Below are 52,026 nucleotides of genomic sequence, written 5' to 3' on the forward strand. Positions count from 1 at the left end.
CGTCCGCACCTCCATATATTATATCCCCAACTGCTCCAATTGGCCGAACAGATGGGCATAGAAAATTTGGCCCGTTCGCGCAAGCAGGACGTGATTTTCTCCCTGCTCAAAAAGCACGCGAAAAGCGGCGAGGAAATCTCCGGTGATGGCGTGCTGGAGATTCTCCAGGACGGCTTCGGCTTCCTGCGCTCCGCTGACGCCTCCTATCTCGCCGGCCCAGACGATATTTACGTCTCGCCGAGCCAGATCCGCCGCTTCAACTTGCGCACCGGTGACACCATCGTTGGCAAGATCCGCCCTCCGAAAGAAGGCGAGCGGTATTTCGCTCTGCTCAAGGTCGACACGATCAACTTCGATCGTCCAGAGAACGCGAAAAACAAGATTCTCTTCGAGAACCTGACCCCGCTGTTCCCGACCGTGCGCATGAAGATGGAAGCCGGTAACGGTTCCACCGAAGACCTGACCGGTCGTGTGATCGACCTGTGCGCGCCGATCGGCAAAGGCCAGCGTGGTCTGATCGTGGCACCGCCGAAAGCCGGCAAGACGATCATGCTGCAAAACATCGCAGCGAACATCGCCCGTAACAACCCTGAAGTTCACCTGATCGTATTGCTGATCGACGAACGTCCGGAAGAAGTGACCGAAATGCAGCGCACCGTGCGCGGCGAAGTGGTTGCCTCGACCTTCGACGAGCCGCCGACCCGTCACGTCCAGGTGGCCGAAATGGTGATCGAGAAGGCCAAGCGCCTGGTCGAGCACAAGAAAGACGTGGTGATCCTGCTCGACTCCATCACCCGTCTGGCCCGCGCCTACAACACCGTGATCCCGAGCTCCGGCAAGGTGCTGACCGGTGGTGTTGACGCCCACGCCCTGGAGAAACCGAAGCGTTTCTTCGGTGCTGCGCGCAACATCGAAGAAGGCGGCTCGCTGACCATTATCGCCACCGCACTGGTTGAAACCGGTTCGAAGATGGACGAAGTGATCTACGAAGAGTTCAAAGGTACCGGCAACATGGAACTGCCGCTGGATCGCAAGATTGCGGAAAAGCGCGTGTTCCCTGCGATCAACATCAACCGCTCCGGCACCCGCCGCGAAGAGTTGCTGACCGCCGACGACGAACTGCAGCGTATGTGGATCCTGCGCAAACTGCTGCACCCGATGGACGAAGTGGCTGCCATCGAGTTCCTGATCGACAAGCTGAAAACGACCAAGACCAACGACGAGTTCTTCTTGTCGATGAAGCGCAAGTAAGACGAAGCTGTTTAAAAAGAGCGCTCCCGGAAGGGGGCGTTTTTTTTTGCGCTGGATTATCGGTGTACGGGATTGAATTTTACGCGGCTGATAACGGTCTCCCTTTCTGGGTTTGTATCCAAAACAAAGAAAGGGCTTTCATGCATACGTTTGGCAATCGCCGTGATATCGACGGATTACGGGCTCTGGCGGTTATTCCCGTCGTACTGTTTCATTTCGGATTCAATACATTCAGTGGCGGCTTTGTCGGGGTTGACGTCTTTTTCGTCATTTCCGGCTTCCTGATCACGACTATCCTGTTCCGCGAAATCAGCGCTCAGCGCTTCAGCTTCATCGATTTCTGGGCGCGCCGTGCCCGCCGCATCATTCCTGCCCTGACCGTGGTCATGCTGGTGACGCTGGCGCTGGGCTGGTTGCTGCTGACGGCCAAGGACTTCTCCGAGCTGGGCCGAACGGTGCGCTATCAGTCTCTGTTCATCTCCAACATTCTGTTCATGCGTGAGGACGGCTACTTCCAGCCCGCCTCTGATCTCAAACCGCTGCTGCATACCTGGTCGCTGGCGGTGGAAGAGCAGTACTACATCTTCTTTCCACTGCTGATGGCCGTGCTGATCCGCTATGTCCGGCATTGGCGCTGGATGTTGTTCGCGGTGCTGTTGGTGTCGTTTGGCTTGAACATCACCTACATCGAACAAAAGCCGGACTTCGCGTTCTTCTCACTGCCGACTCGCGCTTGGGAGTTGTTGTGCGGCGCGATGCTCGCGGTGATGCCAGCGCCCAAACATGCTGTGCGTCCCTGGCTGTATCAGACAGTGGGTCTCGCCGGTCTGGCAGCGGTTTTGGGCGCGGTGTTCACCTTTGACAAGGCCACGGTTTTCCCGGGCTGGGCGGCGTTGTTGCCGGTGCTGGGCACAACGGCGTTGATCTGGTCGGGCGCGCAAGGGGCTAGTTGGACCGCACGGTTGTTGAGCCTGCCAGCATTGGTTTGGGTCGGGTTGCTCTCTTATTCCCTGTATCTGTGGCACTGGCCGGTGTATGTCTACGCCAACGCTATTTCGATCGACGGCATTCAGCCATTGGAGGCGATTGCCTGGATAGCCTTGGCGCTGGGCCTTGCGTGGCTGAGTTTGCGCTATGTCGAGTTGCCTTTGCGGGAAAAACGCCTGCTTGTCTCTCGCAATGCGGTGCTGGCGGGAGGTTTTGCGGCCATCGTTGTGCTCGTGGCAACGGGATCGGCGATCCGTTCGGCCGATGGTGTTCCTCAGCGCCTGACCGGTAAGGCGCTGGAGTACGCGCAGTCCCGTGAGTGGCATGCAGGGCAGATGAAATGCATGTTGGTCACCCAGGACAAGTCGCTGGACAAGGCCTGCCTGGTGGGTGGCAAGGCGAATGTCCCGGCCACTCAGTTGTTCTGGGGTGACAGCCATGCCGCCGCCTTGCTGCCGGCCATCGAGAGCAATGCCCGTCGCGAGGGGCGTCCGGTATGGCTGTACAGCATGAGCGCCTGTCCGCCGATTCTCAGTGATGACCCGCGTCAGCGCTGCAAGGATTTCAACGAACAGACCATGGAGCGGGTGCGCAGCCTTGGCATCAAGGATGTGGTACTGGCTTCCAACTGGAGCCTTTATGTGTACGGCCGCGAAGACGGTGACAAGAAGGTGCTGCTCAATTCACACGACGATACTGCCCAGGCCGAGCAACGCATGGCCGCTGCGCTGAAGGCGCGCGTGGCTGCGCTGCGAGAGGCGGGGGCGCAAGTCTGGTTGTTCAAGGAAGTGCCGCTGCAGCGCAAAGGCAGCATCAATCGACTGACCAGCCTGGCGCGGATTGGGCGTTCGACCGAGGGGCTTGGTCGTCCGCTGGAGGAGCATCTGGCGCGCCAGCATTTCATCGGTGCCTTGTTCAACGCCATGAGTGCCGCCGACCCAGGGGTGCATGTGATCGATCCAACGCCGCTGATGTGCGCAAGCGGCATCTGCAGCATTGAGGTCAACGGCCACTCCCAGTACAAGGATGAGGATCACCTGTCTGATGTGGGCAGCGCCAGACTGAGTCCCCTGTTTGCGCCATTGCTGCTGGGTACGAGCCACAATTGAGCGATGCCAGACGCTGACGGGCTGCTGTTTGCCCGTCAGAGCAGGTAGGATGTACGCCTATTTTGAGGGTGCCATCGTCAATGAAATTCAAGGATCTTCGGGATTTCGTGCAGCAGCTTGAGCAGCGCGGAGAGTTGAAACGCATCCAGATTCCCGTCTCGCCGGTGCTGGAAATGACCGAGGTGTGCGACCGTACGCTACGGGCCAAGGGCCCGGCGCTGCTGTTCGAGAAACCCACCGGCTACGATATCCCGGTGCTCGGCAACCTGTTCGGCACCCCTGAGCGGGTGGCGATGGGCATGGGCGCCGAGTCGGTCAGCGAGCTGCGCGAAATCGGCAAGCTGCTGGCGTTCCTCAAGGAGCCGGAGCCACCGAAGGGCTTGAAAGACGCATGGTCGAAACTGCCGATCTTCCGCAAGATCATCTCGATGGCGCCGAAAGTCGTCAAAGACGCGGTGTGCCAGGAAGTGGTCATCGAAGGCGACGACGTCGACCTGGCCATGCTGCCCGTGCAAACCTGCTGGCCCGGCGATGTCGGCCCGCTGATCACCTGGGGCCTGACCGTCACCAAAGGCCCGAACAAGGACCGCCAGAACCTCGGCATCTACCGCCAACAAGTGATCGGCCGCAACAAGGTCATCATGCGTTGGCTCAGCCACCGTGGCGGCGCGCTGGATTACCGCGAATGGTGCGAGAAACACCCGGGCCAGCCGTTCCCGGTGTCCGTGGCCCTTGGCGCTGATCCGGCGACCATTCTCGGCGCCGTGACCCCCGTGCCGGACAGCCTCTCCGAATACGCTTTCGCCGGTCTGCTGCGTGGCAACCGCACTGAGTTGGTGAAGTGCCGCGGCAACGACCTGCAAGTGCCGGCCAGTGCCGAGATCATCCTTGAAGGCGTGATCCATCCCGGCGAGATGGCCGACGAAGGTCCGTATGGCGACCATACCGGCTACTACAACGAAGTCGACAGCTTCCCGGTGTTCACCGTCGAGCGCATCACCCACCGGGTCAAGCCGATCTACCACAGCACCTACACCGGCCGTCCGCCGGATGAACCGGCCATTCTCGGCGTGGCGCTGAACGAAGTGTTCGTGCCGATCCTGCAGAAGCAGTTCCCGGAGATCACCGACTTCTACTTGCCGCCCGAAGGCTGCTCGTACCGCATGGCCGTGGTGACGATGAAGAAGTCGTATCCGGGGCATGCCAAGCGCGTGATGCTCGGTGTCTGGTCGTTTTTGCGACAGTTCATGTACACCAAGTTCGTTATCGTCACCGACGACGATATCAACGCCCGGGACTGGAACGACGTGATCTGGGCCATCACCACGCGCATGGACCCCAAGCGCGACACGGTGATGATCGATAACACGCCGATCGACTACCTGGACTTCGCCTCGCCGGTCTCCGGCCTGGGTTCAAAAATGGGCCTGGATGCCACCCACAAGTGGCCGGGCGAAACCACTCGTGAGTGGGGCCGCGTGATCGTCAAGGACGACGCCGTCACTCAGCGGATCGATGCCATCTGGAATCAGTTAGGAATAGATTGATGCGTGTAACCCTGCAGCCCTCCGGAGCGGTGCTTGAGATACAGCCCGGTGAGCGGATTCTCGATGGAGCGCGGCGCCTGGGCTACGACTGCCCGCAAAGCTGCCGCAATGGTAATTGCCACGTGTGTGCGGCGCTGCTGGTGGAAGGCCGTGTCGAACAGGCCGGCAAGGTGCACGATCATGGCGAGTTCTACACTTGCATAGCCGAGCCGCTGGAAGACTGCGTCCTGTTGTGGGATGGCGTGCTCGCGCTGGGAGAGTTGCCGGTGCGCAGCCTGTCGTGTCAGGTCATCGAATGCCGGGACGTCGGTGGCGACACCTGGCGTGTGCGCCTGCGCGCGCCGGCCGGTAAACCGCCGCGCTATCACGCCGGACAATATTTGATGATCGAGCGCGAGAACGGCGAAAAATCGGCGTTCTCCATGGCCTCGGCACCGCACGGCGGACGTGATCTGGAAATCCACGTACTGGCGCGCGAAGCCAGTGCGTTGAGCCTGATCGAGCAACTGCAACGCAACGCGATGGTGCGCGTCGAGCTGCCAATGGGCGACACCCACCTCGCCGAACTGCCCGACGGGCCGCTGGTGTTGATCGCCGCCGGTACCGGCATGGGCCAGATTCACAGCTTGATCGAACATTGCCGCGCCAATGGCTTCAAGCATCCCGTGCATCTGTACTGGGGCGTGCGCCGTCCGGAAGATTTTTATGACATCGAACATTGGGACGAATGGCTGAAGCTGCCCAATCTGTTTCTGCACAAAGTCGTCAGCGACCAATGCGGCTGGGAAGGGCGCTGCGGGATGCTGCACGAGGCGGTCTGTGAAGACTTTCCGGATCTCAAGCCTCTGCACGTCTACGCCAGCGGCTCACCTGCCATGGTCTACGGCACGCTCGACGCTTTGGTCGAGGCGGGGATGGATGCCCATCAGATGCGCGCTGATGTGTTTGCCTACGCCCCACGTTCCTGAGTCGTTATAACTCGCTATATAGCTGATCGGTATTTATGCAATTGCATAAATACCGGTAGGTTATATATCCACCAGGCAATTAATTAAGAACCGTGCCATGGCACTTAAATTGCCTTTAAACATATGTGCCTTATTGTTTCAGCGGTGCGTTCTATTAAGTAATTCATCACCCGCGGGGAGCTGAACGCTATTCGCCATGAGCGCCATTGAAAACGCTTTTCTGAACCTGGCTTACCCTCCGCGGCTCGATCTTGGGCCGCCGCTGACGCACGAACAACTTCTCGCCTCCATGCAATCGACCATGGCGCGCCACAAGGGTGGGCCGGTGTGGCTGTTCGCCTACGGATCGTTGATCTGGCGGCCGGAATGCACAGCGGTGGAGCGCGTGCGCGGGCGTGTGCATGGCTACCATCGTGGCTTGTACCTGTGGTCGCACGAACACCGGGGTACGCCGGAAATGCCCGGATTGGTCTTTGGTCTGGATCGTGGCGGCTCGTGCAGCGGCTTCGCCTATCGGCTGCCGGAAGACAATCTCGACGCGGCGCTGTATGCGCTGTGGAAACGCGAGATGCCGTTCCCGTCTTATCGGCCACACTGGCTCAACTGCCGGCTCGAAGATGGCAGCCAGGTTCAGGCGCTGGGATTTGTTCTGGAGCGACACCTGCCCAGCTATGCCGGCAACTTGCCGGATCATGTGCTGAGCCAGGTGTTTGAAAGCGCTTGCGGACGTTACGGCACGACTCGTGATTATGTCGAGCAGACCGCCCACGCTCTGCGCAGCCACGCCATGCCAGACCGGAATCTGGAGGCGCGGCTCAAGCGCTGTCGATTAAAAGCCGATCAGGCGATGGCTTCGCGGCTCTGACTGGCGACTTGCTTGTGCCAGAGCGTTGGGGCCAGGAAGGCCATCGCCAACAGGCAAGCGCCGACCAGCAGGACGAAGCCGCCGTCCCAGCCGAAGTGGTCCACGGTGTAGCCCATCGCGGCACTGGCCGCGACCGACCCCCCCAGATAACCGAACAGACCGGTGAAGCCCGCAGCGGTACCGGCAGCTTTCTTCGGCGCCAGTTCCAGCGCCTGTAAGCCGATCAGCATCACCGGGCCGTAGATCAGGAAGCCGATCGAGAACAGGGCAATCATGTCGACGGTCGGGTTGCCGGCCGGGTTGAGCCAGTAAACCAGTGTCGCGACGGTCACCATCGCCATGAACACCATGCCGGTCAGGCCGCGGTTGCCACGGAAGATCTTGTCCGACATCCAGCCGCACAGCAGCGTGCCCGGAATACCGGCCCACTCGTAGAAAAAATAGGCCCACGAGGTTTTATCCACGGTGAAACCCTTGGCTTCCTTGAGGTAGGTCGGTGCCCAGTCGAGTACGCCGTAGCGCAGCAGGTAGACGAAGACGTTGGCCATGGCGATGTACCAGAGCATTTTGTTGCGCAGCACGTATTTGACGAAAATTTCCTTGGCGCTGAATTCGTCTTCGTGGCTGGAATCGTAGCCTTCCGGGTAATCGTTCTTGTACTTCTCGATCGGCGGCAGGCCGACCGATTGCGGGGTGTCGCGCATGGTAATGAAGGCAAACACCGCCACGCCCAGCGCTACCGCTGCCGGTACATAGAACGCAGCGTGCCAGTCGTTGAACAGGCCCATGCCGATCAGGAACAGCGGGCCGATCAGGCCACCGCCGACGTTGTGTGCCACGTTCCACACCGAGACCACGCCGCCGCGTTCCTTCTGCGACCACCAGTGCACCATGGTGCGTCCGCTCGGCGGCCACCCCATGCCCTGGGCCCAGCCGTTGATGAACAGAAGAATGAACATCATGGTCACGCTGGACGTCGCCCAAGGCGCGAAACCGAAAACGAACATCACCCCCGCCGACACCAGCAGGCCGAACGGCAGGAAGAAGCGCGGGTTGGAGCGGTCGGACACCAGGCCCATGAGGAACTTCGACAAGCCATACGCAATGGCAATCGCCGACATCGCCAGACCCAGATCGCCACGGCTGTAGCCTTCGTCGATCAGGTACGGCATGGCCAGGGAGAAGTTTTTGCGCAGCAGGTAATAACCCGCGTAGCCGATGAAAATACCGGCAAAGATCTGCCAGCGCAGGCGTCGGTAGGTACTGTCTATTTTTTCTTCAGGCAATGGAGCCTGATGTGCGGCAGGACGAAAGAAAGCAAACATTCAAGAGCTCCAGATTTCTTGTTTTGACTGCGGATGCGAATGTTACAGTTTCGTTACCGAAAATAGCACCGGTTCGCATTGGCAAAACAGCGGAAAATGTTGGAAGTCGCATGTTCTTTTACGAACCTGTCGCTCTGCTGTAAAAACAGGGCGTTTTTGTCGCGTCCAATACGTTGTGTCTTAGACTCGCCGTCAGTAACCCCCACTGCTTCAGCAGAGTTGAATGATGGCCCTGAAAATTCGCAGGTTGATGCCCAGATTGTTGGTCGCGGTCGCCCTCACCGTTTCGGTGCTGGCGCTGAGTTTCGCGCAGTACCCGGTTGCGCCGGGATTGCGCAACGTCACCGTGCTGATCGTTCGCCACGCCGAAAAGCCTGATGTGGGCAGACAACTCAATGCTCGAGGCGAGCAACGCGCGGTTGCCTATGCCGACTATTTCACCCCGCTGAAACTGGCGGGCGAAACACTCACGCCCCAGCGCCTGATCGCCGCCGGCGATACCGCTGAGAGTGCCCGCTCGCGCTTGACCCTGACCCCGCTGGCCGAGCGCCTGAAGTTACCCATCGAGCAGCCCTACGACAATGGCGACTTCGAGCAACTGGTCAAAACGCTGCGCAAGAACAATCAGGCACATACGGTGCTGATCGCCTGGCACCACGGGCATATCAACAAGTTGATCAAAGAGTTCGGTGGCGATGGGCCGGCGCTCACTGGCCAGGCAAAGTGGCCGGATAACGTCTACGACTGGCTCATCGTCCTGCGCTTCGATGACAAGGGCCGATTGATCCAGTCGCAAAGTCAGAAAATTCAGGAGCACCTGCTGCCGGGCGACCTTCAAGGCTCGACCGGCGACTGACGTCGGCGCAACAGCGTTTAGCGCACCTGCACCACCACCTTGCCCACCGCTTTTCGCTGGCCAAGATCATTGATTGCCTGCGCCGCATGGCTCAGCGGATACACCTGCGACACCAGCGGTTTCAGCTTGCCGTCGGCGAACCAGCCGAACAATTGCTGGAAATTCGCCGCGTTGTCTTGCGGCTGGCGCTGGGCGAAGGCGCCCCAGAACACGCCGACCACCGCTGCGCCCTTGAGCAGGGCGAGGTTGACCGGCAGCTCGGGAATGCGGCCGCTGGCGAAGCCGACGACCAAGAGGCGGCCGTTCCAGGCGATGGCGCGCACGGCTTGATCAAAGAGATCGCCGCCGACCGGGTCATAGATCACGTCAGCGCCTTGGCCGTCGGTGAGGCGTTTGATTTCGTCCTTGAGGCTGGTTTCGCTGTAGTTGATCAGTTCATCGGCGCCGGCTGCCTTGGCCACCGCGAGTTTTTCCGCGCTGCTGGCGGCGGCGATGACCCGGGCGCCCATGGCTTTGCCGATCTCGACAGCAGCCAGACCGACACCGCCGGAGGCACCGAGCACTAGCAGGGTTTCGCCCGGTTGCAGGTTGGCGCGTTGCTTGAGCGCATGCATCGAGGTGCCGTAGGTCATGCTGAACGCGGCGGCAGTGTTGAAGTCCATCGACGGCGGAATCGGCAGCACGTTGTAGCCCGGCACCGCCACTTGCTCGGCGAAACTGCCCCAGCCGGTCAGGGCCATGACCCGGTCGCCCACCTTCAGATGGCTGACCTTTTCACCGACGGCGCTGACCACGCCGGCCGCTTCACCGCCCGGGGAGAACGGGAAGGGCGGCTTGAATTGATATTTGCCCTCAATGATCAGCGTGTCCGGGAAGTTGACCCCGGCGGCGTGCACGTCCAGCAGGATTTCGTTCTTCTTGGCGACAGGACTGGCGACGTCTTCCAGCACCAGCGACTCGGCAGGGCCGAAGGCTTTGCACAGCACGGCTTTCATCAGGGCTATTCCTTTGGGAGTGATGGCCGATAAGTGTAGGTGTGTCAGTCAACGGGTCAACGAGCATACCCGGCCCTGATAGTCAGCCATAAGCTTGTGCTTGCGCGGCGGGTCGTTATGCTAGGCCGCAAACCGGATAAGGAGCGAAATGTGAAAGCGTGGATCATGTTGTTGCTGGCCCTGTCTCTGCCTGTGGCAGCGCTGGCCGAAGAAGCCAAAGAAGGTGAGGCGCCGAAGGTCAACTACATCACCCTGAGCCCGCCGTTCGTGGGCAACTACGGGTTGGACGGCACGCCGAAACTGAAGGTCTACAAGGCCGATGTGGCGCTGCGCGTAACGGGCGAAGAGGCGACCAAGCTGGTCAAGGCCAACGAGCCGCTGATCCGCAATCAACTGGTGGCACTGTTCGCCCAGCAAACCACCGAGGCGATGGGCAGCATCGATGGCAAGGAAAAACTGCGTCAGGAAGCGCTGAAGCAGACTCAGCAAGTGATGAATGACGAGACCGGTAAACCGGTGGTTGAGGATCTGTTGTTCAACAACCTGATCATTCAGTAAACCATCGCCTCGCCGCTGTTCAAGACGCCAGGCTCTTGCGGAATCGCAGCAGGGCAATGACGAAGAACAGCAGGCCGATGGCCGTCAGCGCCAGCAAGTCCGGCCAGACCACGCTCAGCCCGGCGTCGCGAAACAGTATCGCGGCGCTGAGGCTGACAAAATGCGTGGAGGGCGAACCCTGCATGACCCACTGCAACCACTGCGGCATGCTGTCCAGCGGCGTGCTGCCGCCCGACAGCAGTAACATCGGGATAATCACCGGAATGGCCAACAGGCCGAACTGTGGCGTCGAGCGCGCCAGCGTTGCCAGGAAGATGCCCAGCGCGGTACTGGCAAACAGATAAACCGCAGTCACCAGCAAAAACAGGCTCATCGAGCCCGACAAAGGCACGCCCAGTGCCCCTTTGACGACCACCTCCAGCGACAGCCAGGTGCACAGCACCACCACCAGCAGGTTGCTCCATATTTTCGCCAGCATGATTTCCATCGCCGTCAGCGGCAGCACCAGCAAGTGGTCGAGGGTGCCGTGTTCGCGTTCGCGCAGCAGTGCCGTGCCGGTCAGGATGATGGCCAGAATGGTGATGTTGTTGACGATCTGGATCACCGCCAGAAACCAGCCACCCTCAAGATTGGTGTTGAACAGGGCGCGACTGACCAGTTTCACCGGGGCTTTGGCCGCGGCCTCGCTCTGCCCGCCATAGGCCTGCAGTTCACGCTGGAATATCCGGCTGATGTAGCCGGCGCCCATGAACGCCTGGCTCATGGCCGTGGCGTCGACATTGACTTGAATGGCCGGTTGGCGTCCGGCGAGCAGATCGGTCTGAAAGCGCGCCGGGATGTTGATGACGAACGTGTACTGGCCGCTGTCCATGACCGGGTCCAGTTGCGCATAGGGCAGCAGCTCCGGTGTCTGGAACTCCGGCGGTTGCAACGCCTGAGCCAGTTGGCGCGAAAGGGCGCTGTGGTCTTCGTCGACGATGGCCACGCTGGCGTTGTGTACGCCGATCACCGAGCCGGCGGCGGGCATGTAGATCGCCACGGTGAAGGCGTAGAACAGGAACAGCAGCAACACGCTGTCGTGGCGCAGACTGGTCAGCTCTTTGAGTCCCAGGCGCAGGATGTGCGCAAACTTGTGCATCAAACCTCCTGCTTCTTCAGCATGACCAGGCTCAGCCCGGTGAACCCGACAAAGAATCCGAACAAGGCCAGGCATTGCGGCCAGAGCTGGCGCAGATTCAGCGCTTTGGTAAACGTGCCCACCGCGATGTCGAGGAAATGGCCGGCCGGAAACAGCATGCCCATGACCGCCGCCGCCCCTTCGAGCGAAGAGCGCGGCACGATCAGCCCGGAAAACTGGATGGTCGGCAGGCTGGTGATGATCATGGTGCCGAGGATCGCGGCGATTTGCGTGCGAGTGAAGGCCGAGATCAGCAGGCCCATGCTGGTGGTCGCCAACACGTACAGCAAACCACCGAACGCCAGGGTCAGCAGGCTGCCCTTGAACGGCACGCCGAACAGCCAGCGGTTCATCGCCACCAGCACGGCGAGGTTGACCAGACTGATCAGCAGATACGGTGCCTGTTTGCCCAACAGAAATTCCAGACGGGTCAGGGGCGTGGCGTAGAAGTTGGTGATCGACCCCAGCTCTTTCTCACGCACGATACCCAGCGCGGTCAGCATGGCCGGAATGAACGCCAGGATCAGCGCCATGACCCCGGGGCCGATGGCATTGACGCTGACCACATCCTGGTTGTAGCGAAAGCGGGTTTGCAGGCTGGCGGCCGGCGGGCGGCTCAACGCCGGACTGCTCTGTTCGGCCAATTGTTGAAGATTGGCCAGATGCACGGCTTCGACGTAGTTGCGGCTGGTTTCGGCGCGAAACGGCATGCCGCCATCCAGCCACGCCGCCACTTCGGGCTGGCGTCCGGCGTAGAGATCACGGCCGAAGCCGGGCGGGATCTCCAGCGCCAGTTTGATTTCCGAGCGTTGCAATCGTCGATGCAGCGCTTGAGCATCTTGAATGGCCGGCTGTTCCTTGAAGTAGCGCGAGCCGCGAAAGGCTTCCAGATAGGCCCGGCTCTGCGGCGTTTGATCCTGGTCATAAACGGCGAACGCGAGGTTTTCGACGTCCAGGGAGATCCCGTAGCCGAAAATCACCATCATGAAAATCGCCCCCGCCAGTGCAAACACCATGCGTACCTTGTCGCGCAGCAATTCCTTGCCTTCGCGACGTGCCACCGCCAACAAGCGACCGAGGCTCAAACCTTGCTGCTTGACCGGCTCAGTCGCGGCCGCTGGCGCCATTGGCGGTTCGGCAGCGGGGTGCGATTCGGCCTTGCCCTGGGCCTGTTCCAGGCAGGTCACGAAGGCCGCTTCCAGCGTGTCGCCGGCGAACTTTCGTTGCAGCGCGGCCGGCGTGTCGCAAGCCAATACTTTGCCCGCGTGCATCAGTGAGATGCGGTCGCAGCGCTGGGCTTCGTTCATGAAGTGGGTCGACAGGAAAATCGTCACGCCTTGATCGCGGGACAACTCGATCAGCAAACGCCAGAAGTCGTCGCGTGCTGCGGGGTCGACGCCTGAGGTCGGCTCATCGAGGATCAGCACTTCCGGGTGATGCAACACCGCCACCGCCAGCGAAAGGCGTTGCCGCAGCCCCAGAGGCAACGCGCCGGACGGCTGGTCAGCGACGTCGAGCAGATTGAAGCGCTGGATCAGCCCGTCAATGCGCTGCGCACTCTCGGTTTTGGGCAAGTCGAACAACCGGGCGTGCAGGTCGAGGTTCTGCCGCACACTGAGTTCGCCGTACAGCGAAAAGCTCTGGGACATGAACCCGACCCGCTTGCGCGTGCCCAGATCCTTGGCGTTCACCGGGTTGCCCAGCAGCGTCGCGCTGCCTTCGCTCGCCGGCATCAGCCCGGTCAGGACTTTCATGGTGGTGGTCTTGCCGCAGCCGTTGGAGCCGAGAAAGCCGAAAATCTCGCCGCGACCGATGGCGAAGCTGACGTGATCCACTGCCGTGAAGTCGCCGAAACGCAGGGTCAGGTCATGGGCTTCGATGGCGATGTCGGTGTTGCCCTCGGCGCGGGGCGCAATCACCAGCGGCTGAGCATCGTGATCGCTGTCACCCTGAAAATGCGTAAAGGCGTCATCGAGTTTGCCACTCGGGGTCACGGCTGCCAGTTCATGGCTCAGCCCGGTGGCGATCAACTTGCCGCCATCGAGCATCAGGCACTGTTCGAACTGTTCGGCTTCTTCCATGTAGGCCGTGGCCACCAGCAGGGTCAATTGCGGGCGCTGGCGTCGCACATCGTCGATCAGCTCCCAAAAGCGCCGGCGCGAGAGTGGATCGACGCCGGTGGTCGGCTCATCGAGGATCAGCAGATCCGGTTCATGAATCAGCGCGCAGCACAGCCCCAGCTTCTGCTTCATGCCGCCGGACAACTTGCCGGCCGGGCGATCGGCGAACTTCAGCAGATCCGTGGCGAGCAGCAGGTTGTGCATGCGTTGCTCGCTTTCGGCATTCGACAGGCCAAAGAGTGTGGCAAAGAACTGAATGTTCTCGGTGATCGACAGTTCGGGATACAAGTTGCCGCCCAGCCCCTGAGGCATGAAGGCGATGCGGGCATAGAGCGTGTTGCGATGGTGGCGATCCTGAATCGGGCCGCCCAGGACGTCCAGTTGGCCTTGTTGCAGGGCTTTCACGCCGGCGATCAGTCCCAGCAGACTGGATTTGCCCGCGCCATCAGGGCCGATCAGCCCGCAACGGGTGCCGACCGGCAGGCTGAAGGCAATGTCGCTCAACGCCTGCTGTTTACCGTAGCGGTGGACGATACCGGTCGCCTGAACCGCGCAGTTGCTCATTGCAAATTGGCCGGCCAGGCAATCGGCGCGGTGCGCACATAGCCGGCACCGGGCATGCCGGGTTTGGCCTGCGGCACGGCGCTGGGTTGCACCAGTTGCAGCTTGACGCGGAACACCAGTTTTTGCCGCTCGTCGCGGGTCTCGACCTCTTTTGGGGTGAACTGCGATTTGGCGGCAACGAAGCTGATTGTCGCGGGCAACGGCTTGTCTGGCAGGGCATCGAGCAGGACTCGCGCTTCATCGCCCACCGCCAGGCGCCCAGCCACGGAGGCTGACAGGTAAAGATTCATGTATTGGTCGTTAGGGTCGATCAACAACAACACCCGACCGCCAGCCCCCAGCACCTCGCCGGGCTCGGCCATGCGCAACTGGATCACTCCGTCGATGGGTGCGCGCAAGCTGCTGTCATCGATCTCACTGGTCAGTTGCGCCACTTGCGCCTGCGCCGCCCCGATCGCCGCCCCCACCGCAGACACTTGGGCCCGGGCTGCGTTGACGGCGGCGTTACCGGTGCCGATGCGTGATTGCAACTGATCGATGACCTGGGCGCTGACGTAACCGTGCTTGAACAGCGATTGGGATCGGCCAATCTCTTGCTGGGCCAGCAGCAACTCACTCTGGCGCAATTGCACATTGGCCTGCGCGGCGTTGAGGTTTTCCCGGGCGCGCAAGACTTCGGCTTCGGCCTGGTTGCGCTCGGCCTCGAGGGTGCGGGTGTCCATGCGGGCGAGCAATTGCCCTTTGCTGACCTTGTCGCCTTCATCGACCAGCACCTCGGCCAGGCGGCCGGGCGTCTTGCTGGCGATCTGCACCTCGGTGGCTTCCAGTCGTCCATTGCCCAGCGAAAGGCCTTCGGGCAGGCGGTTGCTCACCGAAAGCCAGTAACCGAAGCCACCCGCTCCCGCCAGCAGAACCAGGAGAGCCCCGGCGTATATGAGTGAAGATCGGCTGTGCGTTGACATGAGGGCATCCTGCGGCTATTGCGTCCAGTCTGACGGTTCAAGCGACGGCGTCGCTTGATGTCAATCAAATGAGCGCCAAGCCTAGCCCTTTTTGCAGGTAAAAAACGGTGACCGAAGAGTTATCAGCGTAATCCGAGTACCGCTGCCCATTGCTGGGCTGTGACGGGCATGACTGAAAGGCGACTGCCTTTTTGCACGAGTGGCATTTCGGCCAGCGCGGTCTGCTGCTTGAGGTAGTCCAGCTTCAAGACCCGGGCAAATGTTTCGACATGGGCGACATCAATCGCGCTCCAGGCGTTTTTCTCTGGTGTGGCCTTCGCGTCGAAGTAATGACTCTGCGGCTCCAGAGCCGTCGGATCGGGGTAGGCCGCTTGAATGATTTTGCCAATCCCGGCAATGCCCGGCTCAGGGCAACTGGAATGGTAGAAAAAGAACTCATCGCCCACTGCCATCGCCCGCAGGAAGTTGCGCGCCTGATAGTTGCGCACACCGTCCCAGCGCGCTTTGCCGAGTGTCTCCAGGCCTTTGATTGAGAGTTCGTCGGGCTCGGATTTCATCAGCCAATAGGCCATGTGTTTTTCTCCTGGCGGAATGGGTGGGCAAGTTGTCGGGCAATTTTATGACAAACCGACGGTCGGTTGACGTCAGCGTTTGCGCACAGGTTCACGTTGCCGCAAAATGCCGGCCTTTAAAGCTTGACGCTGCTGCACGGCCTACGAACGGAAACCGCTGCTGTCATCGTGATGAGGTGCCTTGAGGGGGGCAATCGATGAAACGCAAACCGGATTTGCTATGGACTTTGGTTATTTTGTTTGGCTTGGGCGTCGTGACCACCGGTTACGCGCAGAGCCTGTGGACCAACAAGACCGACGCACCAATCGAAGTCGCGCAACAGGTTCAACAGTCGACCGCGTTCAAACGCTGAACTGTCTTTTCGACGCCGCTGATCTGCGCGGCGTCTATCGCGCGAAATACCACGCCTTATCGGTGACCGTGCCTTGCAACGGTACATCCCAGCTCGCCTGCGCCAATCGTTCGACTTTCTGACATTCATGGGCCAGCCCCAGCAGCGTCGGCTTGCGCCAGTTCTGGCGCCGTGCCAGATACGCGAGGCTGCGATCATAGAAGCCGCCGCCCATCCCCAGTCGACCACCGACGTCGTCGAACCCCACCAGAGGCAATAACACCAGATCCAGTGTCCAGATCTTGCGCTGGCGAGCCAGATTGGCGCGCGGCTCGAGAATGCGGAAGCGATTGGGTTTGAGTTTTTCGCCGGGACGGATGCGTTGGAAAACCATTTTGGTGCGTGGCCAGGCGCTGAGCACCGGCAGGTAGGTAGCCTTGCCCCGGCGCTGCGCTTCACGCAGCAGCAAGCGTGGGTCGATTTCACCGTCGGTGGGCAGGTACAGGGAAATGTGTTTTGCCCGGCGAAAGTGCGGGTCTTGCGCCAGTTGCCGGAACAGCCCCTTGGCGGCCTGGCGTTGTTCGCCCGGTGTCAGTGAACGGCGTGCCTTGCGCAGCAGGCGGCGGAGTTGCGGGCGGGGCAGTAGCGCGGGTTCGGTCATGGTTCGGCTTCGGCAGGTTGGACGAAAACGTACGCATAAAAAATCCGATGTCGGCATTCACCGACATCGGATTCGAATCAGGCTCCCCGGATGAACCGCTGTCAACTTAGCCCTTGAACCCGAAAGTTCAAGGTGGAAGATGCAGTAGACTTTAAGGCTTTCCGTCTGGCGGACATGCACACCAGCCCAACGTGCAACTTCCAGGGTAGTGCGAATCGGCTCAGGGACATCGTCAACTGGCAAGCACCCCAGGGAGTGCGGCGAGTATACCTCAAGCGGCCTGGCGAATCAGCCTTTGCTGACGTCCGGATCTTCGGCCAGCACCAGATCGACACGATCGAGCAAGTCGCGTACCTGTTCACGGGTCGAGCCGCTGGCCTGAATATCCGGGCGCTCTTCTTTGTGCAAGAGATCGTGCGTGATGTTCAGCGCAGCCATCACGGCAATGCGGTCGGCACCGATGACTTTGCCGCTGCTGCGGATCTCGCGCATTTTGCCGTCCAGGTAGCGTGCGGCACTGACCAGATTGCTGCGTTCTTCCTGCGGGCAGATGATCGAATACTCTTTGTCGAGGATCTGCACGGTAACGCTATTGCTTGAACTCATGAGTCTTGCTCCAGGGCCTTGAGGCGCGAAATCATCGATTCGACCTTACGCCGGGCGATTTCGTTTTTTTCAATGAGATGAGCGCGTTCCTCGCGCCAGGTCTTTTCCTGAGCAAGTAAGAGTGTATTTTGACTCTTTAGTTGCTCGACTCGGGTAATCAGTCTTTCGAGTCTGGCCATCAGCGCTTGCAGGTCGGTGTCTTCCATTGGGGTTCACTGAGTTCGTGTCTGACGGGAGGTGACAGCCGGACAGCCTTTAATAGTCTTGGCGAGTCTGTCGATGTAGGATACAAGGCCTTCATTCTAGACATAGCGCCGTCTGGCGCCTAGCTGCCCATGACCATTGCCAATTCCCCGTACCAAGCTTTTGCCACCCTGCTGACTGCCAGCGGCCACAACGTCTCGCCTGCCGAACTGCATGGCCTGCTGCTCGGACGCAGTTGCGCCGGTGCCGGCTTCAATGCCGAAGAGTGGCTGATCGATGCCGCCGAACTGCTGGAAAGCGAGCCCCAGGACAACGTCCGCAACGCCCTGATCGGCCTGCAAGAGATGGTCAAGGGTGAGTTGACCGGCGACGACGTGACGGTCGTTCTGCTGCTGCCAACCGACGATGCCCCACTCGCTGACCGCGCTGCTGCACTGGGCCAATGGTGCCAGGGTTTCCTCAGCGGTTTCGGCCTCAACTGCCGCGACAGCAGCATGCTCAGCACTGAAGCCACCGAAGTGCTGCAGGATCTGGCAGCGATTTCCCAGGTGCAAGATGCCCTGGAAGAATCCGAAGACGGCGAGACCGACTACATGGAAGTCATGGAGTATCTGCGCGTCGCGCCGCTGCTGCTGTTCTCGGAAACCAAGAAAGCCGATGTGCCGCCAGCCGCCAAGCCGTCGCTGCATTAATCGCGATCCAGGGAAGACCATCTGCCCATGACCCATATCCCGAAAGCGGAATACAGCCGTCGCCGCAAGGCCCTGATGGCGCAGATGGAACCCAACAGCATCGCGATCCTGCCCGCCGCCGCAGTTGCCATCCGCAACCGCGACGTCGAGCACGTCTACCGTCAGGACAGCGATTTCCAATACCTCAGCGGGTTTCCCGAACCTCAGGCCGTGATCGTCCTGATGCCCGGCCGCGAGCATGGCGAATACCTGCTGTTCTGCCGTGAGCGCAACGCCGAACGCGAATTGTGGGACGGCTTGCGCGCCGGTCAGGAAGGCGCGATCCGCGACTTCGGTGCCGACGACGCTTTCCCGATCACCGACATCGACGACATCCTGCCGGGCCTGATCGAAGGCCGCGACCGGGTGTATTCGGCGATGGGCAGCAACCCTGAATTCGATCGGCACCTGATGGACTGGATCAACGTGATCCGCTCCAAAGCGCACCTCGGCGCCCAGCCGCCGAACGAATTCGTTGCTTTGGATCATCTGCTGCACGACATGCGCCTGTATAAATCGGCGGCAGAAGTGAAGGTGATGCGCGAAGCGGCACGAATCTCGGCCCAGGCGCACATTCGCGCGATGCAGGCCAGCCGCGCCGGGCTCTACGAGTACAGCCTCGAAGCCGAACTGGATTACGAATTTCGCAAGGGCGGGGCGAAGATGCCGGCCTACGGTTCGATCGTCGCCGCCGGACGCAACAGCTGCATCCTGCATTACCAGCAGAATGACGCGTTGCTCAAGGATGGCGATCTGGTGCTGATCGACGCCGGTTGCGAGATCGACTGCTATGCCAGCGACATCACCCGCACCTGGCCGGTCAACGGCAAGTTTTCGCCCGAGCAGAAAGCGATTTACGAACTGGTGCTGGCCTCCCAGGAAGCCGCCTTCGCCGAAATCGCCCCGAACAAGCACTGGAATCAGGCACACGAAGCCACGGTTCGGGTGATCACTACAGGTCTGGTGAAACTGGGTTTGCTGCAGGGCGAGGTTGACGAGTTGATCGCCAGCCAAGCCTATAAAGCCTTTTACATGCACCGCGCCGGCCACTGGCTGGGCATGGATGTGCACGACGTTGGCGAGTACAAGGTCGGCGGTGAATGGCGCGTGCTGGAAGTCGGCATGGCGCTGACCGTGGAGCCGGGCATCTACATCGCCCCGGACAATCAGAACGTAGCGAAGAAATGGCGTGGCATTGGCGTACGCATCGAGGACGACGTGGTAGTGACCAAGAGTGGCTGTGAAATCCTGACCCGCGGCGTACCGAAAACCGTCGCCGACATCGAAGCGCTGATGGCGCAAGCACGGACACACGCAGCATGAGTCGAGTCAATCTGGCAATCATCGGTGGCGGCCTGGTCGGTGCCAGTCTGGCATTGGCCCTGCAGGCCGGAGCCAAGGCCCGCGGCTGGAAAATTGTCCTGATCGAGCCGTTCGCCCCCGGCGACAGTTGGCAGCCAAGCTATGACGCGCGCTCGTCGGCGCTGTCCTTCGGCTCAAGACAGATTTATCAACGGCTGGGCGTTTGGCAGGAAATCTCCCGCCGCGCCGAGCCGATCAAACAGATTCATGTGTCTGACCGTGGGCGTTTCTCCACCGCGCGTTTGTCGGCGATGGAAGAGGGCGTGCCAGCGCTCGGGTACGTGGTGGAAAACGCCTGGCTCGGCCAGTGCCTGTGGCAGCACATAGATAAAGAAGTGATCAGTTGGCGCTGCCCGGCTGAAGTCACGCGGATGGAGCCGCTGCCCGACGGCTATCGCCTGACCCTCAACGATGAAACCACCCTTGAATGCGACCTCGCGGTGTTGGCCGATGGCGGTCGCTCGGGCCTGCGCGAGCAATTGGGTATCAACGTGCGCAAGCGTCCGTACAACCAGAGCGCGCTGATCGCCAACATCACTCCGAGCGAAGCGCACAACGGCATGGCCTTCGAGCGCTTCACCGACGAAGGCCCGATGGCACTGCTGCCGCTGCCGGAAAACCGCTGCGCACTGGTCTGGACTCGTCTGGGCATGGATGCGCAACGGCTGGCCGACCTGAGCGAGCGCGACTTCCTCAGTGAGTTGCAGGGCGTGTTCGGCTATCGCCTCGGCACCTTGAAGCAGGTCGGTGCACGACATTTGTATCCGCTGTCGCTGGTGGAGGCCGAAGAGCAGGTGCGCTCGCATCTGGCCGTGCTTGGCAACGCTGCGCACAGCCTGCATCCCATTGCCGGGCAAGGCTTCAACCTGTCATTGCGTGATGCCGATGCCCTGGCTTGCGCCTTGCTCGGCAGTGACAAACCGCTGGGCGACTTCGCCACGTTACAGGCGTACCGCGAGCGCCAGCGTCTGGATCAAGACCTGACGGTGGGTTTCTCCGATCAGGTCACGCGTTTGTTCGGCAGTTCCCAGCCTTTGGTGTCGTTAGGCCGCAACATCGGTTTGCTCGGCCTTGATCTGCTGCCCCCGGCCAAGCGCTGGTTTGCCCGTCAGGCCATGGGTTTGGGAACGCGTCCGGATGCTTGAGCGGCTGGCCGGCACTTTCACTTTCAGGATCGCGCCGCCAACTGGCGTGGTCGGTAAAACCCTTTACGTGCGGCTCAAGCCGCAAGCGAGACAGGCTTAAAGCATGGAAATGCGCGCAGATCTGCTGATTGTCGGAGCCGGAATGGTCGGCAGCGCTTTGGCGCTGGCGTTGCAGGACAGCGGGCTGGAAGTCCTGCTGCTCGACGGCAGCCCGCTGAGCGTCAAACCCTTCGATGCCGACGCGGCATTTGAACCGCGGGTGAGTGCGCTATCGGCCGCCAGCCAGCGAATTCTCGAACGCCTTGGCGTGTGGGACGGCATCGCCAAACGACGCAGCAGCCCTTACACCGACATGCATGTCTGGGACGGCAGCGGCACCGGGCAGATCCATTTTTCGGCGAGCAGCGTGCATGCCGATGTGCTTGGCCATATCGTCGAAAACAGCGTAGTGCAGGATGCCTTGCTCGACCGCTTGCATGACTGCGACCTGGGCATGTTGGCCAACGCCCGACTGGAGCAGATGCGCCGCTCGGGTGACGATTGGTTGCTGACCCTGGCAGATGGCCGTCAATTGCGCGCGCCGTTGGTGATCGCGGCCGATGGTGCCAACTCGGCGGTGCGCCGCCTGACAGGCGTGGCCACTCGCGAGTGGGATTACCTGCATCACGCCATCGTCACCAGCGTGCGCAGCAGCCAACCGCATCAGATGACCGCATGGCAGCGCTTTACCGATCACGGGCCGCTGGCATTTCTGCCGCTGGAGCGTGACGGGCAGCAGGATTGGTGCTCGATCGTGTGGTCGACCACGCCAAGTGAGGCCGAGCGTCTGATGGCGTTGGATCAGACAGATTTCTGCCGCGAGCTGGAACGCGCCTTTGAAGGTCGACTTGGCGACGTGATCAGTGCTGATCCACGCTTGTGCGTGCCGCTGCGTCAGCGTCACGCCAAGCGTTATGTGGCCGAAGGCCTGGCGCTGATCGGCGATGCCGCACACACCATTCACCCGTTGGCCGGGCAAGGCGTGAACCTGGGCTTTCTTGATGCGGCGGTGCTGGCTGAAGTCCTGTTGCAAGCGGCGGAGCGCGGCGAGCGTCTGGCCGATGTGAAAGTGCTGAGCCGTTACGAGCGTCGGCGCATGCCACACAATCTGGCGCTGATGGCGGCGATGGAAGGCTTTGAACGGTTGTTCCAGGCCGATCCGTTGCCGGTGCGCTGGTTGCGCAATGCCGGGTTGAAGCTGGTTGAACAGATGCCGGAGGCCAAGGCGCTGTTTGTACGTGAGGCCCTCGGCCTGACCGGTGATCTTCCGGCCCTCGCCAAGCCCTGAGATTTTCATTGAGGCTACTGCCCCCTTCGCGAGCTTGCTCGCGAAGGGGGCAGAACCGACAGCACAAGTTACAGGCTGCGCAACATCTGGTAACTCCTTGGGAAAGTGTTCGATTGAGAACCTAAATGTGAGTCCTTATCATTTGGCCCACATTTTCCGACCGAGAGATCACTCCCATGTTGGCACCCAAGCGTCTTCTGACCGCACTGGCCTTGACCCTGATCGGCACCGCCACCGCCCAGGCCGCCGACGAGGTAGTGGTTTACTCCTCGCGTATCGATGAACTGATCAAACCGGTATTCGATGCCTACACCGCCAAGACCGGGGTGAAGATCAAGTTCATCACCGACAAGGAAGCGCCGCTGATGCAGCGCATCAAGGCCGAAGGCGAAAACGCCACCGCCGACCTGTTGCTGACCGTCGATGCCGGCAACCTCTGGCAGGCCGAGCAAATGGGCATTCTCCAGCCGTTCACTTCCAAAGCCATCGATGCCAACATTCCCGCCCAATACCGCTCGTCCACCCATGCCTGGACCGGCCTGAGCCTGCGTGCGCGGACCATCGCCTATTCCACCAAACGGGTGAAACCGGGCGAACTGACCACCTACGAAGCGCTGGCCGACAAAAACTGGGAAGGCCGCCTGTGCCTGCGCACCGCGAAGAAGGTCTATAACCAGTCGCTGACCGCCACCATGATCGAAGTCCATGGCGCAGCGAAGACCGAAGAAATCCTCAAGGGCTGGGTCAACAACCTGTCCACCGACGTCTTCTCCGACGACGTCGCGGTGCTCGAAGCGATCAACGCCGGGCAATGCGATGCTGGCATCGTCAACACTTACTACTACGGCCGTCTGCACAAGCAGAAGCCGGATCTGGCGGTAAAACTGTTCTGGCCGAATCAGGCCGATCGCGGCGTACACGTCAACCTGTCGGGCATCGGTCTGACCCAGCATGCGCCGCACCCTGAGGCGGCCAAGGCGCTGGTCGAGTGGATGACCACCCCTGAGGCTCAGAAGATCTTTGCCGACGTGAACCAGGAGTTCCCGGCCAACCCGGCGGTGGCGCCGTCCGAAGAAGTGGCAGCCTGGGGCAAGTTCGTGGCTGACACCTTGCCGGTGGAAGTGGCAGGCAAGCGCCAGGCTGAAGCGATTCGGTTGATGGATCGTGCCGGCTGGAACTGAGTCTGTTGCTTGCTCACCGTTGATCGTGCCCACGCTCCGGGTGGAACGCAGCCCCCGACGCTGCGCGTCGATTTGCTGAAACCCTGACGCGGAACCTCATAAGATGTGTGCCCACGCAGAGCGTGGGCACAATCATTTAGCCCTCAGAGAGCCAAAAGTGGCCCACCTCGTCCAACGCCGCTGGTATCCCATCGTCTTCGCCATTGCTGCGCTGGTGCTGTTGCCCCTGAGCGTGTTGCTGCTCTCATGGCAGAGCATCGACCAGCAGATCTGGTCGCACCTGTGGCAAACCCAGATGCCGCGCCTGCTGGGCAACACCCTGACGCTGGTGCTGGGCGTCGGTGTCGGGGTGACGCTGCTCGGCGTCAGCCTCGCCTGGCTCACAAGCCTGTGCGAATTCCCCGGGCGACGCTGGCTGGACTGGGCGCTGATGTTGCCGTTCGCCATCCCGGCCTACGTGCTGGCGTTTGTCTTTGTCGGCCTGCTTGATTTCGCCGGCCCCGTGCAAACCCTGCTGCGCGAGTGGTTCGGTTCGGGCCTGCGACTGCCGCGGGTGCGTTCCACCGGCGGGGTGATTGTGGTGCTGGTGCTGGTTTTCTATCCCTACGTTTACCTGTTGGCGCGCACTGCGTTCCTCGCGCAGGGCAAAGGGCTGATGGAAGCGGCGCGGGTGCTTGGCCAATCACCGTGGCAAGCGTTCTGGCGCGTGGCGTTGCCGATGGCGCGTCCGGCCATCGGTGCCGGCGTGGCACTGGCGCTGATGGAAACCCTCGCCGATTTTGGCGCGGTGTCGGTGTTCAACTTCGACACCTTCACCACCGCCATCTACAAAACCTGGTACGGCTTCTTCAGCCTGTCGAGCGCTGCGCAACTGGCCAGCCTGTTGTTGTTGGTGGTGATGCTGGTGCTGTATGGCGAGCGCCGCGCGCGAGGGGCCAACCGGGCGGGCAACGAGCGGCCGCGGGTCAAGGCGTTGTATCACTTGCGTGGGTTGAAGGCGTTCGCGGCAATGAGTTGGTGTGGACTGGTTTTCGCCTGCGCGTTCGTCATTCCGCTGTTGCAACTGATCGTCTGGTTCTGGCAGCGCGGACGCTTCGATCTGGATGAGCGCTACGTCGGACTGATCATTCACACCCTGTACCTGGGGGGGATGGCGGCGTTGATGACCGTCAGCGTTGCGTTGCTGCTGGCCTTCGCTCGGCGTCTGGCACCCACTCGGGCGATTCGTTCCGGGGTGAGTCTGGCCAATCTCGGTTACGCCTTGCCGGGGTCGGTGCTGGCGGTATCGATCATGTTGGCGTTCAGTTATCTGGACCGGGAAATGGTGATTCCGCTCTCCGGCTGGCTCGGTGGCGCAGGCAAACCATTGTTGCTCGGCAGTCTGGCAGCGTTGCTGATGGCGTATCTGGTGCGGTTTATCGCTGTGGCCTATGGCCCGTTGGAAAACAGCCTGGCGCGTATACGGCCCTCTTTGCCCGAAGCGGCACGTAGCCTGGGTGTCAGTGGGCCACGACTGTTTTTCAAAGTGTATCTGCCGTTGTTGTTGCCCGGTACGCTGAGCGCGGCGTTGCTGGTGTTCGTCGATGTGCTCAAGGAAATGCCCGCGACCCTGCTGATGCGCCCGTTTGGCTGGGATACGCTGGCTGTGCGGATCTTCGAGATGACCAGTGAAGGGGAGTGGGCAAGGGCGTCATTACCGGCGTTGACCCTGGTTCTGGTCGGGTTGTTGCCGGTCATTGGCCTGATCAGACGTTCTGCACACAGAAACACTTAGTCGTCAGTCCTGAATCATGCGGCTACAATGCGCGGCATTCGGTGCGGATCGTCTGACAGACCCGTTCGCTGAAATCGGCTGAAAGCCTTCTATTTCAAGGCTTGAGCGCCGTGCAGCGGCTGTCCGCACCTTCGCCACGCCCGGAAGGAGAAACCCATGGGACAGCGTACGCCTCTGTATGACCTGCATCTCGCCCTCGGCGCGAAGATGGTCGATTTTGGCGGTTGGGACATGCCACTGCATTACGGCTCGCAGGTCGAGGAGCATCACGAAGTGCGCCGCGATTGCGGGGTGTTCGATGTGTCCCACATGACCGTTATCGACGTTGATGGTCCTCAGGCCAAGGCCTGGCTCCAGCATTTGCTGGCCAACGATGTCGAACGCCTGCACCGCCCCGGCCGTGCGTTGTACAGCACCATGCTCAACGAGCGTGGCGGCATCGTCGACGACATGATCGTCTATCGCCTCGACGACGGTTATCGCCTGGTGGTCAACGCCTCCACCCGCGATCAGGATCTGGCCTGGATGCAGGCGCAACTGGACGGGTTCGACGTGCAATTGCACGAACGTTCAGAGCTGGCGATGCTCGCCATTCAAGGCCCGCAAGCCCGACACAAGATTGCCGAACTGGTGACCCAGTCCCGCGCCACGCTGATCCAGCACCTCAAACCTTTCGAAGCTTACGCTGACGGCGACTGGTTCATTGCCCGCACCGGTTACACCGGTGAGGACGGTCTGGAAATCGCCCTGCCAGCGGATCAGGCGCCAGCGTTTTTCAACGATCTGGTCGGCGCCGGCATTTCTCCGATCGGCCTGGGCGCCCGCGACACTTTGCGTGTTGAAGCCGGGATGAACCTCTACGGTCAGGACATTCACCAAGACGTTTCGCCACTGGCCTCGAACATGGCCTGGAGCATTGCCTGGGAACCGGCATCGCGTCAGTTCATTGGCCGCGCGGCGCTTGAGGCGGAAAAAGCCGCTGGCATTGCGCAAAAACTGGTCGGCCTGGTGCTGGAAGAACGCGGTGTTTTGCGCGCTCATCAAGTGGTTCGTATCGCCGATGTTGGCGAAGGGGAGATCACCAGTGGTAGTTTCTCTCCTACGCTAAGCAAATCGATTGCCCTGGCGCGTGTTCCGATGGCCACCGCCGATCGCGCCGAAGTGGAAATCCGAGGCAAGTGGTATCCGGTTCGCGTGGTCAAACCGACCTTCGTGCGCCATGGCAAAACTTTGATCTAACCTTTTCCGGCGGGCACGACCGCTGACAATTTCCTGAGGACACCGAGCATGAGCAATATCCCCGCTGAACTGCGTTTTGCCGAAAGTCATGAGTGGGCGCGTCTGGAAGCTGACGGCACCGTTACCGTGGGCATCAGCGATCACGCGCAGGAAGCGCTGGGCGACGTGGTGTTCGTTGAGCTGACCGACGTGGGCAAAGTGTTTGCGGCTGAAGATCAGGCCGGTGTGGTCGAATCGGTGAAAGCGGCTTCCGACATCTACGCCCCGATCAGCGGTGAAGTGATTGCCGTCAACGAAGAGCTGAGCGGCTCGCCGGAACTGCTCAACTCCGATCCGTATGGCGCGTGGATCTTCAAGCTCAAGCCAAGCGACACCGCTGATCTGGAAAAACTGCTCGATGCAGCGGCCTACAAGGCTGTCATCGGCGAGTAAGCCAAACGCAATACCCAAAGCCCCGATCCGTCGGGGCTTTTTTGTGGGCGATCGTCAGGCGCCGCCCAACACGGCTTTCACTGCCGCCACCGAGCGCTCGACATCTTCCATGGTCATGGTGGTGAACATCGGCAGCGACACAATCAGTCGCCCGACCCGCTCGGCCACAGGTAGCGTTCCTTCCTTGAAGCCGCGCTCGCGGTACAGGCTCAGCAAGTGGATCGGCGGGTAGTGATAGCCGATGCCAATGCCACGCGCCTGCATCTGCTCCATGAACGTGGCCCGCGCCGGCAAGCCATCCTGGCGCTCCGGCAATACCAACTGAAACAGGTGCCAGTTGCTGTTCTCGAAATCCGCGGGCGGTAATTGCGCGCCATAGGTGGTTTCGAAATCCTCGCCGAAGCATTTGAAATAGTGTCGGGCCAGTTCACGTCGATGGGCGGTCAACGCCTCGATATGAGCGAATTGACCAAGGCCGATGGCGGCGGCGATGTCGGTCATGTTGAATTTGCCACCGAGCACGTCGACGTCCAGACCGTCGAAACCATGGCGGGTCACGCCCTGCAAGCGGTACTTCTGCGCCAGCCGTGCTTCCTCGGGCGTGTTCAGCACCAGGCAACCGCCCTCGGAGCAGGTCACGTTCTTGTTCGCCTGAAAGCTGAACGACACGAAGTCGCCGGTTGCGCCAATGCGCTGGCCATTCCAGCTCGAACCCAGGGCCTGAGCCGCGTCTTCGACAATGCGCAGATTGTGTTTGGCGGCGATGGCGTACAGGCGATCCATGTCCACTGGCAAACCGGCCAGATACACCGCAATCACCGCTTTGGTACGCGGTGTAATGGCGGCTTCGAGTTGATCCAGGTCGATGTTGCGGGTTATCGGGTCGATGTCGGCAAACACAGGCGTGGCGCCGACTTCAAGGATCACATTGGCCGTGGCCACCCAGGAAATCGGTGTGGTGATCACCTCGTCGCCCGGGCCGATGCCGGCAATGCGCAAGGCGATTTCCATGGTGCAGGTGCCGGAGTTGAACGTGCGCACCGGGCGCCCGCCAAAGTATTGCGAGAGCTGCGCTTCAAAGGCCTGAACTTTCGGCCCGCTGGTAATCCAGCCGGAGCGCAGCACGTCGCCTACAGCGGCAATCGTTGCTTCATCGATAACGGGTTTGGAAAACGGCAGGAATGGCAGTTGGCTCATGGGGCGTCGATCATCCGCTGGTTGGATGCCTGAGGCAGGCGCGCCACAGCATGGCCCGAAACCGCCGTCGGCGCCAAGCCGTGCGCGTCGATATCGACTGCTATGCTGGATTGACCGTGTTGCATTGACGCCGAGCGCCAGCCAAGAGAGAGCCCGTCATGTCCCAGTTGCCGTCCCTGAGCCAGTTACGTGATCCCGATGCCTTCCTGCGCCGTCACTTGGGGCCCGATGCCGCCGAGCAGCAGGCGATGCTCGACAGCCTGGGTCTGGGCAGTCGGATCGAACTGATCGAGCAAACCGTGCCGCCGGCGATCCGCTTCAATCGTGCGCTGGATTTGCCGCCAGCCCTCGATGAGCAAGCGGCACTGGCCAGGTTGCGCGGTTATGCCGAGCAAAATCAGGTCTGGACCAGCCTGATCGGCATGGGTTACCACGGCACCCTCACGCCGACCGTCATCCTGCGCAACGTGCTGGAAAATCCCGGCTGGTACACCGCGTACACGCCCTATCAACCGGAGATCGCCCAAGGCCGGCTCGAAGCGCTGCTGAATTTCCAGCAACTGACCATCGACCTCACCGGCCTCGACCTGGCCAATGCCTCGTTGCTCGACGAAGCCACGGCGGCAGCAGAAGCCATGGCGTTGGCCAAGCGCGTGGCGAAGTCCAAGAGCAATCTGTTTTTCGTCGACGAAAACTGCCATCCACAAACCCTTTCCGTGGTGCAGACCCGCGCCGAGGGCTTGGGTTTTGAAGTGATCGTCGACGCTGTGGATAACTTGAAGCAGCACCAGGTGTTCGGTGCGCTGCTGCAGTATCCCGACACGCACGGCGAGATCCGTGATCTGCGGCCGTTGATCGATCACCTGCATGCGCAACAGGCACTGGCCTGCGTCGCCACCGATTTGCTCAGTCTGTTGTTGCTGACGCCGCCGGGTGAACTGGGTGCGGATGTGGTGTTCGGCTCATCCCAGCGCTTTGGCGTGCCTATGGGGTACGGCGGCCCGCACGCCGCGTTTTTTGCCAGTCGCGAGGCATACAAACGGGCGATTCCCGGGCGGATCATCGGGGTGTCGAAAGACGCCCGGGGCAACGTGGCGTTGCGCATGGCCCTGCAAACCCGCGAACAACATATCCGCCGCGAGAAGGCCAACTCGAATATCTGCACCGCGCAGGTTCTCCTGGCCAACATCGCCAGTTTCTATGCGGTCTATCACGGGCCGGAAGGTTTGAAACGGATCGCCCAGCGCGTGCATCGGCTGACCTGCATTCTTGCCGCCGGTCTTGAGCGTCACGGCATCAACCGGGTCAACACACAGTTTTTCGACACGCTGACGCTGGAGGTGGGCGGCGCGCAAACCGCGATCATCGAAAGTGCTCAGGCTGCGCAGATCAACCTGAGGATTCTTGGCCGTGGCCGAGTCGGTCTGAGCCTCGATGAAACCTGTGACGAACGCACCGTCGCCAAACTTTTTGATGTGCTGCTGGGTGCCGATCATGGGCTGATCGTTGACGATCTTGACGCTGAAGTGCTGCTTTCCGGCATTCCCGTCACGCTCCAGCGCAACACGCCTTACCTGCGTCATCCGGTGTTCAACGCCCATCACAGCGAAACCGAGATGCTGCGTTACCTCAAGCAATTGGAGAACAAGGATCTGGCGCTCAACCAGTCGATGATCCCGCTGGGCTCCTGCACCATGAAGCTCAACGCCACCAGCGAGATGATCCCGATCACCTGGCCACAGTTCGCCCACCTGCATCCGTTTGCGCCGCGAGAACAGGCGGTCGGTTACACCTTGATGATCGAGGAGCTGGAGCGCTGGTTGTGCGCGATCACCGGGTTCGATGCAATCTGCATGCAGCCCAACTCCGGGGCTCAGGGCGAGTACGCCGGGCTGCTGGCGATCCGCAAGTATCACGAGAGTCGTCAACAGGGCGCGCGGGATATCTGCCTGATTCCGTCCTCGGCCCACGGCACTAACCCGGCCTCGGCGCAGATGGCCGGAATGCGCGTGGTGATCGTCGAGTGTGATGACGCGGGTAACGTTGATCTGGAGGACTTGAAGGCCAAAGCCGCCGAGGCGGGGAATAAGCTGTCGTGCCTGATGGCGACCTATCCGTCGACCCACGGCGTGTACGAGGAGGGCATCAGCGAGATTTGCGAGGTTATCCACCAGCACGGCGGTCAGGTGTACATGGATGGCGCCAACCTGAATGCGCAGGTTGGACTGACGCGGCCAGCAGACATCGGCGCCGATGTCTCGCACATGAACTTGCACAAGACCTTTTGCATTCCCCATGGCGGTGGCGGGCCGGGTATGGGGCCGATCGGCATTCGCGCGCACTTGGCGCCGTTCGTCGCCAATCATCCGGTGGTGCCGATTGACGGGCCAATGGCGCAGAACGGCGCCGTGAGCGCGGCGCCGTGGGGCAGTGCGAGCATTCTGCCCATCAGTTGGATGTACATCGCGATGATGGGGCCGCAACTGGCGGACGCCAGCGAGGTGGCGATTCTGGCGGCGAATTATCTGGCCCAGCATTTATCCGGTGCTTTTCCGGTGCTGTACACCGGACGCAACGGTCGGGTAGCCCATGAATGCATTCTCGATCTGCGGCCACTCAAAGCGCAGACCGGTATCAGCGAGGAAGACGTCGCCAAGCGTTTGATGGACTACGGCTTCCATGCGCCGACCATGTCGTTCCCGGTGCCGGGTACGTTGATGGTTGAACCGACCGAGAGTGAATCCAAGGCTGAACTGGACCGCTTCATCGGCGCGATGCTGAGCATCCGCGCCGAAATCAACGAAGTGCAAAATGGCAACTGGCCGGCCGAAGACAATCCGCTCAAGCATGCGCCGCACACGTTGGCTGATGTCACCGGGGTGTGGGAACGGCCCTATAGCATCGAGCAGGGCATCACCCCGGATGCCCATACCAAAGCGCACAAGTATTGGCCGGCGGTGAATCGGGTGGACAACGTTTACGGGGATCGCAACCTGTTTTGTGCCTGCGTACCGGTGGACGACTACCGCTGAACTGATGGTTGAACCGGATCCACTGTGGGCTGGCTCGCGAAAGCGGTGTGTCAGTTAGCGGAGAGGTTGGCTGGGCTGATGCCTTCGCGAGCCAGCCTGCTCCCACAGGGTTCTATGGTGAATGTGAAATAGCGAGCAAAAAAATGCCGCTCAATCGAGCGGCATTTTTGTGGGCGAAAGGCTTATTCGGAAGCCACGGCGTTCTTCGTCAGAATCGCATTCGCCAATTCCATGTCCGTCGCTTGCAGGCCCGGGTTGTCGGCGCGGACTTTCTGCATCGCTGCTTCCAGATACGGACCGCGAATGCCGCCGTCACTGGCAACGAAACTGCCGGCATCGTCCTGTGCCGCGACGATCAATTTGTGATCCTTGAAGGTCAGGTAAGTCGAACCGGTGGTAGCACCGGACGAAATGACGTTACGCCAAAAGCTGTCCGCCATGGCCGAACCAACGGGAAGGGACAGCAAGGCCAGCGTGGCGACAGCAAGTTTGAGACGCATGATGAGGTGACTCCTGGGGTTAACTACGGCGTTGGATCGTCATTTTCCCGATCCGGTTCCGTACGCAATCATTCGGCACGCTCAACCAACAAAATCGCGCCTTGTTGCCCGGTCACGCGAACACGCTCGCCAACCGGTGTATCCGGCCCTCGGGCGATCCACACGCCATCAGCAACCTTGATCTTGCCGTGACCGCCGGCAATCGCTTCGCTGACCACGAACACGTTGCCGATCAATTCCTGCCCCCGCAGGTTCAGGAGTGGTTGATCACTGCGACGCACCGCGGTGCGTTGGCGTCGCCACCAATACAGCGCGGTCAGGATCGAAAACAGCGCAAACAGCACCAGCTGGATTTCCCACGGCAGCGTCGGCAAGACAAACGTTGTGACCCCGACAGCGGCAGCCGCCATGCCGATCCACAACAGATAGCCGCCAGCCCCGAACACTTCGAGGATCAGCAACACGGTGCCCAGCCCCAGCCAGCTCCAGAAGGTGAACAGTTCGGTCGGCATGACTCAGACCTTCTTGCCGTCAAAAGTCGCTTTGACAATTTCGGTAATCCCACCCACCGCGCCGATCATCGAACTGGCTTCCAGTGGCATGAGGATGACTTTGCTGTTGTTGGCCGAGGCCAGTTTGCCCAGTGCGTCGATGTATTTTTGCGCGACGAAATAGTTGACCGCTTGTACGTTGCCGCCGGCGATGGCTTCGGACACCACTTTGGTCGCCTGGGCTTCGGCTTCGGCCTGGCGCTCGCGGGCTTCGGATTCAAGAAACGCGGCCTGACGGCTACCTTCGGCTTCCAGAATCTGTGCCTGCTTCTTGCCCTCTGCGGTGAGGATCGCCGAGGCTCGCAGGCCTTCGGCTTCGAGGATCTGCGCACGTTTGATACGTTCGGCTTTCATTTGTCCGGACATGGCAGCCATCAGGTCAGCGGGCGGGCTGATGTCCTTTATTTCGATCCGGGTGATTTTGATGCCCCAGGGGGCGGTGGCTTCGTCGACGGTGCGCAGCAGCCGTTCGTTGATGTTGTCACGCTGGCTGAGCATGGCGTCCAGCTCCATGGAACCGAGCACAGTGCGGATGTTGGTCTGCAGCAAATTGCGAATGGCGTGTTCGAGGTTGTTCACCTCGTAGGCGGCCTGGGCCGTGTTGACCACCTGGAAGAAACACACGGCGTCGATCTGCACCGTGGCGTTGTCGGAGGTGATGACTTCCTGGGGCGGGATATCCAGCACGCTTTCCATCACGTTGATCTTGCGACCGATACGATCCATCACCGGAATGATGATGTTCAGGCCAGGTTTGAGGGTGTTGGTGTAGCGCCCGAAGCGCTCGACCGTCCACTCGAAACCCTGGGGCACGACTTTGAAACCCATGAACAGAATGGCGATTGCCAGGGCCACAAACAGTAAAAGCACACTTCCGGTCTGCATAACGATTCCTTGTTGGATGGATCAATGGGGTTGCGATGGCGCCAGTGTAACGGCGTGGCCCGGGCTTAAGAACAGCTTGATGGCAATCTGATTATTTGTGCTCGCTCTGCGGCGTCACCCGCAGCACCTCCTCAATCGTCGTCAACCCTGCCGCCACTTTCTGTGCGCCGGACAGGCGCAAGCTGCGCATGCCTTCCTTGAACGCCTGGCGGCGGATCGCAGTGAGGTCGGTGTCCGGGGTGATGAAGGCTTTGAGGCTGTCGCTCAGTTGCATGATTTCGTAGACCCCCGCGCGGCCGCGATAACCGGTGTCGCGGCACTCCAGGCAACCGATGGCGCGATGGGCACTGCCCGGCAGCGGCGCCTGCCAGGGGCGGGTCAGGGTTTGCCAGTCCTCATCTTCGAGTGTCAGCGGCGCCTTGCAATGAGGGCACAAGGTGCGCACCAGTCGTTGCGCCATGACCCCGAGTACGGTGGCTTTGATCAGGTAATGCGGTACGCCCAGTTCGAGTAAACGGCTGATCGCACTCGGTGCGTCGTTGGTGTGCAAGGTCGACAGCACCAGGTGCCCGGTCAGTGCAGCCTGAATCGCCATTTCGGCGGTTTCGAGGTCGCGGATCTCGCCGATCATGATGATGTCCGGGTCTTGCCGCATCAGCGCGCGCACCCCGGCGGCGAAACTCAGATCGATGTTGTGCTGCACCTGCATCTGGTTGAATGCCGGCTCGACCATTTCGATGGGGTCTTCGATGGTGCAGAGGTTGACCTCCGGCGTCGCCAGTTTCTTCAGCGTGGTGTACAGCGTGGTGGTCTTGCCCGAACCGGTCGGCCCGGTGACCAGAATGATGCCGTTGGGCTGTCGGGTCATGTCCTGCCAGCGGCGCAGGTCGTCGGCGGAAAAACCCAACTGATCGAAGTTCTTGAGCAGCACTTGCGGGTCGAAGATGCGCATGACCATTTTTTCGCCAAACGCGGTGGGCAGCGTTGATAACCGCAACTCGACTTCACCGCCGTCCGGGGTCTTGGTCTTGACCCGGCCGTCCTGGGGTTTGCGCTTTTCGGCGACGTTCATCCGGCCGAGGCTTTTCAGGCGGCTGACAATCGCCATGGTCACCTGCGGCGGGAATTGATAGACGTTGTGCAGCACCCCATCGATGCGAAAACGCACCGTGCCTTGCTCGCGGCGCGGTTCGATGTGGATATCACTGGCGCGCTGTTGAAAGGCGTACTGGAACAGCCAGTCGACGATGTTGACGATGTGCGCGTCGTTGGCGTCCGGCTCCTGATCGCTGGCGCCGAGGTTGAGCAGTTGCTCGAAGTTGCCCAGGTTACCGTTCTGCTGATCGCCGCTGCTCGCGCCGCTGACCGATTTGGCCAGGCGAAAGAACTCGACGCTGAAGCGCTGGATATCTACCGGGTTGGCGACCACCCGTCTGATCGGCAGCTTCAGTACGTGAGTCAGGTCGGCTTCCCAGCCGTTCACATAGGGCTGGGCGCTGGCCACGGTCACCGAGTCGCGGTCGACTCCAACCGCGAGGATCTTGTGCCGTTGGGCAAAGGCGTAGGACATCAGCGGGGTGATGGCGGCGACGTTGATCTTCAGCGGATCGATGCGCAGGTACGGCTGGCCGGCCTGCTGCGCCAGCCACAGGGTCAGGCTTTCAAGATCGAGGTGCTTGCCCGGACGGCTGAGGTCGTCCAGTTGTTGGCTGGCGATGAACTCCAGCGGGTGTATCTGACCGTGGGCGGCATGACGGCGGCGCGCAATCAGCGCCTGCTCCGCCGAGTCCTGGCTGATGAAGCCTTGGGCGACCAGTTCGCGCAGCACATCGTTGAGTTCCAGCCAGCGGTCCTGAATAGCGAGTTGAACGGACATGCGGGCTTCCTTTTAAGCGACGTTGCGCCAAAGGATAGTCGCGGCCCGGCAGACCGTTGGGCCACTACCCGACGAAGCCGTTGCCGGATTTGTCAGCCGGCAGCCTGCGCTGGCGCCTCCCACGCGCTGTCGGCGTTTTGCAGATTCACCGAGCAGACGCTGATCAGGTTACGAAGCTTTTGCGCGATGACCTGAGCGCGATGCCAGCTCAGGCCGCCCATGATCAGGTCGATCGACAGCAGATCGTCCAGCCGCTGCACGTTGACCTGCTCGGGCGTGAGCAATTGCAGTGCGAACAGGTTCAGCACTCGCACCAGCAAGTCCGGCTCGGCCTCGGCGAGGATCTGATAGTGCGCCAGGCAATGGGCGTTGCTGACGTTCCAGACGTCGGCGCGGGTGGGTGGGGGGGGTACGGCTTCGAGGTGCGGCATGACGAGTCTCCAAAATCGCTGGAGGAATTTTTACATTCGGTGTCGGGTATTTCTTATCTATGATTAGCGTTAATGGCGGTTGATCGGGAAGATCAATTCGCAAAGTTGTCTATTTGAGGTTTTTTTATGCATAGCGAACTGGACGGCTACGACCGCAAGATTCTCGCCCTGCTGCAAGAGGACGCTTCGCTGTCCAGTGCGCAGATCGCCGAACAGGTGGGGCTGTCGCAATCACCGTGCTGGCGGCGGATTCAGCGGATGAAGGAGGAAGGGATCATTCGCGGGCAGGTGACGTTGCTGGATCGCAAGAAAATCGGCCTGAACACGCAGATCTTTGCCGAGATCAAACTCAATGCGCACGGGCGTTCGAACTTCACCGAATTCACCGAAGCGATTCGTGGTTTTCCGCAAGTGCTGGAGTGTTATGTGCTGATGGGCGCGGTCGACTTTCTGCTGCGCATTGTTGCGGCGGACATCGAGGCCTATGAGCGGTTCTTCTTCGAGAAGCTGTCGCTGGTGCCGGGGATTCAGGAAGTGAACTCGATTGTGGCGTTGTCAGAGATCAAGTCCACAACGAGCCTGCCGGTTTGAGTTTTCAGGCGTCTGTAATGGCCTCTTCGCGAGCGGGCTCGCACACATTTGGAATGAGTTTCCCTGTGTGCGACCCTGCTCGCGAAAGCGGTGTTACATGCGCAGCAGCATTTTCCACGCGCGATTCTGATAAACCGCAATCGCCTGCTGCTTGCGCGCATCGAGCAATTCGTCAGTGATGGTCGGCTCGTTGGCCAGTTGCGCCAGTTTGTTCAGCTCGCCGTACAGGCGATCCATTTCCGGGATCTCCAGCACGTTGCGCGCGTGGTGTAGCCAGACCTGAATGCGCTCGATACGCGGCAGTTGCTCGGCCAGATCTTCCGGCTGTTGCTGATAGCGCTGCAATTGCAGGGACGTGGCTTCTTCGCCCAGCAGGCGCGGCAACCAACTGTGCAACTGCGCGCCACCCTGACGATTGCCACGCGTGTTGCGCTCGGCGGTCCAGGTGCGGGCCAGCAACCAGCGCGAGGTGTTCAGCGAGAACAGGCCCCAGCGTGGGTCTTGGAGTTCTTCGAGGAACTGCTCCGGCGCGGCTTTGCGCACGTCTTCGTCTTCGATACCGGCCTGAACCAGCGGACGCCAGTCTTCCAGCAATGCATCCAGCGCGACGCGCAGGTCGTGGGTCGATGGACGCGGCGCAGCCTGACCGAGGCTGCTGAGCAGGGCGCGCATTTCCGCCAGGTTTTCGACCCAGTCCAGCAACAGGCGCCAGTGACCGTTGAAACGGTACTGTTCAGCCAGACGCTGGCTGCTGCCGAGCAAGTGCCAGCACAGCGCGGCGAAGGCGTCGTCCAGTGGCGTTTCGGTTGTCAGTTGCGGCGCCGGCAGGCTCAGCGAGTAGCTGTTGGCGTCATATAGACGGTAGCCACGCTCGGCCTTGCTGATGTCGCACGGCATCAGAGCCAGGGTTTCGGCCAGTTCGGCGGCCAGTTCCAGCAGCGCGGCAGGCTCGCCTTCGCGCAGTTCCAGCTCCAGCTCGCAGATTTCTTCTTTCTGTTTGCCGACCACGACGTGGCCCAGATCCAGAGCGGCTTCGATGACCACTTTGCTCTTGCCACGGCCCCAGGCGATTTCGGCGCGCTCGCGAACGAAATCGGTGGTGAAGATCGGCTTCAGGGTTTTCTTGTCCAGTTCGGCCAGTTCCTCGGGCCAGCATTCGCCGTCGAGTTTCTTCACGTCGAGCTTGGCTTTGGGCAGGTTCCAGTCGTATTCGTTACGCTCGGACAGACCGGCAACGCTCTGGCCACGGGTCTTGAGGGTCTGAATCACCTCATCGCCATCCTTGCGCAGGCGCAGGGCAACTTTGGCCTGGGCCAGGTCGCGCTCGGGGGTGTCGAAGTACTGGTTCATCAACTCACGGCGTTCCCAGCCATTTTTGTTGCGTTTTTTCAGTAGCGGGTGCTCGCGCAGGGCAGCGAGGGTTTCGCGGCTGACGCGGAGTTTGATTTCGGTTTCTTTCTGCATGGCCGGAAAATCCAGGATCGGGAGCGCAGCCGGGGGAATGTGTGGCTGCCAAGGCCGTGCAGTGTACAGGACTGATTCGTCCTACGCCCTGCGGCGGTTTATTCCTGGCGCCGGATGGTTCTATGATGGACTTCAACTCGGGAGTTGGAGTCAGCGATGCCTTTGCCGTCCATGAAAGACCAGTTCACTGCGCTGATTGCCGCGCCGTCGGTCAGCTGCACCCAACCGAACCTGGATCAGTCCAACCGGGCGGTCATCGATCTGCTTGCCGGCTGGCTGGGTGATCTGGGTTTCAGCTGTGATATCCAGCAGGTCACTCCCGGCAAATTCAACCTGCTCGCCAGTTTCGGCAGCGGCCCCGGCGGGCTGGTGCTGGCCGGGCACAGCGACACGGTGCCGTACGACGATGCGTTGTGGCAGACCGATCCGCTGACTCTCACCGAAGTCGATGGCCGCTGGGTCGGTCTGGGCAGTTGTGACATGAAGGGCTTCTTCGCCCTGATCATCGAAGCCGTGCGCCCGCTGCTCGACCAACCGTTCAAGCAACCGCTGCTGATCCTCGCCACTTGCGATGAAGAGAGCTCGATGTCCGGCGCCCGTGCGCTGGCCGAGGCTGGGCGGCCGCTGGGCCGTGCTGCCGTGATCGGCGAGCCGACCGGGCTCAAGCCGATCCGCATGCACAAAGGCATCATGATGGAGCGCATCGACATTCTCGGGCAGAGCGGCCATTCGTCGGATCCGCGCCTGGGCCACAGCGCCCTCGAAGCGATGCACGATGCCATCGGCGAACTGCGTGGCCTGCGCCTGCTGTGGCAGCGTGAATTCAACAACCCACAGTTCAGCGTGCCGCAACCGACGATGAACTTCGGTTGCATCCATGGCGGCGACAACCCCAACCGTATCTGCGGCCAGTGTTCCCTGGAATTCGACCTGCGCCCGTTGCCGGGCATGGACCCGAACGTGCTGCGCGCCGAGATTCTGCGCAAGCTCAACCCGGTCGCCGAACGGCATCAGGTGAAGATCGACTACAAACCGTTGTTCCCGGAGGTGCCGCCGTTCGAGCAGGCTGAAGATGTCGAATTGGTGCGTATTGCCGAAAAGCTCACCGGTCACCGTGCCGAAGCAGTAGCGTTTGGCACCGAAGCGCCTTATCTTCAGCGCCTGGGCTGCGAAACCATCGTGCTCGGCCCTGGCGACATCGCCTGTGCGCATCAGCCCGGCGAGTACCTTGAAATGTCACGTTTGCAGCCTACCGTGCATCTATTGCGACAGTTGATTGAACATTACTGCCTGAGCCCGGACAAACCCTGATGTCTCCTTGCGGGAGCGGGCTGTGTTTTGTCCGATCAAACGCTGTAAATTGCCAACATCCCAACCCGTATTCATGAGGAGAGCGCGCGTGTCGCCAAGCCTGTTCCGACGATAACCACCAGCCCGCTGTGCGTTTTCCGTTTCGCCCTTTTTTTCCGGCTGCTATTTATTACAGGCCCAGGTTCATGCCCGAATACGTTAATTGGCTTCGTCACGCGTCCCCTTATATCAATGCCCACCGCGATTGCACCTTCGTCGTCATGCTGCCCGGCGACGGCGTTGAGCATCCGAATTTCGGCAACATCGTCCACGACATCGTGCTGCTGCACAGCCTCGGCGTGCGTTTGGTGCTGGTGCACGGTTCGCGTCCGCAGATTGAAACCCGCCTCGCCGCTCGCGGCCTGACTCCGCATTACCACCACGGCATGCGCATCACCGATGCGGCGACGCTGGAATGTGTGATCGACGCCGTTGGCCAACTGCGGATCGCCATCGAAGCGCGCCTGTCGATGGACATGGCTTCCTCGCCCATGCAGGGCTCGCGTCTGCGCGTGGCCAGCGGCAATCTTGTTACCGCGCGGCCGATCGGTGTGCTGGAAGGGGTCGACTATCACCACACCGGCGAAGTGCGCCGGGTCGACCGCAAGGGCATCAACCGTTTGCTGGACGAGCGTTCGATTGTGTTGCTGTCGCCGCTGGGGTATTCGCCGACCGGCGAGATTTTCAACCTGGCTTGCGAAGACGTCGCTACTCGCGCCGCCATTGACCTGGGCGCCGACAAGTTACTGCTGTTCGGCGCTGACCTTGGCCTGATCGACGAGAACGGCAAACTGGTGCGTGAGCTGCGCCCGCAGCAAGTACCGGCGCATTTGCAGCGTCTGGGCAGCAGCAATTATCAGGCGGAGTTGCTCGATGCCGCCGCTGAAGCCTGCCGTGGCGGCGTGGCGCGCAGCCATATCGTCAGTTACGTCGAGAACGGCGCGCTGCTGACCGAACTGTTCACCCGTGACGGTGGCGGTACGTTGGTGGCCCAGGAGCAATTCGAGCTGGTACGCGAGGCGGCGATTGAAGACGTCGGCGGCTTGCTCGACCTGATCAGCCCGCTGGAAGAGCAAGGCATTCTGGTGCGTCGTTCGCGCGAAGTGCTGGAGCGCGAAATCGAGCAGTTCAGCGTGGTTGAGCGTGAAGGCATGATCATCGCCTGTGCGGCGCTGTATCAGATTGCCGAATCGGATGCCGGCGAACTGGCCTGCCTGGCAGTAAACCCGGAGTACCGCCACGGCGGTCGCGGTGATGAACTGCTGGAGCGCATCGAGACTCGTGCCCGGGCCCAAGGCTTGAAGACATTGTTCGTCCTCACCACGCGTACTGCGCACTGGTTCCGTGAGCGTGGGTTTGAGCCAAGCAGCGTTGAGCGTCTGCCGGCAGCGCGGGCCTCGTTGTACAACTTTCAGCGCAATTCGAAGATCTTCGAAAAGACGCTTTGATTCATCAGGGGGTGGGGAGCCGGTACAGGCTGCAAGCTCCCCATCCCATCGTGTTTCTTCTGACACTCTCCTCCTGATTTCCCACCACTGAAAACGACGTCTGAATCGAGCCGGGTCATGCCGGCAAGGACGGCGGCTGCGCTGTGAGCGGAAAAAATCTTCCGATACACAAACTGTAACAATTGACCCGGATAGTGCGCTGGGTTGGGTGTTGGGGTGACGGAATTGTGTCTGGATTGCTTCAGTGCAAAACGGACTAAACAGGACGCTCTTAATACCCTTCAGGAATTGACCGGCGCGTTGTCGTGGGGAGCACCATAGCGCGCAAATGCGGGGTTCAAATTCCTAAAGGGTATTAGAAAAGAAGGTATCCATTCTTTTCAGGTTCATGACGAATTCATGAACCTGCATGGACCAAAAAACCGGAGATTAGACCATGGTCGTAGACACACAAAGTTACGATTGACTTGTGGGTCACGCTCTGGCGCTAATCGCGAACCTTCGGACTCGGGCATCGATCCGGGCCAGGAACACAAGAATTAGAAACGAGAGGAGCTTAACAATGAATAAGTCCACTTTGGCCGTGGCTGTGGCCGTAGGGGTTTTGGCGCAGCAGGCAGGCGCCGCGGGTTTCATCGAAGACAGCAAGGCGTCCATCAGTTCTCGCACCATGTACTTCAATGCCGACAATCGTGACGGCGGATCGGATCAGAAAGAAGCCGCGCAGGGCTTCAAGTTCGATTACCTGTCCGGTTTCACTCAAGGCACGGTCGGTTTTGGTCTTGATGTCCAGGCGCTCAGCGGTATTCACCTGGACGGTGGCCGTGGTCATCACCCAAACAATAATTCGTTCAATCCAAGTGATTCCGACGGCTCGGCCACGCAGTCGTGGAGCCGCATCGCAGGTAACGTCAAGGCACGTCTGTCCAAGACCGAAGCTCACTTGGGTGGCGCGCTGCAACCTAGCTTGCCGATTCTGGTCGCGAACGATAGCCGTCTGCTGCCTCAAACCTTCGAGGGTGGCACGATCACCTCCAAGGAAATCGACAACGTCACCTTCAACGCCGGTCAGCTCGAGCACGCGGTGGGTCGCGCCTCGTCAAACAGTACCGGCCTGGCCGTGGCCGGTGGTACGCAGGACAGCAATCAGTTCCGCTATGCCGGTGCTGACTGGAAGGTCACCAAAGACCTGACCCTGCAGTACTACCACTCGAACCTGCAGGACTATTACAAGCAGAACTTCTTCGGCCTGGTGCACGTTCTTCCGATCAGCACCAACCAGTCGTTCAAGACCGATATCCGTTATTTCGACAGCAGCTCCGACGGCAAGAACGGCGAAGCCGGCTATCAGTTCAACAACAACGGTGGCTATGCCAAGAACGCCGGTGAAGTTGACAACAAAACCTGGAGTGCGATGTTCACCTACACCTTGGGTGGCAGTGCCTTCCTGGTGGGTCATCAGCGCGTCAACGATGACGGTGGTTTCGTCTTCCTGAACCAAGGCAACGTGGTCGATGGCAATGGTCGTAACGAAGGTGCGGGGGGCGCGAGCTTCTACCTGTTCACTGATGCGATGGTCAACAGCTTCATTCGTGCTGGTGAAAACACCACGTTCGGTCAATACAGCTATGACTTCGCTGCGCTGGGCGTGCCTGGCCTGAAAGCCTCGGTTGCCTACTTGTACGGTGATGACATCAAAGCCAAGAACGGTGGCGCCGATCAGTCCGAGTGGGAACGTGACCTGCGTGTGGACTACACCATTCAGCAAGGTGCTCTGAAAGGGTTTGGCACGACGGTGCGTCATGGTACTTACCGTGGCAGCGGTACCGGCATCGCCAGCCAGGATCAAACGCGTCTGATCTTCAACTACACCTATAGCTTCATGTAAAAAGTCCTCGAAAAAGAACCTCGCCCTTTGGCGAGGTTTTTTTTGCGCTTTTTTTGATATTCCTTAATTAGAGCTTCTAATTGTTTTTTATTCTTTTTTGCTTTTTATGCGGGGGGCTAAAGTGAGCCCGTCCGGAGCCGGTGATCTGCCCGGTGTTTTGGCCATTTTGTCCCTCGACAATCCTGGCATTCAGGAATCGGCGCCTCAGCCGATACCTCGGATCGGTGGTGCGTTTGTATATACCCTAACGCTATGAAAAAGAGCGGGATAATTCTTTTTGGGATTATGCCGGGGTATTCTTCCGCGGCTTTGGCTGGGGGGTAAACGGCCAGCCGCGAATGACACGTTGAGGATTGCGGGCAATCGATCCGCAACCGCCAACAAAAGAACTGGAAACGATAGGAGCGATACATGAACAAGTCCACCTTGGCCCTGGCTGTGGCCGTAGGGGTTTTGGCGCAGCAGGCAGGCGCCGCCGGTTTCATCGAAGACAGCAAAGCTACCTTGGGGCTGCGTAACTTCTACATCAATAACGATAACCGTGACTCGGGTGCTCACTCCACCCAGAGCAAAGCTGAAGAATGGGGCCAAGGCTTCGATCTGCGCTTCATCTCCGGTTACACCCAAGGTACCGTCGGTTTCGGTATCGATGCCATCGGCCTGTTGGGCGTGCGTCTGGATTCGGGTGGCGGCACCAATGGGGCAACCAGCAGCACGTCGTACGGCGGCACGGTTTTCCCAAGTGAGTCCAATGGCAAAGCGGTTAACAACTTCTCCAGCCTGGGCCTGACTGCCAAAGCCAAGATCTCCCAGACTGAACTCAAGCTCGGCACCCTGCAGCCAAAGCTGCCAGTCATCGTGACCAACGATGGCCGTCTGCTGCCGCAAACCTTTCAAGGTGGCCAGATCACGTCCAACGAGATCAAAGACCTGACGCTGATTGGCGGTCAGATCGAAGCTGTGAAGGGGCGTAACTCCAGCAATAACGAAAACCTGGCCATTGGCGGTGCAAGTGCTCGTACGGCTAACAGCAACAAGTTCATCTACGCCGGTGGTGATTACAAAATCACCAAAGACCTGACTGCCCAGTACTACTACGGCAATCTGGAAGACTTCTACAAACAGCACTTCCTGGGCCTGGTTCACAACTGGGCAATTGGCCCTGGCGTGTTGAAATCGGACTTGCGTTATTTCAACAGCTCCGATGACGGCTTGAACGGTCACGACTCGGCTTATTTCAGCAACGGTAACTACACCGGTTTCAATGCGGGTAAGGGCAAAGTCGACAACAACCTTTACAGCGGCTTGTTCCTGTATAGCGTTGAAGGTCATACCTTCGGCGGCGGTTACCAGGTCAGCAACGGCAGCAGTGACTTCCCTTGGCTGAACCAGGGTGATGGGTCCTCGGCTTACATCACCACCGACATGCAGATCGCCAAGTTTGCCCGTGCTGGCGAACGTACGTGGCAGGCTCGCTACTCCTATGACTTCGCCAAGGTTGGCGTGCCTGGCCTGACCGCGGGTGTGGTTTACCTGCGTGGCGATAATATCGACACCGTGGGTAAAAATGGCCGTGAAAACGGCCATGGCAACTCCGAGTGGGAACGTGACCTGACCATCGGTTACGTCGTACCAGAAGGCCCGCTGAAGAACGTTGGCGTAATGTGGAAAAACGCTATGTGGCGCAACGACATCCCAGGTCAGCGTGACCAGGATGAAAACCGCCTGATCGTCAGCTACTCGATCCCGCTGCTGTAATCGCGCGTCTCGATTCGCTGAAGTAAAAAAAGCCCCGTCCGGCATCGCGCCGGACGGGGCTTTTGCGTTTTCGAGTCAGACTCACCCCCGTAAGCCCTCCCCGAAGTTCCACTCTTTTGCAGCTACTCAAGGCCTTCTCGAACCTTGCGAGCGATGTTCGGCGCGATGCCCTCGAGCGTCCAGTGAACGATGTTTAATATTCTTTTTTGGTATCGATGTCTTCTTATTTATTCTTTTATTAAAGGACGAAAGCCGAGCTACAGTTTAGGTCTCCAAACATTGATCAGGAGCAGCATCATGAGCCTCAGACTCGGCGACATCGCCCCCGATTTCGAACAAGACTCCAGCGCCGGCAAGATTCGTTTCCACGAATGGCTCGGCGATAGCTGGGGCGTGCTGTTCTCTCACCCGGCGGACTTCACCCCGGTGTGCACCACGGAGCTGGGCTTTACCGCCAAGCTCAAGGACGAGTTCAGCAAACGTGGCGTCAAAGCCATCGCACTGTCGGTCGACCCGGTGGATTCGCACCAAAAATGGATCGAAGACATCAACGAAACCCAGAACACTCTCGTCAACTTCCCGATCCTGGCCGATGCCGATCGCAAGGTGTCGGATTTGTACGACCTGATCCACCCGAACGCCAGCGACACCTTGACCGTGCGTTCGCTGTTCGTGATCGATCCGAACAAGAAGATTCGTCTGACCATCACCTACCCGGCGAGCACCGGGCGCAACTTCCACGAGATTTTGCGGGTGATCGATTCGCTGCAACTCACCGACAACTACAAAGTGGCCACACCGGCCAACTGGCAGGACGGTGATGAGGTGGTGATCGTGCCGTCGCTCAAGGATGAAGACGAGATCAAGCGACGCTTTCCGAAGGGCTACCGCACGGTGAAACCCTACCTGCGCCTGACGCCGCAGCCGAACAAGTGAATCAATAAAGTTTGCGGTGTAGCCACCACCGCTTTCGCGAGCAAGCCCACACACATTTTGAAATGCGTTCCCCCCCCCCTGTGGGAGCGGGCTTGCTCGCGAAGGCGTCAGTTCAATCAGCACAGGATTCAGCATTTTCAGCACCCAACAGCAGGGGATTTCAGGCCGTTTGACGGCCTGTTTTTTTTGCCTGGGGGAACGTCAATCGCATAGCTCTAAAGTGCATAACCAAATGAATAAATATGATTTATGGATATATAAATCAACTGGTAAGGTCACTCACATCGACGCGAGATCGCATCCTGCGAATCGCCTGTAACGCTTAAGGAATGGTCTCAATGCTGGTCGTCTCTCTCGGTGGCAGTCCCAGCCTGCGCTCCCGCTCCGGGGTGCTGCTGGAGCGCTCGCAACGCTGGTTGCAGGCGCAAGGGGTGGAAGTGGTGAGTTATCAGGTGCGGGACTTTCCCGCCGAAGATTTGCTTCACGCCCGTTTCGACAGCCCGAAGGTACTCGACCTGCTGGCGCAGATTGAAAACGCCGATGGCCTGCTGATCGCCACGCCCGTTTACAAGGCTTCGTTTTCCGGTGCCTTGAAGACCTTACTGGACCTGCTGCCCGAGCGCGCCTTGCACCACAAGGTTGTTTTGCCGATGGCCACGGGCGGTAGCATCGCCCACATGCTGGTGGTCGATTACGCGCTCAAGCCTGTGCTGTCGGCATTGAAAGCCCAGGAAATGCTGCAAGGGATTTTTGCCGAGGACAGCCAGATCGCTTACGGCCAAGGCAGTGCCGTGGCGCAACTGGCGCCGGCGCTGGAGCAGCGTCTGCATGAGGCGCTGGAGCAGTTTGTCAGCGCCATCGCCCGCCGACCGAAGCCGCTGGAGCCGGGCCTGTTGAATGAACGTTTGTTGAGTGCTCGCTGGAGCATTTGAGCCGATTGTCCAGATGCATCGAAACATGAAGTACTCGCCTTACTCGCCCGCCAACGGGCAAGCAGGTGCAGCCAAAACCCAACAGCAAAAAGGAGAGCGCTATGCGCACTGTATTTTTGCGTCGCGGTCTGGTCGCTCTGTTTGCTGCGGCTGTCACCTTCGGCGCTATCACTCAAGCTCAAGCCGAGACGTTGCGGATCGGTTATCAGAAGTACGGCACGCTGGTGCTGCTCAAAGCCAAAGGAACCCTGGAAAAACGCCTCGCCGGCCAAGGCGTGGACGTGCAATGGACTGAATTCCCCGGTGGCCCACAACTGCTGGAAGGCCTGAACGTCGGCTCGATCGACTTTGGCGTCACGGGCGAAACCCCACCGGTCTTCGCTCAAGCCGCCGGCGCCGATCTGCTCTATGTCGCCTATGAACCGCCGGCGCCGAACAGCGAGGCGATCCTGGTGCCGAAAGACTCGCCGATCACCTCGGTGGCCGATCTCAAGGGCAAGAAAGTCGTCCTGAACAAAGGCTCCAACGTTCACTACCTGCTGGTGCGCGCTCTGGAAGACGCCGGCCTCAAATACACCGACATCCAGACCGTATTCCTGCCGCCAGCCGATGCGCGTGCGGCGTTCGAGCGTGGCAGTGTCGACGCTTGGGTCATCTGGGATCCGTACCAGGCCGCCGCCGAAAAACAACTGCAGGCGCACACCCTGCGTGACGGCCAAGGCATTGTCGACAACCACCAGTTCTATCTCGCGACCAAGCCTTACGCGCACAAACATCCCGAGGTGATCAAAGCCCTCATCGAGGAAGTGCGTGCCGTGGGTCAATGGTCCAAGGCCAACCCTGAAGCGGTGACCCAACAGGTTGCGCCGCTGCTCGGGCTGCCGGCGGATATCACCCTGACGTCGATGAAGCGCCAGGGTTTTGGGGCGCTGTTCCTGACCCCGGACGTGGTCGCCGCACAACAGAAAATCGCCGACACGTTCTTCCAGCTCAAGCTGATTCCCAAGCCGTTAAGCGTCAAGGACGTGATCTGGACCCCTGCGCCCGCCGTGGCCCAACGCTCAGTCAGCCAAGCCCAGTAATTCCAATTCCCAAGGAGACCACTCCATGAGCCTCAATATCTTCTGGTTCTTGCCTACCCACGGCGACGGCCATTACCTGGGCACCGCCGAAGGCGCCCGCGCCGTCGACCACGGTTATCTGCAACAGGTCGCGCAAGCGGCGGATCGCCTGGGTTTTGGCGGTGTGCTGATTCCCACCGGGCGTTCCTGCGAAGACTCCTGGCTGGTGGCGGCGTCGCTGATCCCGGTGACCCAGCGTCTGAAGTTCCTCGTCGCCCTGCGCCCCGGGATCGTTTCCCCGACGGTGGCGGCGCGCCAGGCCGCGACGCTGGATCGCCTCTCTGGCGGTCGCGCGTTGTTTAACCTGGTGACCGGCGGTGACCCGGAAGAATTGGCCGGTGACGGTTTGTTCCTCAGTCACGAAGAGCGCTATCAGGCCTCGGTGGAATTCACCCGCATCTGGCGCCGTGTGCTGGAAGGCGAAACCGTGGACTACGACGGACAGCACATCAGTGTGAAGGGCGCCAAGTTGCTCTATCCGCCGATCCAGCAACCGCGTCCGCCGCTGTACTTCGGCGGCTCGTCGGAAGCAGCGCAGGACCTGGCTGCCGAGCAGGTTGAAATGGTGCTGACCTGGGGCGAGCCGCCAGCGGCAGTGGCCGAGAAGATTGAACAGGTGCGCGCCAAAGCGGCCAAGCTCGGACGCACTGTGCGCTTCGGCATTCGTCTGCATGTGATCGTCCGTGAAAGCAACGCCGAAGCGTGGCAAGCGGCGGATCGCTTGATCTCGCATCTGGACGACGACACCATCGCCCGTGCTCAAGCTTCGCTGGCGCGTTTCGATTCGGTCGGTCAGCAACGCATGGCGGCATTGCATGGCGGCAGTCGCGACAACCTCGAAGTCAGCCCGAACCTGTGGGCCGGTGTCGGTCTGGTGCGTGGCGGTGCCGGGACGGCGCTGGTCGGCGATGGCCCGACCGTGGCGGCGCGGGTGAAGGAATACGCGGATCTGGGCATCGACACCTTTATCTTCTCCGGTTATCCACACCTCGAAGAGTCGTATCGCGTGGCGGAACTGCTGTTCCCGCACCTGGACATCGAGCGCCCGGAACGGCCGAAAAGCACCGGGTATGTCAGCCCGTTCGGCGAGATGGTTGCCAACGACATTCTTCCCAAAACCGCGTCGCAAAGCGTGGGCGCGCCATGAAGAAAATTATCCACAGCCTCGCGCCCTGGGCGTTGCCGGTGTTGTTGCTGGCGGTGTGGCAGTTGTCGGTGTCGGCCGGTGGGTTGTCGACACGGATTCTGCCGGCACCGGTGGCGGTGATCGAGGCCGGCGTGCGGCTGGTGCGCAGCGGTGAAATCTGGACGCACCTGGCGATCAGTGGTTGGCGCGCGGCACTCGGTTTCACCCTCGGGGGCAGCATCGGTCTGGTGCTGGGGTTCATCACCGGGCTGTCGACATGGGGCGAGCGCCTGCTCGACAGCTCGGTGCAGATGATCCGCAACGTGCCGCATCTGGCGCTGATTCCGCTGGTGATCCTGTGGTTCGGCATCGATGAGTCGGCGAAGATTTTTCTGGTGGCGCTGGGCACGCTGTTTCCGATCTACCTCAACACCTACCACGGCATTCGCAATGTCGACCCGGCGCTGGTGGAGATGGCGCGCAGTTATGGGTTGTCCGGTTTCAGCCTGTTCCGGCAGGTGATTCTGCCGGGCGCGTTGCCTTCGATTCTGGTCGGGGTGCGCTTCGCGCTGGGCTTTATGTGGTTGACGCTGATCGTCGCTGAAACCATTTCGGCCAGTTCCGGCATCGGCTATCTGGCGATGAACGCCCGGGAGTTCTTGCAAACCGACGTGGTGGTGCTGGCAATCCTGCTTTACGCGGTGCTCGGCAAACTCGCCGACCTCGCCGCCCGTGGACTTGAACGTGTGTGGCTGCGTTGGCATCCGGCCTATCAGGTTGCCAGGGGAGGTGCAGCATGACGGCTCAACAACCTCCACGCCTGCTGCGCGGTATACCGCTGGCGGTGCGCAACCTGCAAAAGACCTTCGGTTCACGCCAGGTTTTGCGTGACATCAATCTGCACATTCCGGCGGGGCAGTTTGTCGCGGTGGTCGGGCGCAGTGGTTGCGGCAAAAGTACCTTGCTGCGCCTGCTCGCCGGGCTCGATCAACCGACTGGCGGCGACTTGCTTGCGGGCTGCGCGCCGCTCGGCGATGTGCGGGAAGACACCCGGCTGATGTTCCAGGAAGCACGGTTGCTGCCGTGGAAAAAGATCATCGACAACGTTGGCCTCGGTCTCGCGGGCAACTGGCGTCCCAAGGCGCTCGAAGCACTCGACGCGGTCGGGCTGGCGGATCGTGCCAACGAATGGCCGGCAGCTTTGTCCGGAGGGCAAAAGCAGCGTGTTGCTCTGGCCCGGGCGCTGATCCACCAACCGCGACTGTTATTGCTCGACGAGCCACTCGGCGCGCTGGATGCGCTGACCCGGATCGAGATGCAGCAACTGATCGAACGCCTCTGGCAGCAACACGGCTTCACCGTGTTGCTGGTGACCCACGATGCCAGCGAAGCGGTGGCGATTGCCGACCGTGTGATTCTGATCGAGGACGGCGAAGTCGGTCTCGATCTGCCTGTGGAACTGCCACGCCCTCGCGTGCGCGGTTCGCACAGGCTGGCCGCACTGGAAACCGAAGTGCTCAACCGCGTTCTTTCCCTGCCTGGCGAACCGCCGGCGCCGGAACCTGTTTCACCACTGCCTGCGCAACTGCGTTGGGCGCAATAACTCAAGCAAACGACAGGAATCATTGCCATGACTATCAAAGCCATCAACGTGCGTAACCAGTTCAAAGGCTCGATCAAGGAAATTGTCCTTGGCGACGTGCTGTCGGAAATCGACGTGCAGACCGCCTCGGGTATCGTCACTTCGGTGATCACCACCCGCTCGGTCAAGGAGCTGGAACTGGTGGTCGGCAGCGAGGTGATTGCCTTTGTGAAATCCACCGAGGTGTCGATCGCCAAGTTGTAAGCCGCTGTTTGTACCTGGCTTGAAGTCTGCGGCGTGCTCGCGAAGAGGGCGCTAGCGAATTCTCTTGGGCAGATAGGGCGGTAAATACAAACCGATATAGGCATCGAACACCCGCATCCCTTCTTCAGCCATGCGCGGTGTGATTTGTCCGTGTTGCTGCACCGAGCGTGCATAGACGCGGTCACCCAGTTCCATCGCCAGGGCAAACACGTCGACATCCTCCGGCAGTCTCGGCAGTTCGAAATGATGCTCGAACAGCTTGTGCATCAGGTCGCCCAGTTCGAGGTCGTGTTGCCGGTCGGCCTGGGTGACTTCGGTAAGACCGTGCTGGGCGAGGATCAGTTGGCGCGCCGCGGCGTCCTCGTCGTAGATCTCCAGCATCCGTTGTTCGACCAGTCGTGACAGGTCGCGCCAGTCGCGCAGGGTTTCATGGTCGATTGGCGCTTGCAGGCAGGCGCGAAAGGCAGCGTGAACATCGGCTGTCAGTGCTTCGAGCAGCGCCGGGACGCTGGCGAAAAAGTGGTAGACGGAGGAGGGCGGAATCTGTGCGCGCTCGGCCACGCTGTAGATCGACAGACAGGCCACACCCTCGGCGGCCAGCAGCGTGCGTGCGGCGTCGAGTATCGAATCGATCCGTGCCTGACTGCGGGCGCGGGGTTTGCGAATGGTGGCGGGTCGCGTCATGGAAGTCTCCTGCGGGGCAGCGGGCATTGTACGAGCCAGTGTGTGTGTTGTCTGCCAGGACGTCTTCGGGAGCGAGCCCCCTCCCACAGTTGATCTCTGTGTACTCACCATTCATCCCGAGGGTGCGGGCCATAAAAAAACGCCGTTGGCTGCAATAGCCAACGGCGTTCCTTTTGGCGCCACAACCGCTTAAACGGTATGCAGGTACCAGTTGTACTCGAGGTCGGAGATGGAGTGTTCGAACTCCTCCAGCTCGCTCTCTTTACAGGCGACGAAGATATCGATGTATTTCGGATCGATGTACTTGGCCATCACCTCGCTGTCGTCCAGCTCACGCAGTGCATCGCGCAAGTTGTTCGGCAGGCTTTGCTCGTTCTGCTCGTAGCTGTTGCCTTCGACGGGCGCGCCTGGCTCGATCTTGTTGGTCAGGCCGTGATGCACGCCTGCCAGTACCGAAGCCATCAGCAGGTACGGGTTGGCGTCGGCGCCGGCCACGCGGTGTTCGATACGCACGGCATCTGCAGAGCCGGTCGGTACGCGAATCGCCACGGTGCGGTTGTCCAGGCCCCAGCACGGCGAGTTCGGCACGTAGAACTGTGCGCCGAAACGACGGTAGGAGTTGACGTTCGGGCAGAGGAAAGCCATCTGCGCCGGCAGGGTCTCGAGCACACCGCCGATCGCGTGACGCAGTGCGGCGTTCTGCTCGGGATCCTCGCTGGCAAAAATGTTTTTGCCATCTTTATCAAGAATCGAAATGTGGACGTGCAAACCGTTGCCCGCCTGGCCCGGGTAAGGCTTGGCCATGAAGGTGGTGTCCATTTCATGGTCGTAGGCGATGTTCTTGATCAGACGCTTGAGCAATACAGCGTAATCGCATGCCTTGATCGGGTCGGCGACGTGGTGCAGGTTCACTTCGAACTGCGCCGGGGCACTTTCCTTGACGATGGCGTCGGCCGGGATGCCTTGCTCTTTGGCACCTTCCAGAATGTCCTGGAGGCAGTCGACGTATTCGTCGAGGTCGTCGATCAGGTAAACCTGCGTCGAGTGCGGGCGCTTACCGGAGATCGGCGAGCGTGGCGGCTGTGGACGGCCGTTCACGTTTTCCTGGTCGATCAGGTAGAACTCGAGTTCGAATGCAGCGCAGATGGTCAAGCCCAACTCGTCAAACTTTGCAACAACTTGACGGAGCACTTCGCGCGGATCGGCGAAGAACGGATCACCTTCCAGTTCGTGCATGGTCATCAACAGTTGCGCGGTCGGGCGCTTCTGCCAAGGCTCGTTGCACAGGGTGTCGGGGATTGGATAGCAGATACGATCGGCGTCGCCGATGTCCAGGCCCAGACCGGTGCTTTCCACCGTCGAACCATAGATATCCAGAGCAAATAGAGAGGCCGGCAGGTTGATGCCTTTCTCGTAAACCTTGTGGAGGCTGGTGCGTTCTATGCGCTTGCCGCGCACCACACCATTCATATCCGCAATCAGAAGGTCAACGTACAGAACCTCAGGATGTTCCTTAAGGAACATCCTGAGGTTCTGTACGTTGACCTTCTGATTGCGGAT

The 52,026-nt window shown here is 60.4% G+C and carries 47 protein-coding genes and 1 other RNA gene; 29 read left to right on the forward strand and 19 right to left on the reverse strand.

All coding sequences use genetic code 11. The annotated features are described in order from the left end of the window. The first annotated feature begins 51 nt into the window (after positions 1-51). The 5 genes from rho to ACIOWA_RS16995 all read left to right on the forward strand — a co-directional run bounded on the left by rho (position 52) and on the right by ACIOWA_RS16995 (position 6,727). Positions 52-1,251, forward strand: coding sequence for a transcription termination factor Rho (gene rho / locus ACIOWA_RS16975; RefSeq protein WP_401160856.1), 1,200 nt, complete (start codon positions 52-54; stop codon positions 1,249-1,251). Between the two features lie 140 nt (positions 1,252-1,391). Continuing rightward, a complete protein-coding gene (locus tag ACIOWA_RS16980) occupies positions 1,392-3,347 on the forward strand; it encodes an acyltransferase family protein (protein ID WP_401160858.1) in 1,956 nt (651 codons plus the stop codon). 80 nt (positions 3,348-3,427) lie between these two features. Beyond that, entirely contained in the window at positions 3,428-4,894 is a 1,467-nt protein-coding gene (gene ubiD, locus ACIOWA_RS16985; protein ID WP_401160860.1) for a 4-hydroxy-3-polyprenylbenzoate decarboxylase, read from the forward strand. Continuing rightward, positions 4,894-5,862, forward strand: a complete 969-nt coding sequence (locus ACIOWA_RS16990) for a CDP-6-deoxy-delta-3,4-glucoseen reductase (RefSeq protein ID WP_401160862.1) — start codon at positions 4,894-4,896, stop codon at positions 5,860-5,862. The genes ubiD and ACIOWA_RS16990 overlap by 1 nt, the downstream gene beginning before the upstream one ends. 196 nt (positions 5,863-6,058) lie before the next feature. Then, positions 6,059-6,727, forward strand: a complete 669-nt coding sequence (locus tag ACIOWA_RS16995) for a gamma-glutamylcyclotransferase (protein ID WP_339430443.1) — start codon at positions 6,059-6,061, stop codon at positions 6,725-6,727. On the opposite strand, the gene glpT is transcribed toward ACIOWA_RS16995, so the two are convergent. Next, positions 6,703-8,052, reverse strand: a complete 1,350-nt coding sequence (gene glpT / locus ACIOWA_RS17000; protein WP_339430442.1) for a glycerol-3-phosphate transporter — start codon at positions 8,050-8,052, stop codon at positions 6,703-6,705. The two genes, ACIOWA_RS16995 and glpT, sit on opposite strands and share 25 nt — an antisense overlap. Positions 8,053-8,278: 226 nt before the next feature. Between glpT and ACIOWA_RS17005 the strand changes: the two genes are divergently transcribed. Further along, positions 8,279-8,908, forward strand: coding sequence for a flagellar basal body-associated protein FliL (locus tag ACIOWA_RS17005; RefSeq protein ID WP_401160895.1), 630 nt, complete (start codon positions 8,279-8,281; stop codon positions 8,906-8,908). 17 nt (positions 8,909-8,925) lie between these two features. Here ACIOWA_RS17005 and ACIOWA_RS17010 read toward each other — a convergent pair whose 3' ends face one another. Then, positions 8,926-9,903: an NADPH:quinone oxidoreductase family protein gene (locus tag ACIOWA_RS17010; protein WP_401160865.1), complete on the reverse strand. Its 978-nt coding sequence runs from the start codon at positions 9,901-9,903 to the stop codon at positions 8,926-8,928. 150 nt (positions 9,904-10,053) lie between these two features. On the opposite strand from ACIOWA_RS17010, the gene ACIOWA_RS17015 reads away from it, so the two are divergent. Further along, positions 10,054-10,461, forward strand: a complete 408-nt coding sequence (locus ACIOWA_RS17015) for a flagellar basal body-associated protein FliL (RefSeq protein WP_221730796.1) — start codon at positions 10,054-10,056, stop codon at positions 10,459-10,461. 19 nt (positions 10,462-10,480) lie between these two features. On the opposite strand, the gene ACIOWA_RS17020 is transcribed toward ACIOWA_RS17015, so the two are convergent. The 4 genes from ACIOWA_RS17020 to ACIOWA_RS17035 form a co-directional block, all read right to left on the reverse strand. Continuing rightward, positions 10,481-11,599 (reverse strand): ABC transporter permease, encoded by a 1,119-nt coding sequence (locus tag ACIOWA_RS17020; RefSeq protein ID WP_339430441.1) that lies wholly within the window; start codon positions 11,597-11,599, stop codon positions 10,481-10,483. Further along, complete coding sequence (rbbA, locus tag ACIOWA_RS17025; RefSeq protein ID WP_401160867.1) at positions 11,599-14,322, reverse strand: ribosome-associated ATPase/putative transporter RbbA; 2,724 nt, start codon at positions 14,320-14,322, stop codon at positions 11,599-11,601. The genes ACIOWA_RS17020 and rbbA overlap by 1 nt, the downstream gene beginning before the upstream one ends. After that, positions 14,319-15,284, reverse strand: coding sequence for an efflux RND transporter periplasmic adaptor subunit (locus ACIOWA_RS17030; protein ID WP_339430439.1), 966 nt, complete (start codon positions 15,282-15,284; stop codon positions 14,319-14,321). Before ACIOWA_RS17030 ends, rbbA begins: the two co-directional genes overlap by 4 nt. A gap of 122 nt (positions 15,285-15,406) precedes the next feature. After that, the gene (locus ACIOWA_RS17035; protein WP_339430438.1) at positions 15,407-15,856 is read right to left on the reverse strand and encodes an EVE domain-containing protein; all 450 of its coding nucleotides are present in this window, start codon (positions 15,854-15,856) and stop codon (positions 15,407-15,409) included. A 197-nt stretch (positions 15,857-16,053) separates the two neighbouring features. Here ACIOWA_RS17035 and ACIOWA_RS17040 point away from each other — a divergent pair, with 197 nt between their 5' ends. Then, on the forward strand, positions 16,054-16,209 hold the full coding sequence (locus ACIOWA_RS17040) for a hypothetical protein (RefSeq protein ID WP_339430437.1): 156 nt from the start codon (positions 16,054-16,056) through the stop codon (positions 16,207-16,209). A 34-nt stretch (positions 16,210-16,243) separates the two neighbouring features. Here ACIOWA_RS17040 and ACIOWA_RS17045 read toward each other — a convergent pair whose 3' ends face one another. The 4 genes from ACIOWA_RS17045 to ACIOWA_RS17060 all read right to left on the reverse strand — a co-directional run bounded on the left by ACIOWA_RS17045 (position 16,244) and on the right by ACIOWA_RS17060 (position 17,661). Further along, positions 16,244-16,849 carry a 5-formyltetrahydrofolate cyclo-ligase gene (locus tag ACIOWA_RS17045; protein WP_401160870.1) on the reverse strand — a complete coding sequence of 202 codons (606 nt, stop codon included), beginning with the start codon at positions 16,847-16,849 and terminating at the stop codon, positions 16,244-16,246. A 79-nt stretch (positions 16,850-16,928) separates the two neighbouring features. Further along, positions 16,929-17,107: non-coding RNA, 6S RNA (gene ssrS, locus ACIOWA_RS17050), on the reverse strand. A 30-nt stretch (positions 17,108-17,137) separates the two neighbouring features. Then, positions 17,138-17,455 carry a cell division protein ZapA gene (locus tag ACIOWA_RS17055; protein WP_339430435.1) on the reverse strand — a complete coding sequence of 106 codons (318 nt, stop codon included), beginning with the start codon at positions 17,453-17,455 and terminating at the stop codon, positions 17,138-17,140. Then, the gene (locus ACIOWA_RS17060; protein ID WP_221730788.1) at positions 17,452-17,661 is read right to left on the reverse strand and encodes a TIGR02449 family protein; all 210 of its coding nucleotides are present in this window, start codon (positions 17,659-17,661) and stop codon (positions 17,452-17,454) included. The genes ACIOWA_RS17055 and ACIOWA_RS17060 overlap by 4 nt, the downstream gene beginning before the upstream one ends. A gap of 129 nt (positions 17,662-17,790) precedes the next feature. On the opposite strand from ACIOWA_RS17060, the gene ACIOWA_RS17065 reads away from it, so the two are divergent. From ACIOWA_RS17065 to gcvH, 8 genes are all read left to right on the forward strand, one after another. Beyond that, complete coding sequence (locus ACIOWA_RS17065) at positions 17,791-18,351, forward strand: YecA family protein (protein ID WP_221730787.1); 561 nt, start codon at positions 17,791-17,793, stop codon at positions 18,349-18,351. Positions 18,352-18,378: 27 nt separating this feature from the next. Then, a complete protein-coding gene (gene pepP, locus ACIOWA_RS17070) occupies positions 18,379-19,713 on the forward strand; it encodes a Xaa-Pro aminopeptidase (RefSeq protein WP_339430434.1) in 1,335 nt (444 codons plus the stop codon). Continuing rightward, positions 19,710-20,897 carry a 2-octaprenyl-6-methoxyphenyl hydroxylase gene (gene ubiH, locus ACIOWA_RS17075; protein WP_401160873.1) on the forward strand — a complete coding sequence of 396 codons (1,188 nt, stop codon included), beginning with the start codon at positions 19,710-19,712 and terminating at the stop codon, positions 20,895-20,897. Before pepP ends, ubiH begins: the two co-directional genes overlap by 4 nt. 109 nt (positions 20,898-21,006) lie before the next feature. Beyond that, entirely contained in the window at positions 21,007-22,224 is a 1,218-nt protein-coding gene (locus ACIOWA_RS17080) for a 2-octaprenyl-3-methyl-6-methoxy-1,4-benzoquinol hydroxylase (RefSeq protein ID WP_401160897.1), read from the forward strand. Positions 22,225-22,400: 176 nt separating this feature from the next. Then, a complete protein-coding gene (locus ACIOWA_RS17085; RefSeq protein WP_339464658.1) occupies positions 22,401-23,405 on the forward strand; it encodes an extracellular solute-binding protein in 1,005 nt (334 codons plus the stop codon). 157 nt (positions 23,406-23,562) lie between these two features. Beyond that, positions 23,563-25,179, forward strand: a complete 1,617-nt coding sequence (locus ACIOWA_RS17090; RefSeq protein WP_401160875.1) for an ABC transporter permease — start codon at positions 23,563-23,565, stop codon at positions 25,177-25,179. A 156-nt stretch (positions 25,180-25,335) separates the two neighbouring features. Next, the gene (gene gcvT / locus ACIOWA_RS17095) at positions 25,336-26,418 is read left to right on the forward strand and encodes a glycine cleavage system aminomethyltransferase GcvT (RefSeq protein WP_339464659.1); all 1,083 of its coding nucleotides are present in this window, start codon (positions 25,336-25,338) and stop codon (positions 26,416-26,418) included. Between the two features lie 48 nt (positions 26,419-26,466). Then, a complete protein-coding gene (gcvH, locus tag ACIOWA_RS17100; protein ID WP_339430429.1) occupies positions 26,467-26,850 on the forward strand; it encodes a glycine cleavage system protein GcvH in 384 nt (127 codons plus the stop codon). 54 nt (positions 26,851-26,904) lie between these two features. Here the strand turns inward: gcvH and ACIOWA_RS17105 are convergent, their stop codons facing one another. Beyond that, positions 26,905-28,047 (reverse strand): DegT/DnrJ/EryC1/StrS aminotransferase family protein, encoded by a 1,143-nt coding sequence (locus ACIOWA_RS17105; protein WP_339430428.1) that lies wholly within the window; start codon positions 28,045-28,047, stop codon positions 26,905-26,907. A gap of 158 nt (positions 28,048-28,205) precedes the next feature. Here ACIOWA_RS17105 and gcvP point away from each other — a divergent pair, with 158 nt between their 5' ends. After that, positions 28,206-31,079, forward strand: coding sequence for an aminomethyl-transferring glycine dehydrogenase (gene gcvP, locus ACIOWA_RS17110; protein WP_401160878.1), 2,874 nt, complete (start codon positions 28,206-28,208; stop codon positions 31,077-31,079). Positions 31,080-31,261: 182 nt separating this feature from the next. On the opposite strand, the gene ACIOWA_RS17115 is transcribed toward gcvP, so the two are convergent. From ACIOWA_RS17115 to ACIOWA_RS17135, 5 genes are all read right to left on the reverse strand, one after another. After that, a complete protein-coding gene (locus tag ACIOWA_RS17115; RefSeq protein WP_401160899.1) occupies positions 31,262-31,582 on the reverse strand; it encodes a DUF2388 domain-containing protein in 321 nt (106 codons plus the stop codon). A gap of 65 nt (positions 31,583-31,647) precedes the next feature. Then, positions 31,648-32,091 (reverse strand): NfeD family protein, encoded by a 444-nt coding sequence (locus ACIOWA_RS17120; protein WP_401160880.1) that lies wholly within the window; start codon positions 32,089-32,091, stop codon positions 31,648-31,650. A gap of 3 nt (positions 32,092-32,094) precedes the next feature. Continuing rightward, positions 32,095-33,015: an SPFH domain-containing protein gene (locus tag ACIOWA_RS17125; RefSeq protein WP_339430425.1), complete on the reverse strand. Its 921-nt coding sequence runs from the start codon at positions 33,013-33,015 to the stop codon at positions 32,095-32,097. Between the two features lie 91 nt (positions 33,016-33,106). After that, positions 33,107-34,891 (reverse strand): ATPase, T2SS/T4P/T4SS family, encoded by a 1,785-nt coding sequence (locus ACIOWA_RS17130; RefSeq protein ID WP_339430424.1) that lies wholly within the window; start codon positions 34,889-34,891, stop codon positions 33,107-33,109. Between the two features lie 92 nt (positions 34,892-34,983). Then, a complete protein-coding gene (locus ACIOWA_RS17135; RefSeq protein WP_401160883.1) occupies positions 34,984-35,322 on the reverse strand; it encodes a hypothetical protein in 339 nt (112 codons plus the stop codon). 126 nt (positions 35,323-35,448) lie between these two features. Between ACIOWA_RS17135 and ACIOWA_RS17140 the strand changes: the two genes are divergently transcribed. After that, positions 35,449-35,913 (forward strand): Lrp/AsnC family transcriptional regulator, encoded by a 465-nt coding sequence (locus ACIOWA_RS17140; protein WP_221734057.1) that lies wholly within the window; start codon positions 35,449-35,451, stop codon positions 35,911-35,913. A 93-nt stretch (positions 35,914-36,006) separates the two neighbouring features. On the opposite strand, the gene ACIOWA_RS17145 is transcribed toward ACIOWA_RS17140, so the two are convergent. Further along, positions 36,007-37,377, reverse strand: coding sequence for an inorganic triphosphatase (locus tag ACIOWA_RS17145; protein ID WP_401160885.1), 1,371 nt, complete (start codon positions 37,375-37,377; stop codon positions 36,007-36,009). A gap of 156 nt (positions 37,378-37,533) precedes the next feature. On the opposite strand from ACIOWA_RS17145, the gene argE reads away from it, so the two are divergent. The 11 genes from argE (at position 37,534) to ACIOWA_RS17200 (ending at position 49,782) form a co-directional block, all read left to right on the forward strand. After that, positions 37,534-38,688 carry an acetylornithine deacetylase gene (gene argE, locus ACIOWA_RS17150; protein WP_339430422.1) on the forward strand — a complete coding sequence of 385 codons (1,155 nt, stop codon included), beginning with the start codon at positions 37,534-37,536 and terminating at the stop codon, positions 38,686-38,688. A gap of 185 nt (positions 38,689-38,873) precedes the next feature. Then, positions 38,874-40,175 carry an amino-acid N-acetyltransferase gene (gene argA, locus ACIOWA_RS17155; protein WP_339430421.1) on the forward strand — a complete coding sequence of 434 codons (1,302 nt, stop codon included), beginning with the start codon at positions 38,874-38,876 and terminating at the stop codon, positions 40,173-40,175. Between the two features lie 562 nt (positions 40,176-40,737). Continuing rightward, on the forward strand, positions 40,738-42,063 hold the full coding sequence (locus ACIOWA_RS17160; RefSeq protein WP_401160887.1) for an OprD family porin: 1,326 nt from the start codon (positions 40,738-40,740) through the stop codon (positions 42,061-42,063). Between the two features lie 411 nt (positions 42,064-42,474). Next, on the forward strand, positions 42,475-43,821 hold the full coding sequence (locus tag ACIOWA_RS17165) for an OprD family porin (RefSeq protein ID WP_339464664.1): 1,347 nt from the start codon (positions 42,475-42,477) through the stop codon (positions 43,819-43,821). A 297-nt stretch (positions 43,822-44,118) separates the two neighbouring features. Continuing rightward, entirely contained in the window at positions 44,119-44,757 is a 639-nt protein-coding gene (locus ACIOWA_RS17170; RefSeq protein WP_339430418.1) for a peroxiredoxin, read from the forward strand. A 338-nt stretch (positions 44,758-45,095) separates the two neighbouring features. Next, a complete protein-coding gene (gene ssuE / locus ACIOWA_RS17175; RefSeq protein ID WP_339494899.1) occupies positions 45,096-45,689 on the forward strand; it encodes an NADPH-dependent FMN reductase in 594 nt (197 codons plus the stop codon). Between the two features lie 101 nt (positions 45,690-45,790). Continuing rightward, complete coding sequence (locus ACIOWA_RS17180; RefSeq protein WP_339464665.1) at positions 45,791-46,771, forward strand: sulfonate ABC transporter substrate-binding protein; 981 nt, start codon at positions 45,791-45,793, stop codon at positions 46,769-46,771. A gap of 25 nt (positions 46,772-46,796) precedes the next feature. After that, complete coding sequence (gene ssuD, locus ACIOWA_RS17185) at positions 46,797-47,957, forward strand: FMNH2-dependent alkanesulfonate monooxygenase (protein ID WP_339430415.1); 1,161 nt, start codon at positions 46,797-46,799, stop codon at positions 47,955-47,957. Continuing rightward, complete coding sequence (gene ssuC, locus ACIOWA_RS17190; protein ID WP_339430414.1) at positions 47,954-48,736, forward strand: aliphatic sulfonate ABC transporter permease SsuC; 783 nt, start codon at positions 47,954-47,956, stop codon at positions 48,734-48,736. Before ssuD ends, ssuC begins: the two co-directional genes overlap by 4 nt. After that, positions 48,733-49,539, forward strand: a complete 807-nt coding sequence (ssuB, locus tag ACIOWA_RS17195; RefSeq protein ID WP_401160891.1) for an aliphatic sulfonates ABC transporter ATP-binding protein — start codon at positions 48,733-48,735, stop codon at positions 49,537-49,539. The genes ssuC and ssuB overlap by 4 nt, the downstream gene beginning before the upstream one ends. A 27-nt stretch (positions 49,540-49,566) precedes the next feature. After that, positions 49,567-49,782: a molybdopterin-binding protein gene (locus ACIOWA_RS17200; protein WP_003229256.1), complete on the forward strand. Its 216-nt coding sequence runs from the start codon at positions 49,567-49,569 to the stop codon at positions 49,780-49,782. Positions 49,783-49,833: 51 nt separating this feature from the next. Here ACIOWA_RS17200 and ACIOWA_RS17205 read toward each other — a convergent pair whose 3' ends face one another. After that, positions 49,834-50,466, reverse strand: coding sequence for a TetR/AcrR family transcriptional regulator (locus ACIOWA_RS17205; protein ID WP_401160893.1), 633 nt, complete (start codon positions 50,464-50,466; stop codon positions 49,834-49,836). Between the two features lie 189 nt (positions 50,467-50,655). Next, complete coding sequence (locus ACIOWA_RS17210; RefSeq protein WP_401160901.1) at positions 50,656-51,990, reverse strand: glutamine synthetase family protein; 1,335 nt, start codon at positions 51,988-51,990, stop codon at positions 50,656-50,658. Between the last annotated feature and the right edge of the window lie 36 nt (positions 51,991-52,026).

The organism is Pseudomonas sp. NPDC087614 (assembly GCF_044743485.1).
GTDB lineage: Bacteria > Pseudomonadota > Gammaproteobacteria > Pseudomonadales > Pseudomonadaceae > Aquipseudomonas > Aquipseudomonas baetica_A.

What these genes read in the sequence shown, in the direction of transcription:
- ACIOWA_RS17120 (WP_401160880.1), bottom strand. Translation starts at nt 32,091, where the DNA reads ATGCCGACCGAACTGTTCACCTTCTGGAGCTGGCTGGGGCTGGGCACC.
- ACIOWA_RS16990 (WP_401160862.1), top strand. Translation starts at nt 4,894, where the DNA reads ATGCGTGTAACCCTGCAGCCCTCCGGAGCGGTGCTTGAGATACAGCCC.
- ACIOWA_RS17040 (WP_339430437.1), top strand. Translation starts at nt 16,054, where the DNA reads ATGAAACGCAAACCGGATTTGCTATGGACTTTGGTTATTTTGTTTGGC.
- ACIOWA_RS17210 (WP_401160901.1), bottom strand. Translation starts at nt 51,990, where the DNA reads ATGTTCCTTAAGGAACATCCTGAGGTTCTGTACGTTGACCTTCTGATT.
- ACIOWA_RS17010 (WP_401160865.1), bottom strand. Translation starts at nt 9,903, where the DNA reads ATGAAAGCCGTGCTGTGCAAAGCCTTCGGCCCTGCCGAGTCGCTGGTG.
- ACIOWA_RS17140 (WP_221734057.1), top strand. Translation starts at nt 35,449, where the DNA reads ATGCATAGCGAACTGGACGGCTACGACCGCAAGATTCTCGCCCTGCTG.
- ssuC (WP_339430414.1), top strand. Translation starts at nt 47,954, where the DNA reads ATGAAGAAAATTATCCACAGCCTCGCGCCCTGGGCGTTGCCGGTGTTG.
- ubiH (WP_401160873.1), top strand. Translation starts at nt 19,710, where the DNA reads ATGAGTCGAGTCAATCTGGCAATCATCGGTGGCGGCCTGGTCGGTGCC.
- ACIOWA_RS17160 (WP_401160887.1), top strand. Translation starts at nt 40,738, where the DNA reads ATGAATAAGTCCACTTTGGCCGTGGCTGTGGCCGTAGGGGTTTTGGCG.
- ACIOWA_RS17055 (WP_339430435.1), bottom strand. Translation starts at nt 17,455, where the DNA reads ATGAGTTCAAGCAATAGCGTTACCGTGCAGATCCTCGACAAAGAGTAT.
- ACIOWA_RS17135 (WP_401160883.1), bottom strand. Translation starts at nt 35,322, where the DNA reads ATGCCGCACCTCGAAGCCGTACCCCCCCCACCCACCCGCGCCGACGTC.
- ACIOWA_RS17180 (WP_339464665.1), top strand. Translation starts at nt 45,791, where the DNA reads ATGCGCACTGTATTTTTGCGTCGCGGTCTGGTCGCTCTGTTTGCTGCG.
- ACIOWA_RS17125 (WP_339430425.1), bottom strand. Translation starts at nt 33,015, where the DNA reads ATGCAGACCGGAAGTGTGCTTTTACTGTTTGTGGCCCTGGCAATCGCC.
- ACIOWA_RS17065 (WP_221730787.1), top strand. Translation starts at nt 17,791, where the DNA reads ATGACCATTGCCAATTCCCCGTACCAAGCTTTTGCCACCCTGCTGACT.
- ubiD (WP_401160860.1), top strand. Translation starts at nt 3,428, where the DNA reads ATGAAATTCAAGGATCTTCGGGATTTCGTGCAGCAGCTTGAGCAGCGC.
- ssuD (WP_339430415.1), top strand. Translation starts at nt 46,797, where the DNA reads ATGAGCCTCAATATCTTCTGGTTCTTGCCTACCCACGGCGACGGCCAT.
- rho (WP_401160856.1), top strand. Translation starts at nt 52, where the DNA reads ATGGGCATAGAAAATTTGGCCCGTTCGCGCAAGCAGGACGTGATTTTC.
- ACIOWA_RS17035 (WP_339430438.1), bottom strand. Translation starts at nt 15,856, where the DNA reads ATGGCCTATTGGCTGATGAAATCCGAGCCCGACGAACTCTCAATCAAA.
- ACIOWA_RS16995 (WP_339430443.1), top strand. Translation starts at nt 6,059, where the DNA reads ATGAGCGCCATTGAAAACGCTTTTCTGAACCTGGCTTACCCTCCGCGG.
- ACIOWA_RS17170 (WP_339430418.1), top strand. Translation starts at nt 44,119, where the DNA reads ATGAGCCTCAGACTCGGCGACATCGCCCCCGATTTCGAACAAGACTCC.
- ACIOWA_RS17020 (WP_339430441.1), bottom strand. Translation starts at nt 11,599, where the DNA reads ATGCACAAGTTTGCGCACATCCTGCGCCTGGGACTCAAAGAGCTGACC.
- ACIOWA_RS17060 (WP_221730788.1), bottom strand. Translation starts at nt 17,661, where the DNA reads ATGGAAGACACCGACCTGCAAGCGCTGATGGCCAGACTCGAAAGACTG.
- gcvP (WP_401160878.1), top strand. Translation starts at nt 28,206, where the DNA reads ATGTCCCAGTTGCCGTCCCTGAGCCAGTTACGTGATCCCGATGCCTTC.
- argE (WP_339430422.1), top strand. Translation starts at nt 37,534, where the DNA reads ATGCCTTTGCCGTCCATGAAAGACCAGTTCACTGCGCTGATTGCCGCG.
- ACIOWA_RS17085 (WP_339464658.1), top strand. Translation starts at nt 22,401, where the DNA reads ATGTTGGCACCCAAGCGTCTTCTGACCGCACTGGCCTTGACCCTGATC.
- ACIOWA_RS17105 (WP_339430428.1), bottom strand. Translation starts at nt 28,047, where the DNA reads ATGAGCCAACTGCCATTCCTGCCGTTTTCCAAACCCGTTATCGATGAA.
- ACIOWA_RS17200 (WP_003229256.1), top strand. Translation starts at nt 49,567, where the DNA reads ATGACTATCAAAGCCATCAACGTGCGTAACCAGTTCAAAGGCTCGATC.
- pepP (WP_339430434.1), top strand. Translation starts at nt 18,379, where the DNA reads ATGACCCATATCCCGAAAGCGGAATACAGCCGTCGCCGCAAGGCCCTG.
- ACIOWA_RS17080 (WP_401160897.1), top strand. Translation starts at nt 21,007, where the DNA reads ATGCGCGCAGATCTGCTGATTGTCGGAGCCGGAATGGTCGGCAGCGCT.
- rbbA (WP_401160867.1), bottom strand. Translation starts at nt 14,322, where the DNA reads ATGAGCAACTGCGCGGTTCAGGCGACCGGTATCGTCCACCGCTACGGT.
- ACIOWA_RS17165 (WP_339464664.1), top strand. Translation starts at nt 42,475, where the DNA reads ATGAACAAGTCCACCTTGGCCCTGGCTGTGGCCGTAGGGGTTTTGGCG.
- glpT (WP_339430442.1), bottom strand. Translation starts at nt 8,052, where the DNA reads ATGTTTGCTTTCTTTCGTCCTGCCGCACATCAGGCTCCATTGCCTGAA.
- ACIOWA_RS16980 (WP_401160858.1), top strand. Translation starts at nt 1,392, where the DNA reads ATGCATACGTTTGGCAATCGCCGTGATATCGACGGATTACGGGCTCTG.
- ACIOWA_RS17205 (WP_401160893.1), bottom strand. Translation starts at nt 50,466, where the DNA reads ATGACGCGACCCGCCACCATTCGCAAACCCCGCGCCCGCAGTCAGGCA.
- gcvH (WP_339430429.1), top strand. Translation starts at nt 26,467, where the DNA reads ATGAGCAATATCCCCGCTGAACTGCGTTTTGCCGAAAGTCATGAGTGG.
- ACIOWA_RS17130 (WP_339430424.1), bottom strand. Translation starts at nt 34,891, where the DNA reads ATGTCCGTTCAACTCGCTATTCAGGACCGCTGGCTGGAACTCAACGAT.
- gcvT (WP_339464659.1), top strand. Translation starts at nt 25,336, where the DNA reads ATGGGACAGCGTACGCCTCTGTATGACCTGCATCTCGCCCTCGGCGCG.
- ssuE (WP_339494899.1), top strand. Translation starts at nt 45,096, where the DNA reads ATGCTGGTCGTCTCTCTCGGTGGCAGTCCCAGCCTGCGCTCCCGCTCC.
- ACIOWA_RS17045 (WP_401160870.1), bottom strand. Translation starts at nt 16,849, where the DNA reads ATGACCGAACCCGCGCTACTGCCCCGCCCGCAACTCCGCCGCCTGCTG.
- ACIOWA_RS17145 (WP_401160885.1), bottom strand. Translation starts at nt 37,377, where the DNA reads ATGCAGAAAGAAACCGAAATCAAACTCCGCGTCAGCCGCGAAACCCTC.
- ACIOWA_RS17005 (WP_401160895.1), top strand. Translation starts at nt 8,279, where the DNA reads ATGGCCCTGAAAATTCGCAGGTTGATGCCCAGATTGTTGGTCGCGGTC.
- argA (WP_339430421.1), top strand. Translation starts at nt 38,874, where the DNA reads ATGCCCGAATACGTTAATTGGCTTCGTCACGCGTCCCCTTATATCAAT.
- ssuB (WP_401160891.1), top strand. Translation starts at nt 48,733, where the DNA reads ATGACGGCTCAACAACCTCCACGCCTGCTGCGCGGTATACCGCTGGCG.
- ACIOWA_RS17030 (WP_339430439.1), bottom strand. Translation starts at nt 15,284, where the DNA reads ATGTCAACGCACAGCCGATCTTCACTCATATACGCCGGGGCTCTCCTG.